This window comes from Streptomyces sp. ADI95-17 (genome assembly GCF_003846175.1).
GTDB classification, from domain to species: domain Bacteria; phylum Actinomycetota; class Actinomycetes; order Streptomycetales; family Streptomycetaceae; genus Streptomyces; species Streptomyces sanglieri.
Genome location: NZ_ML123045.1, coordinates 415,130 through 471,967, shown reverse-complemented (window position 1 = coordinate 471,967; position 56,838 = coordinate 415,130). Strand labels below are relative to the sequence as shown.

53 protein-coding genes and 2 pseudogenes are annotated in these 56,838 nt (G+C 71.2%); 17 read left to right on the top strand and 38 right to left on the bottom strand.

The genetic code is table 11. From position 1 onward, the window contains the following. The first annotated feature begins 144 nt into the window (after positions 1-144). Positions 145-855 (top strand): SanA/YdcF family protein, encoded by a 711-nt coding sequence (locus tag EES42_RS10205; protein WP_124717818.1) that lies wholly within the window; start codon positions 145-147, stop codon positions 853-855. 26 nt (positions 856-881) lie between these two features. Here EES42_RS10205 and cutA read toward each other — a convergent pair whose 3' ends face one another. Together cutA and EES42_RS10195 are read right to left on the bottom strand one after the other, a co-directional pair. Further along, entirely contained in the window at positions 882-1,220 is a 339-nt protein-coding gene (gene cutA / locus EES42_RS10200) for a divalent-cation tolerance protein CutA (RefSeq protein WP_124717817.1), read from the bottom strand. A gap of 86 nt (positions 1,221-1,306) precedes the next feature. After that, the gene (locus EES42_RS10195; RefSeq protein ID WP_124717816.1) at positions 1,307-1,933 is read right to left on the bottom strand and encodes an NADPH-dependent FMN reductase; all 627 of its coding nucleotides are present in this window, start codon (positions 1,931-1,933) and stop codon (positions 1,307-1,309) included. Between the two features lie 78 nt (positions 1,934-2,011). Between EES42_RS10195 and EES42_RS10190 the strand changes: the two genes are divergently transcribed. Beyond that, entirely contained in the window at positions 2,012-2,329 is a 318-nt protein-coding gene (locus EES42_RS10190) for a hypothetical protein (RefSeq protein WP_124717815.1), read from the top strand. Then, positions 2,326-3,126: an aminotransferase class IV family protein gene (locus EES42_RS10185; RefSeq protein WP_124717814.1), complete on the top strand. Its 801-nt coding sequence runs from the start codon at positions 2,326-2,328 to the stop codon at positions 3,124-3,126. The genes EES42_RS10190 and EES42_RS10185 overlap by 4 nt, the downstream gene beginning before the upstream one ends. Before the next feature lie 61 nt (positions 3,127-3,187). Here EES42_RS10185 and EES42_RS10180 read toward each other — a convergent pair whose 3' ends face one another. The 4 genes from EES42_RS10180 to EES42_RS10165 form a co-directional block, all read right to left on the bottom strand. Then, a complete protein-coding gene (locus EES42_RS10180; protein WP_206433428.1) occupies positions 3,188-4,870 on the bottom strand; it encodes an ABC transporter family substrate-binding protein in 1,683 nt (560 codons plus the stop codon). A 68-nt stretch (positions 4,871-4,938) separates the two neighbouring features. Then, entirely contained in the window at positions 4,939-7,020 is a 2,082-nt protein-coding gene (locus EES42_RS10175; RefSeq protein ID WP_124717813.1) for a dipeptide ABC transporter ATP-binding protein, read from the bottom strand. After that, positions 7,017-7,958 carry an ABC transporter permease gene (locus EES42_RS10170; protein ID WP_241196341.1) on the bottom strand — a complete coding sequence of 314 codons (942 nt, stop codon included), beginning with the start codon at positions 7,956-7,958 and terminating at the stop codon, positions 7,017-7,019. Before EES42_RS10170 ends, EES42_RS10175 begins: the two co-directional genes overlap by 4 nt. Position 7,959: 1 nt before the next feature. Further along, complete coding sequence (locus tag EES42_RS10165) at positions 7,960-8,943, bottom strand: ABC transporter permease (protein ID WP_124717812.1); 984 nt, start codon at positions 8,941-8,943, stop codon at positions 7,960-7,962. A 621-nt stretch (positions 8,944-9,564) separates the two neighbouring features. Here EES42_RS10165 and EES42_RS10160 point away from each other — a divergent pair. Together EES42_RS10160 and EES42_RS10155 are read left to right on the top strand one after the other, a co-directional pair. Further along, complete coding sequence (locus tag EES42_RS10160) at positions 9,565-10,290, top strand: hypothetical protein (RefSeq protein WP_124717811.1); 726 nt, start codon at positions 9,565-9,567, stop codon at positions 10,288-10,290. A gap of 98 nt (positions 10,291-10,388) precedes the next feature. Beyond that, on the top strand, positions 10,389-11,012 hold the full coding sequence (locus EES42_RS10155; protein WP_124717810.1) for a class F sortase: 624 nt from the start codon (positions 10,389-10,391) through the stop codon (positions 11,010-11,012). Between the two features lie 25 nt (positions 11,013-11,037). Here EES42_RS10155 and EES42_RS10150 read toward each other — a convergent pair whose 3' ends face one another. Continuing rightward, on the bottom strand, positions 11,038-11,826 hold the full coding sequence (locus tag EES42_RS10150) for a sulfite exporter TauE/SafE family protein (protein ID WP_124717809.1): 789 nt from the start codon (positions 11,824-11,826) through the stop codon (positions 11,038-11,040). A 183-nt stretch (positions 11,827-12,009) separates the two neighbouring features. Between EES42_RS10150 and EES42_RS10145 the strand changes: the two genes are divergently transcribed. Then, positions 12,010-12,939, top strand: coding sequence for an oxidoreductase (locus EES42_RS10145; protein WP_124717808.1), 930 nt, complete (start codon positions 12,010-12,012; stop codon positions 12,937-12,939). A 32-nt stretch (positions 12,940-12,971) separates the two neighbouring features. Here the strand turns inward: EES42_RS10145 and EES42_RS10140 are convergent, their stop codons facing one another. The 4 genes from EES42_RS10140 to dusB all read right to left on the bottom strand — a co-directional run bounded on the left by EES42_RS10140 (position 12,972) and on the right by dusB (position 19,607). Then, the gene (locus tag EES42_RS10140; RefSeq protein WP_124717807.1) at positions 12,972-13,385 is read right to left on the bottom strand and encodes a VOC family protein; all 414 of its coding nucleotides are present in this window, start codon (positions 13,383-13,385) and stop codon (positions 12,972-12,974) included. Between the two features lie 143 nt (positions 13,386-13,528). Continuing rightward, the gene (locus EES42_RS10135) at positions 13,529-14,503 is read right to left on the bottom strand and encodes an ArsR/SmtB family transcription factor (RefSeq protein ID WP_124717806.1); all 975 of its coding nucleotides are present in this window, start codon (positions 14,501-14,503) and stop codon (positions 13,529-13,531) included. Between the two features lie 595 nt (positions 14,504-15,098). After that, entirely contained in the window at positions 15,099-17,846 is a 2,748-nt protein-coding gene (ppdK, locus tag EES42_RS10130; RefSeq protein ID WP_124717805.1) for a pyruvate, phosphate dikinase, read from the bottom strand. A 612-nt stretch (positions 17,847-18,458) separates the two neighbouring features. Beyond that, positions 18,459-19,607 (bottom strand): tRNA dihydrouridine synthase DusB, encoded by a 1,149-nt coding sequence (gene dusB, locus EES42_RS10120; RefSeq protein WP_124717803.1) that lies wholly within the window; start codon positions 19,605-19,607, stop codon positions 18,459-18,461. A gap of 70 nt (positions 19,608-19,677) precedes the next feature. On the opposite strand from dusB, the gene EES42_RS10115 reads away from it, so the two are divergent. Continuing rightward, on the top strand, positions 19,678-21,162 hold the full coding sequence (locus tag EES42_RS10115; RefSeq protein ID WP_124717802.1) for an MFS transporter: 1,485 nt from the start codon (positions 19,678-19,680) through the stop codon (positions 21,160-21,162). Here EES42_RS10115 and EES42_RS10110 read toward each other — a convergent pair. Further along, positions 21,135-21,494 (bottom strand): annotated as a pseudogene (locus EES42_RS10110) (XRE family transcriptional regulator); the annotation flags it as partial. The gene EES42_RS10115 and the pseudogene EES42_RS10110 overlap by 28 nt on opposite strands. Before the next feature lie 2 nt (positions 21,495-21,496). On the opposite strand from EES42_RS10110, the pseudogene EES42_RS10105 reads away from it, so the two are divergent. Continuing rightward, a pseudogene (locus EES42_RS10105) lies at positions 21,497-22,033 on the top strand (MFS transporter); the annotation flags it as partial. Between the two features lie 78 nt (positions 22,034-22,111). Here EES42_RS10105 and EES42_RS10100 read toward each other — a convergent pair. The 3 genes from EES42_RS10100 to EES42_RS10090 all read right to left on the bottom strand — a co-directional run bounded on the left by EES42_RS10100 (position 22,112) and on the right by EES42_RS10090 (position 24,210). Continuing rightward, entirely contained in the window at positions 22,112-22,348 is a 237-nt protein-coding gene (locus EES42_RS10100) for a DUF6243 family protein (protein WP_124717801.1), read from the bottom strand. Between the two features lie 186 nt (positions 22,349-22,534). Next, positions 22,535-22,738, bottom strand: a complete 204-nt coding sequence (locus EES42_RS10095) for a hypothetical protein (RefSeq protein ID WP_124717800.1) — start codon at positions 22,736-22,738, stop codon at positions 22,535-22,537. Positions 22,739-22,827: 89 nt separating this feature from the next. Then, positions 22,828-24,210: a glycine--tRNA ligase gene (locus EES42_RS10090; RefSeq protein WP_124717799.1), complete on the bottom strand. Its 1,383-nt coding sequence runs from the start codon at positions 24,208-24,210 to the stop codon at positions 22,828-22,830. Positions 24,211-24,415: 205 nt separating this feature from the next. Here EES42_RS10090 and EES42_RS10085 point away from each other — a divergent pair, with 205 nt between their 5' ends. From EES42_RS10085 to EES42_RS10070, 4 genes are all read left to right on the top strand, one after another. Continuing rightward, complete coding sequence (locus tag EES42_RS10085; protein WP_124717798.1) at positions 24,416-25,369, top strand: metal ABC transporter substrate-binding protein; 954 nt, start codon at positions 24,416-24,418, stop codon at positions 25,367-25,369. 38 nt (positions 25,370-25,407) lie between these two features. Further along, on the top strand, positions 25,408-26,190 hold the full coding sequence (locus tag EES42_RS10080; RefSeq protein WP_124717797.1) for a metal ABC transporter ATP-binding protein: 783 nt from the start codon (positions 25,408-25,410) through the stop codon (positions 26,188-26,190). A gap of 2 nt (positions 26,191-26,192) precedes the next feature. Beyond that, positions 26,193-27,086, top strand: coding sequence for a metal ABC transporter permease (locus EES42_RS10075; RefSeq protein WP_124717796.1), 894 nt, complete (start codon positions 26,193-26,195; stop codon positions 27,084-27,086). 65 nt (positions 27,087-27,151) lie between these two features. Then, positions 27,152-27,586, top strand: a complete 435-nt coding sequence (locus EES42_RS10070; RefSeq protein ID WP_124717795.1) for a Fur family transcriptional regulator — start codon at positions 27,152-27,154, stop codon at positions 27,584-27,586. 76 nt (positions 27,587-27,662) lie between these two features. Here the strand turns inward: EES42_RS10070 and EES42_RS10065 are convergent, their stop codons facing one another. The 5 genes from EES42_RS10065 to leuA form a co-directional block, all read right to left on the bottom strand. Further along, entirely contained in the window at positions 27,663-28,196 is a 534-nt protein-coding gene (locus EES42_RS10065) for a YcxB family protein (RefSeq protein ID WP_124717794.1), read from the bottom strand. A 23-nt stretch (positions 28,197-28,219) separates the two neighbouring features. Continuing rightward, entirely contained in the window at positions 28,220-29,044 is an 825-nt protein-coding gene (locus EES42_RS10060) for an isoprenyl transferase (protein ID WP_124717793.1), read from the bottom strand. A 35-nt stretch (positions 29,045-29,079) separates the two neighbouring features. Beyond that, positions 29,080-29,826 (bottom strand): DNA repair protein RecO, encoded by a 747-nt coding sequence (recO, locus tag EES42_RS10055; protein ID WP_124717792.1) that lies wholly within the window; start codon positions 29,824-29,826, stop codon positions 29,080-29,082. A gap of 45 nt (positions 29,827-29,871) precedes the next feature. Then, a complete protein-coding gene (locus EES42_RS10050; protein WP_124717791.1) occupies positions 29,872-30,549 on the bottom strand; it encodes a TerB family tellurite resistance protein in 678 nt (225 codons plus the stop codon). A gap of 207 nt (positions 30,550-30,756) precedes the next feature. Then, a complete protein-coding gene (gene leuA, locus EES42_RS10045; protein ID WP_124717790.1) occupies positions 30,757-32,544 on the bottom strand; it encodes a 2-isopropylmalate synthase in 1,788 nt (595 codons plus the stop codon). A 295-nt stretch (positions 32,545-32,839) separates the two neighbouring features. On the opposite strand from leuA, the gene EES42_RS10040 reads away from it, so the two are divergent. Both EES42_RS10040 and EES42_RS10035 read left to right on the top strand, forming a co-directional pair. Beyond that, positions 32,840-33,916, top strand: coding sequence for a M4 family metallopeptidase (locus tag EES42_RS10040; RefSeq protein WP_124717789.1), 1,077 nt, complete (start codon positions 32,840-32,842; stop codon positions 33,914-33,916). 48 nt (positions 33,917-33,964) lie between these two features. Continuing rightward, the gene (locus EES42_RS10035; RefSeq protein ID WP_124717788.1) at positions 33,965-34,231 is read left to right on the top strand and encodes a protealysin inhibitor emfourin; all 267 of its coding nucleotides are present in this window, start codon (positions 33,965-33,967) and stop codon (positions 34,229-34,231) included. 23 nt (positions 34,232-34,254) lie between these two features. Here the strand turns inward: EES42_RS10035 and era are convergent, their stop codons facing one another. The 9 genes from era to EES42_RS09990 form a co-directional block, all read right to left on the bottom strand. Then, entirely contained in the window at positions 34,255-35,229 is a 975-nt protein-coding gene (gene era / locus EES42_RS10030) for a GTPase Era (RefSeq protein WP_124717787.1), read from the bottom strand. A 62-nt stretch (positions 35,230-35,291) separates the two neighbouring features. Further along, the gene (locus EES42_RS10025) at positions 35,292-36,236 is read right to left on the bottom strand and encodes a WxL protein peptidoglycan domain-containing protein (protein WP_124717786.1); all 945 of its coding nucleotides are present in this window, start codon (positions 36,234-36,236) and stop codon (positions 35,292-35,294) included. A gap of 146 nt (positions 36,237-36,382) precedes the next feature. Then, positions 36,383-37,738 carry a WxL domain-containing protein gene (locus EES42_RS10020; protein ID WP_206433461.1) on the bottom strand — a complete coding sequence of 452 codons (1,356 nt, stop codon included), beginning with the start codon at positions 37,736-37,738 and terminating at the stop codon, positions 36,383-36,385. 190 nt (positions 37,739-37,928) lie between these two features. After that, a complete protein-coding gene (locus EES42_RS10015; RefSeq protein WP_124717785.1) occupies positions 37,929-38,282 on the bottom strand; it encodes a cytidine deaminase in 354 nt (117 codons plus the stop codon). 41 nt (positions 38,283-38,323) lie between these two features. Further along, a complete protein-coding gene (locus tag EES42_RS10010) occupies positions 38,324-38,677 on the bottom strand; it encodes an MmcQ/YjbR family DNA-binding protein (RefSeq protein ID WP_124717784.1) in 354 nt (117 codons plus the stop codon). Continuing rightward, a complete protein-coding gene (locus tag EES42_RS10005) occupies positions 38,674-39,966 on the bottom strand; it encodes a hemolysin family protein (RefSeq protein WP_124717783.1) in 1,293 nt (430 codons plus the stop codon). The genes EES42_RS10010 and EES42_RS10005 overlap by 4 nt, the downstream gene beginning before the upstream one ends. Beyond that, on the bottom strand, positions 39,963-40,460 hold the full coding sequence (gene ybeY, locus EES42_RS10000) for an rRNA maturation RNase YbeY (RefSeq protein WP_124717782.1): 498 nt from the start codon (positions 40,458-40,460) through the stop codon (positions 39,963-39,965). The genes EES42_RS10005 and ybeY overlap by 4 nt, the downstream gene beginning before the upstream one ends. A 9-nt stretch (positions 40,461-40,469) precedes the next feature. Continuing rightward, complete coding sequence (locus EES42_RS09995) at positions 40,470-41,501, bottom strand: PhoH family protein (RefSeq protein WP_124717781.1); 1,032 nt, start codon at positions 41,499-41,501, stop codon at positions 40,470-40,472. A 146-nt stretch (positions 41,502-41,647) separates the two neighbouring features. Beyond that, the gene (locus EES42_RS09990; protein ID WP_124718478.1) at positions 41,648-42,754 is read right to left on the bottom strand and encodes a carbohydrate kinase family protein; all 1,107 of its coding nucleotides are present in this window, start codon (positions 42,752-42,754) and stop codon (positions 41,648-41,650) included. A 350-nt stretch (positions 42,755-43,104) separates the two neighbouring features. Here EES42_RS09990 and EES42_RS09985 point away from each other — a divergent pair, with 350 nt between their 5' ends. Further along, positions 43,105-44,460 (top strand): MFS transporter, encoded by a 1,356-nt coding sequence (locus EES42_RS09985; protein ID WP_124717780.1) that lies wholly within the window; start codon positions 43,105-43,107, stop codon positions 44,458-44,460. Here the strand turns inward: EES42_RS09985 and EES42_RS09980 are convergent. From EES42_RS09980 to hrcA, 9 genes are all read right to left on the bottom strand, one after another. Next, on the bottom strand, positions 44,424-45,416 hold the full coding sequence (locus tag EES42_RS09980) for an adenosine deaminase (protein ID WP_124717779.1): 993 nt from the start codon (positions 45,414-45,416) through the stop codon (positions 44,424-44,426). The two genes, EES42_RS09985 and EES42_RS09980, sit on opposite strands and share 37 nt — an antisense overlap. A gap of 48 nt (positions 45,417-45,464) precedes the next feature. Then, on the bottom strand, positions 45,465-46,373 hold the full coding sequence (locus tag EES42_RS09975) for a ribonuclease Z (protein WP_124717778.1): 909 nt from the start codon (positions 46,371-46,373) through the stop codon (positions 45,465-45,467). A 15-nt stretch (positions 46,374-46,388) separates the two neighbouring features. After that, positions 46,389-46,748: a histidine triad nucleotide-binding protein gene (locus EES42_RS09970; RefSeq protein WP_124717777.1), complete on the bottom strand. Its 360-nt coding sequence runs from the start codon at positions 46,746-46,748 to the stop codon at positions 46,389-46,391. A 243-nt stretch (positions 46,749-46,991) separates the two neighbouring features. Further along, a complete protein-coding gene (locus EES42_RS09965; protein ID WP_124717776.1) occupies positions 46,992-50,219 on the bottom strand; it encodes a S41 family peptidase in 3,228 nt (1,075 codons plus the stop codon). 79 nt (positions 50,220-50,298) lie between these two features. After that, on the bottom strand, positions 50,299-50,823 hold the full coding sequence (locus tag EES42_RS09960) for a hypothetical protein (RefSeq protein ID WP_206433427.1): 525 nt from the start codon (positions 50,821-50,823) through the stop codon (positions 50,299-50,301). Positions 50,824-50,907: 84 nt separating this feature from the next. Then, on the bottom strand, positions 50,908-51,654 hold the full coding sequence (locus EES42_RS09955) for a 16S rRNA (uracil(1498)-N(3))-methyltransferase (RefSeq protein WP_124717775.1): 747 nt from the start codon (positions 51,652-51,654) through the stop codon (positions 50,908-50,910). Next, positions 51,651-52,724 (bottom strand): nitronate monooxygenase, encoded by a 1,074-nt coding sequence (locus EES42_RS09950; protein WP_124717774.1) that lies wholly within the window; start codon positions 52,722-52,724, stop codon positions 51,651-51,653. Before EES42_RS09950 ends, EES42_RS09955 begins: the two co-directional genes overlap by 4 nt. A gap of 124 nt (positions 52,725-52,848) precedes the next feature. Then, positions 52,849-53,985 (bottom strand): molecular chaperone DnaJ, encoded by a 1,137-nt coding sequence (gene dnaJ / locus EES42_RS09945; protein WP_124717773.1) that lies wholly within the window; start codon positions 53,983-53,985, stop codon positions 52,849-52,851. Next, positions 53,986-55,002 (bottom strand): heat-inducible transcriptional repressor HrcA, encoded by a 1,017-nt coding sequence (hrcA, locus tag EES42_RS09940; RefSeq protein ID WP_124717772.1) that lies wholly within the window; start codon positions 55,000-55,002, stop codon positions 53,986-53,988. Positions 55,003-55,200: 198 nt separating this feature from the next. Between hrcA and EES42_RS09935 the strand changes: the two genes are divergently transcribed. Beyond that, the gene (locus EES42_RS09935) at positions 55,201-55,923 is read left to right on the top strand and encodes an MBL fold metallo-hydrolase (protein ID WP_124717771.1); all 723 of its coding nucleotides are present in this window, start codon (positions 55,201-55,203) and stop codon (positions 55,921-55,923) included. Positions 55,924-55,955: 32 nt separating this feature from the next. Further along, a complete protein-coding gene (locus EES42_RS09930) occupies positions 55,956-56,777 on the top strand; it encodes a DUF3097 domain-containing protein (protein ID WP_124717770.1) in 822 nt (273 codons plus the stop codon). The last annotated feature ends 61 nt before the right edge of the window (positions 56,778-56,838 follow it).

Sequence of the window (56,838 nt, the reverse complement as noted above, 5' to 3'; positions counted from 1 at the left end):
TAAGGGGCGTCCCGCCCGGCGGTGCGCGCGCCCCGGTCCGGTGGGCCGTGCGGCATTCGTCCCGTCCGTCCGAGAACCCTTTCGGCCTCCGGATCGTCCGATCAGGTGGGACGACCGAGCACGGTACGGAAAGAGGGGGCTCCCATGCGGGTGAAGTGGCCGGGACGGCAGTTGCTCGGACGGTTGCGGCCGCGGTGGCCGCGGACGCGGCGCGGGCAGCGGCGGGCCGTGCAGGCGGTGATGCTCGCGTGCGTGGCCGGGCTGGCGCCCATGACCTGGATGTACTCCGTCGCCGACGCCCGGGTCAGGACGACCGCGGACGCGCCCGCGCAACAGGTGGTCATGGTGTTCGGGGCGGGGCTCTGGCAGGGCAGACCGTCGCCGTATCTCGCCAACCGGCTGAAGGCCGCCGCCGAGCTGTACCGGGACGGGAAGGTGAAGGTCGTGCTCGTGACCGGGGACAACAGCCGGAAGGAGTACGACGAGCCGGATGCCATGCGCACCTATCTCAAGGAGCACGGGGTGCCGGACGAGCGGATCGTGAGCGACTTCGCCGGGTTCGACACCTGGGACTCCTGCGTGCGGGCCAAGAAGATCTTCGGGGTCGACCGCGCGGTGCTGGTGAGCCAGGGGTTCCACATCCGCCGGGCGATCGCGCTGTGCCGGACCGCGGGGATCGACGCGTACGGGGTCGGCGTGGACGCCAAGCACGACGCGACCTGGTACTACGGCGGGACGCGGGAGGTGTTCGCGGCGGGGAAGGCGGCACTGGACGCCGTCTTCAAGCCCGATCCGCACTTCCTGGGGCCCCGGGAGCCGGGGATCGGGGAGGCGCTGGCGGCGCAGGAGCGGTAGGCCCTGCAGCCCCGGGCCCTGCGGGGCTACAGGGACGTGACCGGGGCGGTCTCGGCCGAGACCCAGGCCAGGTAGCGGGCGCTGCCCCGTACCACCGGGATCGCGATGATCTCCGGGGTCTCGTAGTCGTGCGCCGCCTCCAGATGGGCCTCCAGTTCGGCGTACCGCTCCGCTGTCGTCTTGAACAGCAGCTGCCACTCCTCGGTGGTCTCGATGGCGTTCTGCCAGCGGTAGACCGAGGTGACGGGCGCGGAGATCTGTACGCAGGCGGCGAGCCGCGCCTCCACCGCGCCCTGCGCCAGGGCATGGGCCTTCTCCTCGCTGTCCGTCGTGGTCAGTACGGTCAGCCATGCCGGCGTCGTCACTTTCGGCTCCTGCGGGGTCGGGTCGCGGGGTGTCCCGGTACCCGTCGATTGTCGGGGACGCCGCGGCGCGGCGCAGCGTCCCCGGGTCAGGCGCCGTACGGGCGGACCGCCTTGGCGTCGCGCAGGGCGTGCCCCCACCAGACCAGCTGGTCGAGCAGCACCTTGGCCGCCGCGTCGCAGTCCGCCGGGTCCTGGTGCCTGCCCTCGTCGTCGAAGAGCGCGCCCGCGTTGTGGAAGGACACCGTTTCGCGGATGCCCACGGTGTGCAGTTCCGCGAAGACCTGCCGCAGGTGCTCGACGGCGCGCAGCCCGCCGGAGACCCCGCCGTACGAGACGAAGGCGACGGGTTTGGCCTGCCACTCGTCGCGGTGCCAGTCGATGAGGTTCTTCAGCGGGGCCGGGTACGAGTGGTTGTACTCGGGGGTGACGACGACGAAGGCGTCGGCGGCCGCCAGCCTGGACGCGACGGCCGCGAGCCGGGCCCGGGCGTCGGCGTCGGGCCGGAAGGTGAGCGCGACCGGGAGGCCGAGTTCCGCGACGTCGATCACATCGGTCTCGATGTCGGGGTGGTCCGCGGTGTGGGAGAGGAACCAGCCGGAGATGACGGGGGCGAACCGCCCCTCGCGGTTGCTGGCGACGATGACCGCGACCTTCAGGGGTGCGGTGGAGCCGGTCGTGGGTGCGGTGGATGAAGGTGCTGTGGTGAGGTCCATGCGGAAAGACTCGTATGTCAACCGTGGTTGAGGTCAACCCCGTCCGAGCCGGCTCCGCGAGAGAAGTGCCTGGGCAGCGTGGCGTTCACCTCCGACGCGAACTCCGTGGCGGTCGTTCCCGCTTTCGGGGAGGGCGAGGGAACCGTGGACGTGCGGGATCTCCCGTCCGGACGTCTGCTGTATTCCAGGAGCGTGACCACTTCGGGGTATGCGAGGTTCCGGGAGGGCGGAAACCTCGTCGCCCCCGACAAGGACAAACCCGCCCTCGGGCCGCAGGTCGAAGCTCTGTTTCACGCCCTTCGAATCGACGGTCAGACGGTGCCCGTCGAGGTGGAGCGCCGGGACCCGGGGCCAGCCGTCGCGTCGCGCTTCGGCGGGCCTACGGTGGAGGCATGACGACCACCCCGCGCCTGCCGTTCCCGTACGCCGAGTTCGACGGCCGTCCGGCCACCGAGGCGGACCTGCGGATTCCGGCCTTCCTCGGCTACGGCCATTTCACAGCCATGCAGGTCAGGGACGGAAAGGTACGCGGCCTCGATCTGCATCTGGCTCGGCTGGACGGCGCGAACCAGGAGCTGTTCGAGCGCCCGCTCGACGGGGAACGGGTCCGCGCACTGATCCGGCACGCGCTGGAGGGCGCAGGGGTGCGGGACGCCTCGGTCCGGGTGCACGGCTATCTGCCGCCGGGTGACACGGAGACGACCGTCATGGTCACGGTGCGCGGACCGGACCGGAAGTCCGCCGAACCGCACGCCCTGATGTCCGTCCCGTACGCCCGCACCGTGCCGCACATCAAGCGGCCCGGCGAGTTCGGCCAGACGTACTACGCGCAACTGGCCGCCCGCGCCGGCTTCGACGAGGCCCTGCTGACCCTGCCGGACGGCACGGTGACGGAGGGCGCGATCACCAACGTCGGCTTCTGGGACGGCACTTCGGTGGTCTGGCCCGACGCACCGTGCCTGATCGGCATCACCATGGCGCTGTTGGAGCGGGAACTGCCGGGCTCGGGGCCGGAGTCCGTACGGCGTCCGGTGACCCTGGACGGGCTGGGCGCGTTCCGGTCGGCGTTCCTCACCAACTCGCAGGGCATCGCGCCGGTCGGGCGGATCGACGACATGGAGTTCGTGGTGGACGAGGAGCTGATGCGGCGACTCGGCCGGGCGTACGACGGCACGCGGTGGGACACCGTCTGACGCACCCCGGCCCCGGTGCGGTCGGGGACCGTACCGGGGCCGGGGCCCGTGCGTGTGCGGGTTACTTCTCCCAGCCGATGGTCTCCGGGAGCGGGCTGTGGAAGATGGTGGCGCCGACGTTGGCGAGGCCCTTCTTCACGCTGTACGTCGAGGGGCCGCTGAACAACGGGAGGAAGGCGTACTGCCGCAGGGCCTTCTGCTCGACCTCGTTGACCGCCTTCACCTGTTCGTCGAGGTCGGCTGTCGCGGTGGTCGCGCGGATCTCCTTGTCCAGGGCCGGTGTTCCGGCGCCGGTGATGTTGGAGTCACGGTCCGAGCAGTAGAAGTCGCACAGGTAGCGGGCGCCGAACGGGTCCATGGAGCGGTTGCCGGACAGGAAGAGGTCGAACCTGCGCTCGCTGAGGATCTTCGAGAAGTCCGCCTCGTCGGCCTTCCTGGTGACGACCTTGACGCCGACCGGCTTCAGCATCGCGGTGAAGGCACCGGCGACGGCCTTGTCCAGCGGCTGGTCGCCGAGGATCGTGTAGCCGACCTCCAGCTTCTTGCCGTCCTTGACCCGGATGCCGTCGCTGCCGGGCTTCCAGCCCGCCGCGTCGAGCGTCTTCTTCGCCTCGTCGGGCGAGTACTTCAGGACGGCGGAGACATTGTCCCGGTAGCCCTTCTGGAAGCTGTACAGCACCGCCGAACCGGGCAGCGGCTCCTTGTAGTCGAGCCCCTGGAACTGGATCTTCGCGATCTGGGAGCGGTCGATGCCCTCCTGGATGGCCTTGCGGACGGCCGTGTCCGAGAGGTTCGCCGACTTGGTGTTGAAGTAGAGGGAGTACTCGAAGGGGCTGCCGCCGCTGCGGATCTCCGTCCCCTTGAGCCCCTTGACCTGCTTCAGGCTCTCCGCGTCGACGGCCGAGGTGTAGTCGAGCTGGCCGTTCTTGAAGGCGTTGACCGCCGCGGTCGACTCCAGGTTGACGTACACACGCTTGTCGAGCTTGCCCTTCTTGCCCCACCACTTCGGGTTGCGGACGAAGGTGATCCCGCCGGAGTGGGTGTCCCACTCGCCGACGGTGTACGGGCCGGCGCCCCACTCCGGGTGGGCCTTCTTGACGTAGGCCTTGTTGAAGTTGGCGACGGTGGCCGCCTCGGGGTGCAGGAAGGTGGTGAACAGGGTCGTCCAGGAGGCGTTGACGCCCTTGAACTCGATGACGGCCTGTTTGGCGTTCGCGCCCTTGTGGACCGAGGTGATCTGGTCGTAGCCGTCGGTGGAGGAGGTGTCGAAGGCCTTGTCGGAACCGTTGTTGGCCTTCCAGGTGGCCTCGATCGCGGTCCAGTCGATCGGGGTGCCGTCGTTGAAGGCGGCCTTGTCGTTGATGGTCAGCGTGACCGTCTGCCTGCCGCCCTCGACGGAGACCTTCACGTCGCTGTAGTAGTCCGGGTTGTACTGCACCTCGCCGGTGGGCGAGTACGTGATCGCGTCGGCGTTGTACCAGGCCCAGACCCGGGACGCGGTCAGGGTGGCGTTGACGTTGAACGGGTTGCCCTGGTCGTCGAAGGTCCCGGCGGTGGTGTACGTGCCGCCGTCCTTGATCCGGTCGTACGGCACCGGGTTGTAGTCGGCCGCGGCCGATGCGGCCTTGGGGGCGTCCTTGCCCGCCGCGTCGGACCCGTCCTTCCCGGACGAGGCGTCACAGGCGGTGGCGGCGACCGAGACGGCGGCGACGAGGGCGATGGGCAGGGCCAGTCTTGCGCGCATGGCGGGAGGGTTCCTTCTGGTTTCGGTGAGGTCGGGAGGAATGGCGGGTACGAGGGGAGCGGCGGGGCTCAGACGGCGTGGCAGGCGTACTGGTGGCCGGCACGTCCGGCCACCGCCGTCGGCTCGGGGCGCTCCGTGCGACAGCGCCGGCGCACCTCCTCGTCGGCGAGGCGGTACAGGGGGCAGCGGTCGACGAAGACGCAGCCCGCGGGCGGCCGGGTGGCGCTCGGCTGCTCGCCCCGGAGCACGACCCGTTCGCGGGCACGTTCGCGCCGCGGATCGGGCACCGGGATCGCCGAGAGCAGCGCCCGGGTGTAGGGGTGCTTCGGGTCGGCGAAGATCGTCTCGGTGTCCCCGGTCTCGACGATGTGCCCGAGGTACATCACCGCGATGCGGTCGGAGATGTACCGGACCACGGCCAGGTCGTGGGCGACCACCAGGTAGGCGAGGCCGAGTTCGCGCTTGAGCCGGTCCAGCAGGTTGATCACCCCGGCCTGCACCGATACGTCGAGGGCCGAGAGCGGCTCGTCGAGTGCGAGCAGTTTCGGCTCGGTCGCCAGGGCCCTGGCGATGCCGACCCGCTGGCGCTGGCCGCCGGAGAGCGCGGCCGGGAAGCGGCCGCTCACCGAGGCGTCCAGGCCCACCAGCGTCAGCAGTTCGTGGATCCGGGAGCGGATGGACTCGCGGTCCCGCCCGATGGCCCGGAGGGGTTCGGCGAGCAGCTGGAAGACCGGCAGCCGGGGGTTCAGGGCCCCCAGCGGGTCCTGCATGACGATCTGTACGTCCCGCCGCAACTCCCGTACCCGCGCGGCGGAACCGACCGTCGCGACGTCGGTCCCGGCGACCTCGATCCGGCCGCCCTCGGGCTGCTTCAGCCTCAGGACCTCCAGCAGTGTCGTGGTCTTGCCGCTGCCCGATTCGCCCACCAGCCCCAGGGTCTCCCCGGCGCGCAGCTCGAAGCTCACCCGGTTGACGGCGTGCAGCGTGCCGACCCGGCGCTTGAGGAGGGCGCCCTTGGTGACCGGGAAGGTCTTGACCAGGTCCTCGACCCGGAGCACCACATCGCCGGTCCCGGTGGACCCGGAGCCGCTCGGCCGGTCGCCCGGCCCGGTCTCCCCGGCGGGGTCCAGGGTTCCGTCGGCGATCTCGTCCGCGCGCAGGCAGGCCACGTGCCCGTGTCCGGTGATCTCGCGCAGCTCGGGCTCGTCGGCCCGGCACTCGTCCCGGGCGACGGCGCAGCGGCTCGCGAAGGGGCAGCCGCCCGGCAGGTCCACCAGGGCGGGCGGCTCCCCGCCGATCGGGACCAGGGGGCGGTGGACCCCGCTGTCCACGGTGGGCACGGCGGCCAGCAGCCTCGCGGTGTACGGCATGGCCGGCCGGCGGAACAGCTCGTCGACGCCCGCCCGTTCCACGAACCGGCCCGCGTACATCACGGCGATGTCGTCGGCGTGGCCGGCCACGACCCCGAGGTCGTGGGTGATGAGGACGAGGCCGGCCCCGGTCTCCTTCTGTGCCAGCCGCAGGACGTCCAGGATCTGGGCCTGCACGGTGACGTCGAGGGCGGTGGTGGGCTCGTCCGCAACGAGGACGGACGGCTTGTTGGCGATGGCCATGGCGATGACGACGCGCTGGCGCATGCCGCCGGAGAACTCGTGCGGGAACGACTTGGCCCGGCCCCGCGGGTCGGGTATGCCGACGAGGTCGAGCAGTTCGACGGCCTGTTCCCAGGCCGCCCGCTTGGTGAGGTCCTGGTGGACGCGCAGGGCGTCGGAGAGCAGCCGGCCCACGGAGAAGATCGGCGTGAGCGCGGACAGCGGGTCCTGGAAGACCATGCCGATGGAGTCGCCCCGTACCGCGGAGAGTTCCTTGTCCCCGAGGCCGATCAGGTCCCGGCCGCCGAGCAGCACCTGGCCCCGGAGTTCGGCGGAGGGTGGCAGCAGGCCCATCACGGCCATCGCGGTGGCCGACTTGCCCGAGCCGGACTCGCCGACGATGCCGAGGGTCCGGCCCGGCAGGAGGTCGAAGCCGACGCCGCGCACCGCCTCGACGGGGCCGGCCTCCGAGGGGAAGGTGACCCGCAGGTCCCGCACCGAGAGCACGGGGGTGGCGCCGGTGGCCGCCGGGGATCCGGCCAGGGTCGTGAGGGTCATCGTCGGCCTCCTGCCGCACCGGTCACGGACGTGGGGTCGAGGGCGTCGCGCAGCCCGTCGCCGACGAAGGTCATCGACATGGTGAGCAGGACGACCAGGCCCGCGGGGAAGGCGAAGAGCCACGGGGCGCTCGTGACGGTGCTCGCACCGTCGGCGAGCATCGTGCCGAGGGAGACGTCCGGGGTCTGGACGCCGAACCCGAGGAAGGACAGGGCGGTTTCGCTGAGCACGGTCGCGACGACGCCGAGCGTCAGATTGACGATCAGCAGCGAGCCGAGGTTGGGGATGATGTGGCGCAGGATGATGCGCGGTGCGCTGATGCCCATGAACTCGGCGGCCGTCACGTAGTCCCTCTCCCGCAGCGAGGTCGAGACGGACCAGATGACCCGCGCGGTGGACATCCAGCCGAACACCGTGAGCACGACGATCAGGACCCGCCAGTCCCCGGCGAGGCGGTGCGAGACCAGGGCGAGGATGAGGAACGAGGGGACGACCAGCAAGAAGTGGATGACGGCGAGCGTCACCTTCTCCACCCGGCCCCCGAAGTACGCGGCGCTGGCCCCGATGACCGCGGCGACGACGATGGTCAGCGCGGAGACGCTCACGGCGATCGCCAGGGAGCGCTGGAGTCCGTGCACGGCGGAGGCGTAGACGTCGTTCCCGCCCTGGTTGGTACCGAACCAGTGGGTGGCGCTCGGTGGTTGGGTGAGCGCGGCGAAGTCGGCGTCGGAGTACGCGTGGGAGGTGAACACCCCGCCGAACAGGCTGAACAGCACCAGCAGCACGAAGATCACCACCCCGACGACGGCGAGCCGGTTGCGCAGGAAGCGCCGCAGGTAGAGCCGGCCGAGGCCGAGGTGGGGCGCGTCCGCCTGCCGCGCGGGGGGATCCGCCGGCGTCGCACCGGACGCGGTGTCGTTCGTCATGTGCGCGGCCACGTCAGTTCACCCTCACTCGGGGGTCGAGGAAGACGGTGGCGACATCCGCGAGGATCGCGCCGATCGCGGTCAGGGTGGCGGCGAAGGCCGCGGTGGCGACCGTGCCGTGCACGTCGTTCTTGGCGATGGTCTGGATGAAGTAGCGGCCCATGCCGTTCCAGCCGAAGATCGTCTCGGTGATGACGGCGCCGGTGAACATGGCCGGGATGCTGAACGCCACGGAGGTGGCCGTCGGAATGAGCGCGGCGCGCAGGGCGTGCCTGCGGATCGCCCTGGACCGGGTGAGCCCGGTGGCCTGGGCGGTGCGTACGAAGTCCGCGTTGATCGTGTCCAGCAGCAGCGAACGCTGCGTCAGGTGGTAGCCGACGTAACCCATCAGCGTCAGGCTCAGGGTCGGCAGGATCAGATGCAGCAGGCGGTCGCCGATCGTCGGGAACAGCCCCTCGACGCCCGGCGAGTTCTCACCGGCGACGTAGAGGAAGTGCAGCCCGGCGTTCTGGTTCAGCCAGATGGCGACGAAGACCACGGCGAGCGCGGCGACGGAGGTCGGGATGTTGAACACCGCGATGGACACGGCCTGCGAGATCCGGTCGGCCCAGCCGTACTGCCGCGACGCGGTGAACACGGCCAGCGTGACGCCGATGACCGCGGACAGGACGGTCGCGATGATGACCAGTTCGCCGCTGATGAGCGCCCGGTAGCCGATCTCGCCGTTGACGGAGACGCCGGTGGGGGACCTGCCCCAGTCGAAGTGGAGCACCACCGAGGTGAACCAGTCCCACCAGCGGTGGACCAGCGGCTCCTGCGGGCTCAGGTTGTACGGGGCGAGGGCCCGGTCGATCTGGGCCTCGCTGCGGACCGGGCGCAGCTCCTTGAAGTTCGACCGCGGGTCCAGGAACCAACTGGCCAGGAAGTACGTGGCGTTGGTCGCGACCGCGATCATCAGGAGCCAGCCGGCCGCCTTGCGGATCACATGGCGCACCATGCCCGGCACCTCCTCCCCGCATGTGGGAGAAGCGCCTCGAAGGTGCCGGGTCTGGGGGGCGTGTGCATCTGCGGCGAGGGCTTTCTGGGTACGGAGCGTGAGCACGAATGTGCGAGTGCCAGCCTGGTCCGCACCTGTGGGCCGGCGCCAGCCCTTGATCGTTCTCGCCACGAGGCCGAAATACTGCCGCAGCATTCGGCCACAAAAGGTGACGGAGCGTGTGCGGACGGGCGCCGTCCGCTCCCGGCCCGCTCCCCCTCCGCGCGAATCCGCCCTCACCGGGTCCAGGGGGGATGGGCCCGGTGAGGGCGGCGGCCGGGGGCGGCCTCGTACACCGTCCCGTGGGGGGTGACAGACGTGTGCCCGGCGCTCGCGAGGTCATGCATGTGACGTACGCCACTTTCTCCCCCGACTCCGTCACTCGATCGGCACCGGGCGCCACGAGACCACCCCGACCGGCATCGATCACCGCTGTGACCTGCGCGATCACCCCTTGGCAAGGAGGCCGCGCCGGTCCGTTCGAGTGAAAGCTGACTCGGTGTCAGCAGGCATGGGTGGCGGCCCGCCCGTTAGCTCAGGGACAGGACACACCTACTCGCGCCATCGCCGGAGGAAACCCCCATGCGTCCTGTCCGCCTAGTGACCGGTACCGCCGCATCCGCGCTGACCATAGCCACGCTCGGCTTCCTCACCGCTTGCCCCGCCGCGTACGCGGACGAGGCCGGCGCACAGCGGATCAGCTCGGCCGACCCCGCGTCGCGGGCCACCGACGGTCTCGCGTCGCGGGCCACCGGGGACGAAGCCTCGGGCGACGGGGCCTCGGGCGACGAGTCCGGGTCCGGGTCCGGTGCGGACACCCCGTTCAGCCTGGACAACCTCTCCAACCTCATCGCACCCTCGCTGCTCGACTCCGCCGGCGGGATCACCGCCCCGGGCGGGGACGAGGGCACGAACCGGAGCGAGGACCCGGGCCGCGGCGAGAAAACGGACCCGGGCGAAGGCACCGACCGCGGCGAGAAAACGGACCAGGGCGAAGGCACCGACCTCGGCGACAGCTCGTCGTCCGGGCGCGAGAACTCGTCCTCGTCCGGGCACGACAGCTCCGGCGGACGCGAGAGCCGGAGCCCGTCCGAGGAAGGGGGCTCGGGCAAGCAGGACGGCTCGTCCTCCGGGAACCGCCCCGAGGGCCCCGATGGCCCCACCGGCCACGTCAAAACCGGAGTCGGCGGCAGCGTCCGGCCCGACACCACCCAGATCGCGGCGGGCGCCGGCGTTCTCGCCGCGACCGCCGTCGGCGGAGCCTGGCTCCTGCGTCGCCGGGCGAGCGGCACGCAGGGAGCCGGCTGACGGAGGCGGATTCACGTCTCCGTACCGCCTGGTTTCCGTCCCGGTGGCCGCGCGCCACCGGGACGGGACCGTCCCGTTCCGTCACCCGGAGGAGGACCGTGTCCGAGAAGGCCAAGGGCTGGCTGCTGGTCGTCGCGGCGCTGGCCGGTGTCTGGCTGATCCGCAACGGCGCCGGAACCCAGCTGGTCCCGCCCCGGCCGACCGCCGCGCAGGCCTTCGCCGACGGCCCGGTACCGCAGCCGGGGTCCCCGGTCGCCGACCCGCTGAAGCCTTCGGCCCCCGTACGCATCCGCATCCCGAGCATCCGGGTGGACGCCCCGATGATGCGGCTCGGCCTGGGGCCGGACGGCAGTCTCGACGTGCCCCCGGCCGGCAACCGCAATGTCGTCGGCTGGTACCGGGACGGCACTCCCCCGGGCTCCAGGGGCAGCGCGATCGTGGCCGGCCATGTGGACGACGCGCAGGGGCCATCGGTCTTCTACGACCTGGGCGCCCTGCGCAAGGGAAGCACGGTCGAGGTGGTCCGCCAGGACGGCCGTACCGCCGTCTTCTCCCTGGACGCGATCGAGGTCTACGAGAACGACGACTTCCCCGACGAGCGGGTGTACGGCGCCGCGTCCTTCGCCTCGCTGCGGCTGATCACCTGCGGCGGCGGCTTCTCGAAGGAGACGGGGTACGAGGGCAATGTGGTGGCGTACGCGCACCTGACCGCCGTGCGGTGAGACCCGGCGGGCGCACGTGGGCCGCTCAGGCCGTCCACTGGTCGAAGGCCAGCTTCGCGACCAGCGAGAACACCACGACCAGCAGCACCCCGCGGACGAACTCGCTGCCCTTGCGGAGCGCCATCCGCGCGCCGATGAGCCCGCCCGCCAGGTTGAACACCGCCATCAGCGCGGCCAGCTGCCACAGCACGCTGCCCTGGTAGGCGAACATCGCCAGCGCGCCGCCGTTGGTGCAGACATTGACGATCTTCGCGGTGGCGGACGCCGTCACCAGGTCGAGGTGGAGCACCGCGGTCAGCGCCAGCACCAGGAACGTGCCCGTGCCGGGGCCGAACAGCCCGTCGTAGAAACCGATGCCGCCGCCGACCAGCACGATCGCGGTGACGGTGCGGGCCCGGGTGATCCGCTGCCGCGTACCGTCGCCGGTGTCCTTGCCGAACGAGGGCCGCAGCATCACGAACGCCGCGACGGCCAGCAGCACCACCATGATCACCGGCCGCAGCACCTCGCTGCTGATCCCGGCGGCGAAGAACGCGCCGGCCATCGATCCGGCCAGCGCCGCGAGCCCGATCCGCAGCGCGGTCCCGACCTTCACCGGCGCCTTGCGTACGTAGGTCACGGCCGCGCCCGACGTACCGACGATCGCGACCGCCTTGTTGGTGCCCAGCACCTGCGCGGCCGGGACGTGCGGCAGGCCCAGGAGCAGCGCGGGCAGCAGAAGCAGTCCGCCGCCGCCGACCACCGCGTCGATCCAGCCCGCGGCGGCCGCGGCGAGACAGAGGACGATCAAGGTGGTGAGTGCTATGTCCGGCATGATCATGACCTTATGGACGCGATACGCACACCGTCCAACCCCTCCGGCCGGATCACGGAAAAGTTGAGCGACTCCTGAGGTTCACGCCCCCCGGTGCGCCCCTGCGCCGCCGGGCGCGCCCGGGCGCGGATCCGGACCGGCCCGGCAGGTCCGGGCCGCACATCGCGGCCGTACGCTGGGCCCATGAGCCACGGCTGGAACGCGAACGACATCCCGGACCAGAGCGGCCGCACGGCCGTGGTCACCGGAGCCAACAGCGGCCTCGGCCTGCACACCGCGCGGGAGCTGGCCCGGCACGGTGCGCGGGTCCTGCTCGCCTGCCGGGACGAGACGCGCGGCAGGGCGGCCGAGTCCCGGATCCGGAAGGCCGTGACCGGCGCGGACGTGGCGTTCGTACCGCTGGATCTGGCCGATCTGGGCTCGGTGCGCGAGTTCGCCGCGAACCGTGCGCCCGACCGGATCGACCTGCTGATCAACAACGCGGGCGTGATGGCCCTCCCGTACGGGACGACGGCCGACGGCTTCGAGCGGCAGTTCGGCGTCAACCACCTGGGGCACTTCGCCCTGACCGGGCTGCTGCTCCCCCGCCTCCTGGACACCCCCGGGGCGCGGGTGGTGACCGTCTCCAGCGGGATGCACGCGCTGTCCGACATCGACATGGGGGATCTCAACGGCGAGCGGAACTACCGTCGCTGGATCGCCTACGGCCGCTCGAAGACCGCCAATCTGCTCTTCGTCCACGAGCTGGCCGGGCGGCTCACGAAGGCGGGCTCCCGGCTGGTGGCCGCCGCCGCGCACCCGGGATACGCGGCGACCAACCTTCAGTCCGCCGCCGCCCGGCTGGAGAACCGCAGGGCGGCGGAGCGGCTCTTCGGCCTGGGCAACCGGATCATCGCCCAGCCCGCTTCGGCCGGTGCGCTGCCCACTCTGTACGCGGCCACCGCGCCCGGCGTACGCCCCGATTCGTTCACCGGTCCGGGGCTGCTGGGCTGGCGCGGTGCGCCCGCGCCGTCCTGGCGGGCGGGCTGGACGCGGGACGATGTCACGAGCGAGCGGCTCTGGATGGCGTCCGAACAGCTCACGGGGGTGACGTATCCGAGCCTCACGCCCTGAGGCCCGGTCGCCCGGCCGGGTGACCGGCCGGCTCAGCCCTGCTGACCCTCGACGGCGGCCGGGTCCATCCACATGACCTCCCAGATGTGGTGGTTCGGGTCCTGGAAGGAACGGCCGTACATGTGGCCGTAGTCGATCGGCTCGTTGGCGGGCGATCCACCGGAAGCGAGGGCGGCGTCGACCAGCTCGTCCACCTTCTCCCTGCTCTCGGCGCTCAGGGCGAGGATCACCTCGGTGGACTTCGTGGAGTCGGCGATCTCCTTCTTGGTGAAGTCCTTGAAGCGCGGCTCGGTGAGGAGCATCGCGAAGATGGTGTCGCTGATGACGAGGCATGCCGCGTTCTCGTCGGAGAACTGCGGGTTGCACGAGAAGCCCAGCTTGCCGAAGAAGGCCTTGGTTGCTTCGAGGTCCTTGACCGGCAGGTTGACGAAGATCATCTGAGGCATGGTCGCTTCGCTCTCTCTGTTGTTCGAACGTGTACGACAGGTAGACGGCGGGGCCTGCGGGAACTCATCGCCGCCGGCGAGAAAACTTTCGCCGCCCCCAGCCTCCCCTCACCGCCCGGTCCCGGCCACCCGGTCCCCCGCTCTCAGGACAGGGCGAGCGGGGCGCCGCCCCGGAGCAGCGAGCCGCCCAGCGGCGTCAGTGTGTGCAGGACCGAGCCGCCGTGCCGCAGGGTGTGTACCAGGCCCGCCTCGCGCAGCACACAGGCGTGCTGGCTCGCCGACGCGAGGGACACCCCGGCCCGCAGCGCGAGCTCGCTGGTCGTGCAGCCGTTGCCGATGGCGCTCAGGACCGTCGAGCGGGTGTTGCCGAGGAGCCGGCCGAGCCAGGGGCCCGGTCCGGCGAAGACGGGGGCGCGGGAGTGGGTGACCGGGTAGACGAGGACCGGCGGAAGTCTCGGGTCGCGGTAGACGACCGGGGTGACGCGGCAGAAGAAGGACGGTTGGAGCAGCAGTCCCCGCCCGTCCAGGCGGACCTCCCGGTCGACGGGGTAGTCCGCCTCCAGCACGGGGGGCCGCCAGCGGATCATCGGCGGGAGGGAGGCGAGCAGCTCGTGCGCGCCGCCGTCCAGGAGGGCGCGGCCGCGGACGGCGCGGTCGGCCTCGACGCTGGCCCGGATGTGCGGCCAGTACGGCTCGATGGCGGCGCGGTGGTAGGCGCGCAGCGCGTCGACGAGCCGGCCCGGCGCTTCGGTACGGCCGTCCTGGGAGCCGTACGCGTTGCGGCGTTCGGCGCCGAGCAGGGCGAGTTCGGCCCGGACCCGGCCGGGTGGGGTCTCGCGCAATGCCTGCATTCCCGCGTCGATGCCGAACGGCTCGCCGCTTTCCTGAGAAGGCGTCAGGAAATCCGGGAAATAGCCGCGCGGTGGAATCACGGCGGACAACAGGCGTACTTCACCATTCAACCGAGGCCGGGTTTCCGTACGCCATTTCCCGAACACCGCGGAACCGCGCCGGTCCCGCAGCCGGTGGAAACTCAGAGCGGTTTCCCACAGCGCGTCGGGCCGGGTGGCCATCCGCACCTTGGAAAGGTCCACTCCGGACATATGGATACGCAGCACCGGTCCCCCACCTGTTGCACCTGCAATTACCCCCACCCCAGGGTAGGTGATCCGTAACAGCACGTCACCACGGGGTTTCGGCCAGAGGTGAAACGCCTCGCACCCGCACGGCGTCACCCGAAAAGCTGTACGGCGTCGGGTACGAATCCGGCACCACCGGAAGGGCGAGTGAAGGCCGTGGGGGGTTTCGCTCGCCCGGCGGCGGTGGATGCCCGGTGCGGCTCCGTGCCCGACGGGGGTAACCCGGGTGCGGCCCATGGATGGGGATCCATGGGCCGCATCCCGGCCCGTTCCCGGCCCGGCTCTTTGCGTATTGAACGAACTTTGCGTAATGCGCGAAGATGCGTAATGCGCAAGCAAAAGGCACAACGCCGCACAACAATTTTCCCCAGAACAACCAGAACAAGACGGGACGGCGGCACCCCCGCACAGGGTGCCGCCGTCCTCGGGTGTTCCGGAGTTGCCGTCGGGCCGGTGAGGGTGGTGCCCGGCCGACGGCGGCTCCGGGTCAAAGGGTCACGGAGTCAGTGGACCCGGTGCCGGTTCAGCGACTGCCGGTTCAGCGGCTGTCGCTGCCGGTTCAGCGACTGCCGGTTCAGCGACTGTCGCTGCCGGTCGAGTCCGCCGCCGCACGGCCCGCTTCGAGCCGGGCGACGGGGATACGGAACGGGGAGCAGGAGACGTAGTCCAGACCCACCTCGTGGAAGAAGTGCACCGACTCCGGGTCCCCGCCGTGCTCGCCGCAGACGCCGAGCTTCAGGTCCGGGCGGGTGGCCCGGCCGGCCGCGACGGCGCTGCGGACCAGCGAGCCGACGCCGTCCTTGTCGATCGTCTCGAACGGCGACACCCCGAAGATGCCCTTCTCCAGGTACGCGGTGAAGAACGAGGCCTCCACGTCGTCGCGGGAGAAGCCCCACACCGTCTGGGTCAGGTCGTTCGTGCCGAAGGAGAAGAACTGCGCGGCCTCGGCGATCTGGCCCGCGGTCAGCGCGGCGCGCGGCAGCTCGATCATCGTGCCGATGCTGAGCTTCAGCCGGGTGCCGGTGGCGGCCTCGACCTCGGCGATGACCTGGTCGGCCTCCTCGCGGACGATCTCCAGCTCCTGGACCGTGCCGACGAGCGGAATCATGATCTCCGCGCGCGGGTCGCCCTTGGCGTTCTTGCGCTCGGCCGCGGCCTCGGCGATCGCCCGTACCTGCATGGCGAACAGGCCGGGGATGACGAGACCGAGGCGCACCCCGCGCAGGCCCAGCATCGGGTTCTGCTCGTGCAGCTTGTGCACGGCCTGGAGCAGGCGCAGATCGTTCTCGTTGGCGTCCTTGCGGGACTCGGCGAGCGCGACCCGTACCGAGAGTTCGGTGATGTCGGGCAGGAACTCGTGCAGCGGCGGGTCGAGCAGCCGTACGGTGACGGGCAGTCCGTCCATCGCCTCGAACAGCTCGATGAAGTCGGCCTTCTGGAGCGGGAGCAGCTCCTCCAGCGCGGTCTCGCGCTCGGCGTCGGTGTCCGCGAGGATCAGCTTCTCGACCATCTCGCGGCGCTCGCCGAGGAACATGTGCTCGGTGCGGCACAGACCGATGCCCTGGGCGCCGAAGCGGCGGGCCCGCAGCGCGTCCTCGGCGTTGTCGGCGTTGGCCCGCACCCGCAGCCGGCGCACCCGGTCCGCGTACGCCATGATCCGGTGCACGGCGGCGACCAGCTCGTCGGCGTCGTCGGCGCCGGCGTGCATCCGGCCCTCGAAGTACTCGACGACCGGGGACGGCACGACGGGGACCTCACCGAGGTACACCTTGCCGGTGGAACCGTCGATGGAGACGACGTCGCCCTCCTCGATGACCCGGCCGCCCACCGTCATCCGGCGGCGCTTGGTGTCGACCTCCAGGTCCTCGGCGCCGCAGACACAGGTCTTGCCCATGCCGCGGGCGACGACGGCCGCGTGCGAGGTCTTGCCGCCGCGCGAGGTCAGGATGCCCTCGGCCGCGATCATGCCGTCGAGGTCGTCGGGGTTGGTCTCGCGGCGGATCAGGATGACCTTCTCGCCGGAGCGGGACCACTTGACCGCGGTGTACGAGTCGAAGACGGCCTTGCCGACCGCCGCACCCGGGGACGCCGCGATACCGCGGCCCAGCAGCTCCGTCTTCGCGTCGTCGTCGAAGCGCGGGAACATCAGCTGCGCCAGCTGCGCGCCGTTGACCCGCTGGAGCGCCTCGGCCTCGTCGATCAGGCCCTGGTCGACGAGCTGGGTCGCGATCCGGAAGGCGGCACCGGCGGTGCGCTTGCCGACCCGGGTCTGGAGCATCCACAGCTGGCCGCGCTCGATGGTGAACTCGATGTCGCACAGGTCCTTGTAGTGCGTTTCGAGGGTCTCCATGATCTGCATCAGCTGGTCGTACGACTTCTTGTCGATCGACTCCAGCTCGGCGAGCGGCACGGTGTTGCGGATACCGGCGACGACGTCCTCGCCCTGCGCGTTCTGCAGGTAGTCGCCGTACACGCCCTGGTGGCCGCTGGCCGGGTCGCGGGTGAACGCGACGCCCGTACCGGAGTCGGGGCCGAGGTTGCCGAAGACCATCGAGCAGACGTTGACGGCCGTGCCCAGGTCGCCGGGGATGCGCTCCTGACGGCGGTAGAGCTTGGCCCGGTCGGTGTTCCACGAGTCGAAGACGGCCTTTATGGCCAGGTCCATCTGCTCGCGCGGGTCCTGCGGGAAGTCGCGTCCGGCGTCCCGCGCGACGATCTTCTTGAACTGCTTGACCAGCTTCTTCAGGTCGGCCGCGTCGAGGTCCACGTCGACAGTGACGCCCTTGGCCTCCTTCGCCGCCTCCAGCGCCTCCTCGAAGAGGTCGCCGTCGACACCGAGGACGGTCTTGCCGAACATCTGGATGAGGCGGCGGTAGGAGTCCCACGCGAACCGCTCGTCGCCGGCCTGGGCGGTGAGACCGACCACGGACTCGTCGGAGAGACCGATGTTGAGGACCGTGTCCATCATGCCGGGCATCGAGAACTTCGCGCCGGAGCGGACCGAGACCAGCAGCGGATCGTCGGCCTGGCCGAGCTTCTTGCCCATCCGCGCTTCGAGGGCGTCGAGGTGCGAGCTGACCTCGGCGCGGAGCGCGGCCGGCTCCTCACCGCTTTCGAGGTAGACCTTGCACGCCTCGGTGGTGATGGTGAATCCCGGAGGGACGGGAAGCCCGAGGTTGGTCATCTCGGCGAGGTTCGCGCCCTTGCCGCCGAGGAGGTCCTTCAGATCCTTGTTGCCCTCGGTGAAGTCATAAACGAACTTCTCGCCCTTGAGCTCCGGGGATTCCGGGGTGGCTACGTGGGGATCTTTGTTTTCCGACACGGGTCTCGACTCCTCGAGGACGCGGTGGCTGCCCTGACGGCGAGGAACATACCCAGATCGAAGGTGTCTGGGTACGTCCACTTGCGCGTCATGAGGCCTCAACCACCCGTCCGCCAGCAGATCGAAAGTGACGCGACCTGTAGCCCGATCGGCAGCATGTGTTCAACTCTTGAACACATAAACACCGAGGGCCACCGGTGTTCGCCATTTCGATGACGCTACGCAGTGGAAGCGTCGATCGATCAAAGTGGAGGCCCTTGGCACCCAGTGCCATCATTTGAGAAATGCAGCTCTCAAAATTGCGCTCATCTGAGCGCATCGACTCTCAGGGTGGCGAGAATCACTCTACGGTCAGCGCTCAGATGTCACCATCCGGACGCCCGATCAGCAACTGCCCGTCATGAAGTCATCACCGAAATGGAACCAGGGAGAGCCAGGGGGAGGCAGGTTCACCGTGCGACGCCCGTTTCCGACTCGTTCGAGTCGCGCATCGACCGAACCACCACCGATTCCGGCCGAATGTTGCGCTCACATGAGCGAGGCAAAAGAAGAGGCACGCGGTGCCTGTGGCGCCGCGTGCCCGAGAGCTGCCCGGAAGACCGGGGGGACCCCTCAGCCGCCCGAGGTGTCCAGCTCCGCGTCCGGGCTCACGCCCGCGCAGTCGTACGGGTCCTTCAGCCAGCCGTCCGGCAGCACCACGCGGTTGTTGCCCGAGGTGCGCCCGCGCGGCCCGTCCGCGCCGTCCGGCCACGGCTGGTCCAGGTCCAGCTCCCGCAGCTGTCCGCCGAGCTCCTCCAGCGAGGAGGTGACCGCGAGCCTCTTGCGCATCTCCGAGCCGACCGAGAAGCCCTTGAGGTACCAGGCCACGTGCTTGCGGAAATCGATCACGCCGCGCGTCTCGTCGCCGATCCACTCCCCCAGCAGCGTCGCGTGCCGCAGCATCACATCGGCGACCTCGCGGAGCCCCGGCGCCTGCCGCGCCCCCGTGCCCTCGAACTCGCTCACCAGGTCGCCGAAGAGCCAGGGGCGGCCCAGGCAGCCCCGGCCCACGACCACGCCGTCGCAGCCGGTCTCGCGCATCATCCGGCGGGCGTCGTCCGCACACCAGATGTCGCCGTTGCCGAGGACGGGGATCTCCGGGACGTGCTCCTTCAGGCGCGCGATGGCGTCCCAGTCGGCGGTGCCGCCGTAGTGCTGGGCGGCCGTCCTGCCGTGCAGGGCGACGGCCGTGACACCCTCCTCGACCGCGATCCGGCCCGCGTCCAGGTAGGTCATGTGGTCGTCGTCGATGCCCTTGCGCATCTTGATGGTGACCGGCAGATCACCCGCGTTGGAGACCGCCTGGTTGAGGATCGCGCGCAGCAGCGGCCGCTTGTACGGGAGCGCCGAGCCACCGCCCTTGCGGGTCACCTTGGGGACCGGGCAGCCGAAGTTCAGGTCGATGTGGTCGGCGAGGTTCTCGTCGACGATCATCCGGACGGCCTTGCCGACGGTGACCGGGTCCACCCCGTACAGCTGGATCGAGCGCGGGGTCTCGCTCGCGTCGAAGTGGATCAGCTGCATGGTCTTCTCGTTGCGCTCGACCAGCGCCCGCGTGGTGATCATCTCGCTGACGAACAGCCCCTTGCCGCCGGAGAACTCCCGGCACAGGGTGCGGAACGGGGCGTTGGTGATGCCGGCCATGGGGGCGAGCACCACCGGCGGCTGCACGGTGTGCGGGCCGATCCGGAGCAGGGGGAGCGAGGGGGCGAGCGTGGTCATTGCTCCATTGTCGCGTACGGAGCGGGGCTCCCCGGCAGCGGAGTTCGTTAGTTAACCGTACTATCCATGTATGCCCGAGCTCAGCCACCGCCGCCGGCAGTTGGTACTGGCGATCTGCTGCATGAGTCTGCTGATCGTCAGTCTCGACAACACCGTGCTCAACGTCGCCCTCCCGTCCATGCAGGAGGAACTGCACGCCACCGTCGCGGGCATGCAGTGGACGATCGACGCCTACACCCTCGTACTGGCCTCGCTGCTGATGCTCGCGGGCTCCACCGCCGACCGGATCGGGCGCCGGAAGATCTTCAAGATCGGGCTCGTCCTGTTCACCCTCGGTTCGCTGCTCTGCTCCGTGGCGCCGAACCTGGAGTCGCTGGTGGCGTTCCGGATGGTGCAGGCGGTGGGCGGTTCGATGCTCAATCCGGTCGCGATGTCGATCATCACCAACACCTTCACCGACCCGCGCGAGCGGGCCCGGGCCATCGGGGTGTGGGGCGGTGTCGTCGGCATCTCCATGGCGGCGGGACCGGTGATCGGCGGTCTGCTGGTGGACTCGGTGGGCTGGCGGTCGATCTTCTGGGTCAATCTGCCGGTCGGCCTCGCCGCGCTCCTGCTCACCTGGCGGTACGTTCCCGAGTCCCGCGCCCCGAAGCCGCGCCGCCCCGACCCGGTGGGGCAGCTGCTGGTGATCGGACTGCTCGGCTCGCTCACGTACGCGATCATCGAGGCACCCTCGGCCGGGTGGACCTCGGCCCGCATCCTGGCCTTCGCGACGCTCGCCGCCTGCTCGCTCGTCGGCCTGCTGCTGTACGAGCCCCGGCGGGCCGAGCCCCTGATCGATCTGCGGTTCTTCCGCAGCGCCCCGTTCAGCGGTGCCACCGTCATAGCGGTCAGCGCCTTCGCCGCGCTGAGCGGGTTCCTCTTCCTCAACACCCTGTACCTGCAGAACGTGCGCGGGCTGAGCGCGCTGCACGCCGGTCTGTACATGCTGCCGATGGCGGCCCTGACCTTCGTCTGCGCACCGCTGTCCGGACGGCTCGTCGGCAACCGCGGCCCCCGGCTCTCGCTGCTCGTGGCGGGCGTGGCCATGACGGCGTGCGGGCTGCTGTTCGCCGCGTTCGACGCGGAGACGGACAACGTCCTGCTGTTCACCGGCTATGTGCTGTTCGGCCTGGGCTTCGGCATGGTGAACGCGCCGATCACCAACACGGCCGTCTCCGGGATGCCCCGCTCGCAGGCCGGGGTGGCGGCCGCGGTGGCCTCGACCAGCCGGCAGATCGGCGGGACGCTGGGGGTCGCCGTGATCGGTGCGGTGCTGGCGGCCGGGGTGGCCGGCACCGGGTCGCCGCGCGGCGCCGCCTACGCCGAGGCCTTCGTGGACGCGAGCAAGCCCGCCTGGTGGATCCTCGCCGGGTGCGGGCTGTGCGTCCTGCTGGTGGGGGCGCTGACCAGCGGGCGCTGGGCGCGGGAGACGGCGCTGCGGACCGCGCGGCGGCTGGAGCGGCCGGCGGACGTCCCGGCCGGGGATCAGACGTCGGCGGGCTCCAAGGCCTGAAGCCGGTCGAGGCGCTGCCTGGTCTCCTCGTCGGCGGGGGCGTACGTCACCATCCGCGGCCCGCTCGACGGGCCGAGCCACAGGTCGGTGTGTTCGACGCGGAGCAGTCCGACGTGGGCGTTGCGGAAGACCTTCGTCCGGCTGCCCGCGCCGACCACCTCGTGCCGGGCCCAGATCTCCCGGAACTCCGCGGACGACTCCTCCAGCCGCCCCAGGAGCGCCTTCCAGGCGGGCTCGGCCAGGTGCTCGGCCATCGCCCTGCGGAACTTGGCGGCCACCAGCCGGTTCACCTCGGGGAGGTCGACGACGGAGGAGCGCCACTCGGCGTTGGTGCGGCGGGTTCATGTTCGTCATCGCGGTGGCCCTCCAGCAGGGGCTGGAGGTGGGTCCGGCCGCGGCCGGGCTGTCGATGGCGCCGATGGCGGCGGCGTTCTTCGTGGCGTCGCTGGCCGGTCCGCGGCTGATCCTGCGGTACGGCAGCCGGGTCGTGACGACCGGCGGGCTGATCCAGGCGACGGGGGTGCTGGTGCTGGCGATCACCGTGTGGCGCGAGTGGTCCGGTCTCGGGGCGCTGGGGCTGCTGCCGGGGGTCGCGATCGCGGGGTTCGGGCAGGGGCTCCAGCTGCCCGTCCTGTTCCGGATCGTGCTCTCCGACGTACCGGCCGCGCGGGCCGGGGTGGGCGGCGGAGTGATGACGACGACCCAGCAGGCCGCGCTGGCCCTGGGGGTCGCCACGCTCGGCACGCTCTTCCTCGCCCTGGTCCCGGGCGCCGGGATGCGGGACGCGCTGGCCGTGACACTGCTGGTGCAGCTGGCCGCGGTGGTGCTGACGACGCTGCTGAGCCTGCGGCTGCCGCGCAAGGTGGCGTGAGCGCGGGCCGCGGACACGGGCGTGGGCCCGGATCACGAGATGATCCGGGCCCACGGTCGTACGGGTGGTGAGGAGGCGTCAGCTCTGGGCCGGGGCGTCCTGCCCGGACGCGTCCGCGGCACCGTCCGCCGGGGCCGCCTCGGGGGCGGTGCCGGACTGGGCACGCTCGCGCATCTTGCGCAGCAGCTCCTGCTTCTGGTCGGCCGCCGCCTTGCGGTCGGTGTTGCGGGCGGCGCCCGCGCCCTGCTGATCGGCGCGGGACAGCTTCTTGCGCTGTCCGCCCACACCGAGAAGGTTGTTACGGCTCTTGGCCACGGCGTTCTCCGGTTCGTAGTGCGAAGTGAGGTCTCAGGCGACCTGGAAGGGGTCCGGTGGGCGGCGGGTGGTCGAACCCGCCGCGCTCTCACTCGTAGATCTGGAAGAACGAAGACATGCCGGAACCGTACCCCGGTCCGGTGCGCACCCGCACCGGCTTTTGGGCCCGGGTCCCGCGCCGGGTGCTCAGGCGGACGGGTCGACCGTCGCCCGATGGGCCTCGGCCAGGTGCTCCCCGGCCTTGAGCCAGGGCAGGAACTGCACCCGTTCGTCCCAGCCGCAGGTGTCGCAGCTCAGCTGCCGCCGCACGCCCGACTTCCGCACGTGGACGGTGTGTTCACGGCCGTGCCGGTCCCATCGGGTGACCCTGCTGGTGGTCATCGACGGCATCGTGGCCTCCTGGGTGGGGGTGCCCAGTGTGCAACGAAGCCCCCGGTTCCGTACGGGGAACCGGGGGCTTCGTCGGTGCGGGCGATACGTCAGCAGCCGAGCAGGCGGGCGCCGAGGTAGGCCTGGATCTGGTCCAGGGAGACGCGCTCCTGCTTCATGGTGTCGCGCTCGCGCACGGTCACCGCGTTGTCGTCGAGGGTGTCGAAGTCGACGGTGACGCAGAACGGCGTACCGATCTCGTCCTGACGGCGGTAGCGGCGGCCGATGGCGCCCGCGTCGTCGAACTCGATGTTCCAGTTCTTCCGCAGGTCGGCCGCGAGGCCCTTGGCCTTCGGCGACAGCTGCGGGTTGCGGGACAGCGGCAGGACGGCGACCTTGACCGGCGCCAGGCGCGGGTCGAGACGCATCACGGTGCGCTTCTCCATGACGCCCTTGGCGTTGGGCGCCTCGTCCTCGATGTAGGCGTCGAGGAGGAAGGCGAGCATCGCGCGGCCGACACCGGCCGCCGGCTCGATGACGTACGGGGTCCAGCGCTCGCCGGCCTCCTGGTCGAAGAACACCAGGTCGGTGCCCGAGGCCTTGGAGTGCGCCTTGAGGTCGTAGTCCGTGCGGTTGGCGACGCCCTCCAGCTCACCCCACTCGCTGCCGCCGAAGCGGAAGCGGTACTCGATGTCGGCGGTGCGCTTGGAGTAGTGGGAGAGCTTCTCCGCCGGGTGCTCGTACCAGCGCATGTTCTCCTCGCGCATGCCGAGGTCCGTGTACCAGTTCCAGCGCTGGTCCATCCAGTACTGCTGCCACTCCTCGTCGTCGCCCGGCTTGACGAAGAACTCCATCTCCATCTGCTCGAACTCGCGGGTGCGGAAGATGAAGTTGCCCGGAGTGATCTCGTTCCGGAAGGACTTGCCCATCTGGGCGATGCCGAACGGCGGCTTCTTGCGCGAGGTCTGCAGCACCTGGCCGAAGTTGGTGAAGATGCCCTGGGCGGTCTCGGGGCGCAGATAGGCGACCGAGCCGGAGTCCTGGGTCGGGCCGAGATGGGTGGAGAGCAGGCCCGAGAACTGCTTGGGCTCGGTGAAGGTGCCCTTGTTGCCGCAGTTGGGGCAGTTGAGCTCGGTCAGGCCGTTCGTGGGCGCGTGACCGTGCTTCTCCTCGTACGCCTCCTCCAGGTGGTCGGCGCGGAAGCGCTTGTGGCAGGAGGTGCACTCGGTCAGCGGGTCGGTGAACGTGGCGACGTGGCCGGAGGCGGACCAGACCTCGGGGGCGAGGATGACCGACGAGTCGAGACCGACCACGTCCTCGCGCGAGGTGACCATGTAGCGCCACCACTGGCGCTTGAGGTTCTCCTTCATCTCGACGCCCAGCGGCCCGTAGTCCCAGGCGGCGCGCTGACCGCCGTAGATCTCACTGCACGGGTAGACGAAGCCACGGCGCTTGCTCAGGCTGACGATGGAGTCGATCTTGTCGGCGGCCACGGTGCTCTCTTCATTGCGACGAAATTGGACAGGGGCGGCGCGAAGCGCCTCAGTGGGGGGTGGTGATCAGGAGACGGGCGGGCGAATGCCTCAGATTACCGGCGGGCACGGCCCTTGGATCAAATCGGTATCGGCGCCGTCGGCAGGGAAGTCATCTCATAAGCCTTGTTGACAATCGTTTCCAGTTTTGTTGAAAATGACTGTCATGAACGTCAGCCGCCTCATACCCACCGCCGCGGTCGCCGGAGCAGTCGCCCTCGGCCTCACCGCGCTCACCGCCTGCTCCTCCTCGGACGCCGCGGACCACAAGAACGGCGACAAACTGGACGTGGTGGCCTCGTTCTATCCGATGCAGTTCCTGGCCGAGCAGATTGGCGGGGAACACGTCTCCGTCACCACGCTGACCAAGCCGGGCGTCGAGCCGCACGATCTGGAGCTCAGCCCGCGGCAGATCGGCGGGCTCGCCGACGCCGACTACATCCTGTACCTCAAGGGCATCCAGCCCGCCGTGGACGACGCCATCGGGCAGTCCGGTGCGAAGGACGCCGTCGACGCCGCGAAGCTCACCACGCTGGAGGACCACGGCACCGAGGCCGGCGGCGAGGAGCACGGCCACGAGCACCACGGCGACGAGGCCGGCGCCGACCCCCACATCTGGCTGGACCCGGTGAAGTACGCCGAGGTCGCCAAGGGTGTCGGGAAGTCCATGGCGAAGGCGGACCCGCACCACGCCGCGGACTACCGGAAGAACACGGACGCGCTGGTCGGCAAGCTCGACGCGCTGGACAAGGCGTACGCGGACGGCCTGAAGAACACCGCCACCAGGACGTTCATCACCACCCACTCCGCCTTCGGGTACCTCGCCGAGCGCTACGGCCTCACCCAGGAGGGCATCGCCGGCGTCGACCCCGAGGCCGAGCCCAGCCCCGCCCGGATCAGCGAGATCCACACCATCGCGAAGAAGGACCGGGCCACCACCGTGTTCTTCGAGACGCTCGCCAGCGACCGGACGGCGAAGACCCTCGCCAAGGACACCGGCCTGAAGACCGACGTCCTGGACCCGCTCGAAGGCATCACGCCCAAGTCCAAGGGCGCCGACTACATCGAGGTCATGCGGTCCAATCTCGCCGCCCTGCAGAAGGCGCTCGGCGCGAAGTGACCCTCGTACCCCCCGCCACAGCAGCATCGGAGGCGCACATGCCCGAGACCGGGAGCACCACGACCGACCCCGTGATAGCCGTGCGGGGCGCCACCGCCACCCTCGGCGCCCGTCCGGTGCTGCGCGGCATCGACCTGACCGTCCACCGCGGCGAGGTCGCCGCCCTGCTCGGTGCCAACGGCTCGGGCAAGTCGACCGCCGTACGCTCCGTCATCGGCCAGGTCCCGCTCACCGGTGGCTCCGTCGAGCTGTTCGGCACCCCGCTGCGCCGCTTCCGCTCCTGGGCGCGGATCGGCTACGTGCCCCAGCGCACCACGGCGGCCGGCGGCGTCCCCGCCACGATCCGCGAGGTCGTCACCTCCGGGCGGCTGTCCCGTACGAAGCTGGGCCTGCTCCGCAGGGCCGACCGGGCCGCCGTCGACCGGGCCATCGAGCTCGTCGGCCTCGCCGACCGCGCCAAGGACTCGGTGGACGCCCTCTCCGGCGGGCAGCACCAGCGGGTGCTGATCGCCCGCGCGCTGGCCGCCGAACCCGAGCTGCTGATCATGGACGAGCCGATGGCCGGCGTCGACCTGGCCAGCCAGGAGATCCTCGCCGCGACCCTGCGCGAGCAGGTCGCGGCCGGCACCACGGTGCTGCTCGTGCTGCACGAGCTCGGCCCGCTGGAGCCGCTGATCGACCGTGCGATCGTGCTGCGCGACGGCTGTGTGATGCACGACGGGCCGCCGCCGAAGGCCCTGGGCCAGCACGCGCTGCCCGGACACGACCACGTACACCCCCACGCGGCCTCCGAGCCCGTCCGGACGGGACTGCTGAGCTGACCATGGAATTCCTCGACCCTCCCTTCATGCAGCGGGCCCTGCTCGCCGCCGTGCTCGTCGGCGTCATCGCGCCCTCCGTCGGCATCTACCTCGTCCAGCGCCGCCAGGCCCTGATGGGCGACGGCATCGGCCACATCGCGATGACCGGTGTCGGCCTCGGCTTCCTGCTCTCCACCAGCCCGGTCTGGATGGCCACCGCGGTCGCCGTCGCCGGTGCCGTCGTGATGGAACTGATCCGCTGGTACGGACGCACCCGCGGCGACATCGCGCTGGCCATGCTGTTCTACGGCGGCATGGCGGGCGGTGTGCTGCTGATCAACCTCTCCGACACCGGCTCCAACGCCAACCTCACCTCGTACCTCTTCGGCTCCCTGTCCACGGTCTCCTCCGAGGACATCACCTCGATCTGCGTGCTGGCCGCCTTCGTGCTGCTGGTGACGCTGGGGCTGCGCCGCCAGCTGTTCGCGGTCAGCCAGGACGAGGAGTTCGCCCGGGTCACCGGGCTGCCGGTGCGCGCGCTGAACCTGCTGGTCGCCGTGACGGCGGCGGTGACCGTCACCGTCGCGATGCGGGTCGTCGGGCTGCTGCTGGTCAGCGCCCTGATGGTGGTGCCGGTCGCGGCCGCGCAGCAGATCTCCCGGTCCTTCAAGGTGACGTTCGTGCTGTCGGTCGTCATCGGTACGGCGGTGACCCTGGCCGGCACCGTCACCTCGTACTACCAGGACGTCCCGCCCGGCGCGACGATCGTGCTGCTGGCCATCGCGGTCTTCGTCGCCCTGACCCTGCTGGCGGCCCCGCTGGCCAGAAGCCGCGCCCGCCGGAGCGAAGCGGCCTCCGAGGAGTGCACCCTGGAAGTACCGGCCACCCGTCCGGCCCCGGACGAGCTCCGGGTCTGACCGTGACGCCCGGACGGGCTGGCACAATGGCCCGACACAAGTACGGGCGACACGAGGAGGCTGCTGTGGCGACGGCGCCGATCAGTGGAACGAACGCGGCTCCGGTACGCGGCCGGTCGACCCGGCAGCGGGCGGCGGTGGCGGCGGCGCTCGACGAGGTGGACGAGTTCCGCAGCGCCCAGGAGCTGCACGACGTGCTCAAGCACCGCGGCGACTCGGTCGGGCTCACCACCGTCTACCGCACCCTCCAGTCCCTGGCCGACGCCGGCGAGGTCGACGTGCTGCGCACCACGGACGGCGAGTCCGTGTACCGGCGCTGCTCGACCGGCGACCACCATCACCACCTGGTGTGCCGGATGTGCGGCAAGGCCGTGGAGGTCGAGGGGCCCGCGGTGGAGCAGTGGGCGGAGACGATCGCCGCCCAGCACGGGTATGTGAACGTCGCCCATACGGTGGAGATCTTCGGCACCTGCGCGGAGTGCGCGGACCCGAAGAAGTGACGAAGTGAGGGCCTGGGGGCGGCGCCCCCGGGCGAAGTGAGGGCCCGGGGGCGCCGCCCCCGGGCCCTCGCCCGTCTCAGAGCCTTCGTACGTTGCGGTCGAGCACGCTCCGCAACCGGTCGAGCTCTTCCTGCCCACGCACGGCACGCTTGGGCAGCATGGTGATCCCGGTGGCCTGCTTGTCGCCGCTGAACAGCACGAAGAGCTGCGGCGTCTCCCGGTAGCGGGGCACCATCGGCCAGCGGACGGTCATGGTGCTGTGGTCCGTGGCCACCTCTATGCCGGTCTCGCGCACCACCGTGCGGCAGGTGCCCTGGCGCACGGCGAACCGGTACAGCTGCCGGGCCTGGAGCCAGGGCGTCAGGATCACGGCCAGCATCACGAAGACGAGCCCCACCCAGACGGGCGCCCCCGGGCCGTGCCGGCCGCTCGCGATCGTGATGCCCATCAGCACGGCCAGCGCCGGCATCAGGATCAGCAGCTTGCGCTGCATTCGGCCACTCCTGCTGATCTTCGCGCGGGCGTTCAGCGCCTCCGCGAAATCGGCCGTGGTCGGCTGGTACTCCAGCTCGACCACGGCCCCTTCCAGTTCCCGCCCCTGAGTTGTCATGGGGCGGAATCGTAACGGCAGGGTCAGATGGCCGGCTCCGCGGTACCCGCCTCCACCGCGCCGCCGAAGCGCCGGTCCCGCTGGGCGAATTCCAGACAGGCCCGCCACAGGTCACGGCGGTCGAAGTCCGGCCAGAGCACGTCCTGGAAGACCATCTCGGCGTAGGCGCTCTGCCAGATCAGGTAGTTGGACGTGCGCTGCTCGCCGCTGGGGCGGACGAAGAGGTCCACGTCCGGCATGTCCGGGTAGTAGATGTACTTCGCGAAGGTCTTCTCGTTGACCTTCGACGGGTCGAGCTTCCCGGCCGCGACGTCCTGGGCGATCCGCTGCGCGGCGTCCGCGATCTCGGCCCGGCCGCCGTAGTTGACGCAGAAGTACAGCGTCATCCTGTCGTTGTCCTTGGTCTGCTCCTGGGCGACCTGGAGCTCCTGGACGACGGACTTCCACAGCTTGGGCATGCGGCCCACCCAGCGGATGCGGATGCCCAGTTCGTCCATCTCGTCGCGGCGGCGGCGGATCACGTCCCGGTTGAAGTTCATCAGGAACTTCACCTCCTCCGGGGACCGCTTCCAGTTCTCGGTGGAGAACGCGTACAGCGAGAGGTTCTTCACGCCCATCTCGATGCAGCCCTTGAGGACGTCCATGACGACGCCCTCGCCGACCTTGTGGCCCTCGGTGCGCGGAAGGCCGCGCTCCTTGGCCCAGCGGCCGTTGCCGTCCATCACGACGGCCACGTGCTTGGGCACCAGCTCGCCGGGGATCTTCGGGGGCGTGGCACCGGAGGGGTGCGGCTCCGGGGTCTTGTAGTCGCGCCGGTTACGGCCGCCGAGCATCCCGCGTACTGCCATGAACTGTCTCGCTCCCTGTGCCTGATCTGCCTGTGTCACTTCTCTACGTACCGCAGTGAGCGCAGCCCGCGCTCCAGATGCCAGTGCAGATAGGCGGACACCAGTCCGCTCCCCTCCCTGACATGACGCGCCTCGCACGCGTCCGCCGTCTCCCAGTCGCCGCTGAGCAGTGCGCTCAGCAGTGTGACGGCCTCAGCCGAGGGTACGACGCTGCCGGGCACCCGGCAGTCGCCGCATATGACGCCGCCCGCCGCGACCGAGAAGAACCGGTTCGGTCCGGACATTCCGCACTTGGCGCAGTCCTCGAAGCTGGGTGCGTAGCCGTTGACGGCCAGCGAGCGCAGCAGGAACGCGTCGAGGATGAGATGCGGCTCGTGTTCGCCGCGGGCGAGGGTGCGCAGCCCGCCGACGAGCAGCAGGTACTGCTGGACCGCGGGCTCGCCCTCGTGGTCGGTGAACCGCTCGGCGGTCTCCAGCATCGCGGTGCCGGCGGTGTAGCGGGCGTAGTCGGTGACGATGCCGCCACCGTACGGAGCGATCGTCTCGCTCTGGGTGCAGAGCGGCAGCCCGCGGCCGATCAGCTCGCTGCCCCGGGCGAAGAACTGCACGTCGACGTGGGAGAAGGGTTCCAGCCGGGCCCCGAACTTGGACTTCGTGCGGCGCACCCCGCGCGCGACGGCGCGCACCCGGCCGTGGCCGCGGGTCAGGATCGTGATGATCCGGTCGGCCTCGCCCAGCTTCTGCGTGCGCAGCACCACGCCGTCGTCCCGGAACAAGCTCATGCGTCCATTGTCCGGTACGGGGAGGGCGGGCGGGGCCGGGGCGGGTCAGGAAGGCGTGCGCGCCGCCTCGGCGAGCAGCCGGGCCGTGTCCTGGGCGCAGAGCTGGAGCGCGCCGCCGACCGTGGTCAGCACCTCGCGCTCGGCCTGCCCGTACGGGCCGTCGGCGAGCGCGATCCTGGCGCCCTGGAGCAGAATCGATTCGCGTCCGGCGGGGGCGAGGTGCGGGCCGAGGGGTTCCAGCGCCTCGTGCAGCTCGATGGCGAGGGCCGCTCCGCAGGCCTCGGCCGCGGGGTCGAACGCGGAGCCGTGGCCGGTGTCGGCGGCGAGGACCTCGACGACGGTGCAGAGCTGGTCCTCGGTGCAGTCGTCGAACCCGGCGCCGCGCACGATGGTGGCCGCGGTCTCCAGCACCGTGCGGGAAGTGGTGCCGCCGGCCGCGAGGACGCCGAGCGCGACGGTGTGGACGGCGTCCCGGAGCATGGCGGAGAGCCGGGTGGTGGTGGGGTGGTCGAGCGCGTCGGTGCCGAAGTGCTCGCGGCAGGCGGCGCATTCGACGACCGGGCCGACGGTGCCGCGCCGCAGCATCGGCACGCCGAGCACCGCGAAGCGCCGACGGCCGGTGAGCCTGCGGTAGTTGCGGTCGCCGCCGCAGCCGGGGCAGAAGAACTCCCCGTCGCCGACGGGGTCCCAGACGGTGCGGATGCCGCAGATACGCAGCTTCATGGCGCGTTGTCCCAGGGCTGACCGCACGTCGCACACCTCCGTAACGCTCCGGCAACATTGCCGTGTGGACGTGATGTTAACCACAGTCGTGATGTGGCGTCAGTACCTCGCCCGTCACAACCGCCCGGAGATGGCCGAACCCCGCCCCCCGGAAGCGGGTGGACGGGGTTTTCGGCCGTGCGGCCGTGCGCCCTCGCGGGCGCCGGATCAGCGGGTGGCGCGGTTGACCGCGGAGACGACCGCCTTCAGCGAGGCCCGGGTGGTGTTGGCGTCGATGCCGATGCCCCACAGGACCTTTCCGTCGATCGCGCACTCGATGTACGAGGCGGCCTGGGAGCTGGCGCCCTCGCTCATGGTGTGCTCGGTGTAGTCCAGCAGCCGGGCGTCGATGCCGATGGCCTGCAGCGCTTCGAAGAACGCGGAGATCGGTCCGTTGCCGGTGCCGGTCAGCACGGTGTCCGCGCCGTCCACGGTCGCCTCGACGGTGATCGTGTCCTTGCCGTCGGAGCCGGTCGTGGTCTGGCCGGTGCGGATCTGTACGCGGCCCCAGGCGTTCTCCGGGCTGGGCAGGTACTCGTCGCGGAACGTGGACCAGATCTGCGTCGGCGTGACCTCGCCGCCCTCGGCATCCGTCTTGGCCTGAATGATCCGGGAGAATTCGATCTGCATCCGGCGCGGCAGGTCCAGCTTGTGGTCGTTCTTCAGGACATAGGCGATTCCGCCCTTGCCGGACTGCGAGTTGACCCGGATGACGGCCTCGTAGCTGCGGCCGACGTCCTTCGGGTCGATCGGCAGGTACGGCACCGCCCACTCGATGTCGTCGACCGTCCTGCCCTGGGCGGCCGCGTCGGCCTCCATGGCGTCGAAGCCCTTCTTGATGGCGTCCTGGTGGGAGCCGGAGAAGGCGGTGTAGACCAGGTCGCCCGCGTAGGGGTGGCGCGGGTGGACCTCCATCTGGTTGCAGTACTCGCTGGTGCGGCGGATCTCGTCGATCTGCGAGAAGTCGATCTGCGGGTCGACGCCCTGCGAGAACAGGTTCATGCCCAGGGTGACCAGGTCGACGTTGCCGGTGCGCTCGCCCTGGCCGAACAGGCAGCCCTCGATCCGGTCCGCACCGGCCATGACGGCCAGCTCGGCGGCGGCGACGGCGGTGCCGCGGTCGTTGTGCGGGTGGACCGACAGGCAGATGAACTCGCGGCGCGACAGGTTGCGCGACATCCACTCGAACCGGTCCGCGTGCGTGGACGGCGTCGAACGCTCCACGGTGGCGGGCAGGTTGAGGATGATCTCGCGTCCCTCCTCCGGCTGCCAGACGTCGCAGACCGCCTCGCAGACCTCCAGGGCGAAGTCCAGCTCGGTGTCGGTGAAGATCTCGGGGCTGTACTGGTAGCCGAAGGTCGTCTCCGGGCCCAGCAGCTTCTCCGCGTACTCCATGACCAGCCGGGTGCCGTCCACGGCGATCTGCTTGATGTCGTCCTTGGAGCCGCGGAAGACGACCCGGCGGAACGTGGGCGCCGTCGCGTTGTACAGGTGCACGGTGGCGCGGTGGGCGCCGACGATGGACTCGACGGTCCGCTCGATCAGGTCCTCGCGGGCCTGCGTCAGGACGGAGATCGTCACGTCCTCGGGGATCGCGCCCTCTTCGATGATGGAGCGGACGAACGCGAAGTCGGTCTCGCCGGAGGACGGGAAGCCGACCTCGATCTCCTTGTAGCCCATGCGTACGAGCAGATCGAACATCTCGCGCTTGCGGGCCGGGGACATCGGGTCGATCAGGGCCTGGTTGCCGTCGCGCAGGTCGGTGGAGAGCCAGCGGGGCGCGACCGTGATCCGGTTGTCCGGCCAGGTGCGGTCGGGAATCTCGACGGCCTCGTAGCTGCCGTACTTGTGGATCGGCATCCCGGACGGCTTCTGCAGCTGAGTCGCGTTGGTGATCGGCGTCGGACGGCCGACAGCGGTTCCAGCGGGGGACTGAGCGGGATTTGCGGCGGTCATGGCGTACGGCTCCTCGGGGTCCAACCAGGTGGGACGGCCGACTGTGTCGCTGCAACACCAGACTCCGCGGGGAGGGGGTCGGCCTACGACTACAGGCCCTCGCCGCGGCAGCTAAGAAGAAGCAGCCCGAAACGCATGATGCGACGAGACTAACCGAGAGGCGCCTGATGCGTCGGTCCCGTATCAGTATGCGGGACCGGGCGCACGAAACACCCAACCGTGATCGATCACTCCATTTCGTCAATCCTGATCGCAACCAGTGACAACGCGGTTACCTGCTGCCACAGTCGGGTGTATGCAGCCTCAGTCACCGCACGGGTTCCGCCCCGTCTTCTGCACGATCGTGCCGCCCCAGGTCCTCGACAAGCTGTCGCAGTCCGACAACCCCGATCTCGCCGGCCCCGCCCGTCGCACCCTGGAGGGCGACGCGGCCCGCCGCACCCGCCGCCAGATGGCCACGGTCGTCACCGTGCCCGTCGCCCCCGCGTCCGACGGGGAGGTGTCCGACAAGCCCGAGCGCGTGCTGTACGACTGCCGCAACGGCACGCAGCTGCCCGGCACCAAGGTCCGTGCCGAGGGCCAGGAGCCGACGAAGGACGCGAGCGTCAATCGCGCGTACGCGGGCCTCGGCGCCACCTTCGAGCTGCTGCTCAAGGCGTACGGCCGCCGTTCGATCGACGGCAACGGACTGCCGCTGATCGGTTCCGTGCACTACGACGAGAAGTACAACAACGCCTTCTTCGACGGCGAGCAGATGGTCTTCGGCGACGGGGACGGCGAGATCTTCCTGGACTTCACCGTCGCCATCGACGTGATCGGCCACGAGCTGACCCACGGCCTGACCCAGTACACCGCCAATCTGAGCTACTACGGCCAGTCCGGCGCGCTCAACGAATCCATGTCCGACGTCTTCGGCTCCCTGGTCAAGCAGTACTCGCTGGGCCAGAGCGCCGACCAGGCGGACTGGCTGATCGGCGCCGGGCTGCTCGCGCCCCGCGTCCAGGGCGTCGCGCTGCGCTCGATGAAGGCGCCGGGCACGGCGTACGACGACGACGTGCTGGGCAGGGACCCGCAGCCCGCGAAGATGGAGGACTACGTCCACACCAGCGAGGACAACGGCGGGGTGCACCTCAACTCGGGCATTCCGAACCGCGCGTTCTATCTGCTGGCGACGGCGCTCGGCGGCAATGCGTGGGAGCGGGCCGGCCAACTCTGGTTCGATGTGCTCACAGGTGGTCAACTGGCCGTGGACGCGGACTTCGCGGACTTCGCCAGGCTGACGGTCGCCGCCGCCCGCAGCCGCTTCGGCGAGGGCGACGAGGCCGAGGCCGTCCTGAAGGCGTGGTCGGAAGTGGGCGTACCGACCGCATAACGCGGTTCCGGCCCCTTGCCCGGCCCGCCCGGCGTTGGAGGACATCACATGCGGATCCAGGTCAGCAGGACCGGCGGCTTCGCCGGCATCGCACGCCGCCGCGAGGTCGACACCGCCGGGCTGGCCGACGCGCCGGAGTGGGAGGCGCTGGCCGAGACGGCGCTCGCCGCGGGCCACGACACCCCGCCCGGCGGTGTGCCGGACGGCTTCCGGTATGCGATCACGGTCGGCGACCGGACGGTCCACTGCGCGGACCCGAAGCTGACCGACGCCCAGCGGGCACTGGTCTCACGCGTCCTGAAGGAGGGCGCGTGAGACCGGTTTTCCGGTAGCTCGGCTCAGAACCCCAGCTTGCGCAGCTGCTTGGGGTCGCGCTGCCAGTCCTTCGCGACCTTCACATGGAGGTCCAGGAAGACCGGCGTGCCGAGCAGTGCCTCGATGTGCTTGCGGGACTTGGTGCCGACGTCCTTCAGCCGCTTGCCCTTCGGGCCGATGATGATGCCCTTCTGGCTCGGGCGCTCGATGTAGACGTTGGCGTGGATGTCGAGCAGCGGCTTGTCCGCCGGGCGGCCCTCGCGCGGCAGCATCTCCTCGACGACGACCGCGATGGAGTGCGGCAGCTCGTCCCGTACGCCTTCGAGCGCGGCCTCGCGGATCAGCTCCGCGACCATGACCATCTCGGGCTCGTCGGTGAGGTCGCCCTCCGGGTAGAGCGGCGGGCTCTCCGGGAGCAGCGGGGCGATCAGGTCGCCCAGCAGACCGACCTGGGTGTCCTTGACCGCGGAGACCGGGATGATCTCCGCCCACTCGAAGCCGAGCTCCTCGCCGAGGCGGGAGACGGCCAGCAGCTGTTCGGCGAGCTGCTTGGAGTCGACCAGGTCGGTCTTGGTGATGATGGCGATCTTCGGGGTCTTCTTGATGCCCGCGAGTTCCTTGACGATGTACTTGTCGCCGGGGCCGAGCTTCTGGTCGGCCGGCAGGCAGAAGCCGATGACGTCGACCTCGGCCCAGGTGGTCCGTACGACGTCGTTGAGCCGCTCGCCCAGCAGCGTGCGCGGCTTGTGGAGGCCGGGGGTGTCGACCAGGATCAGCTGCGCGTCGTCGCGGTGCACGATGCCGCGCACGGTGTGCCGGGTGGTCTGCGGCCGGTTGGAGGTGATCGCCACCTTCTGGCCGACCAGAGCGTTCGTGAGGGTGGACTTGCCCGCGTTGGGGCGGCCCACGAAGCAGGCGAAACCGGCCCGGTGGGGGGCTTTGCCCGCGGCCTGCTGCGCGGCGGCATCTGTGTCAGGTCGAACGCTCATGGCGCCCATTGTCCCCGATCCCGGCGGCCCCGCCGCACCAAGGGCCGCGGCGGGGCCTGTCGGATGTCGTCTCAGGCGGTGCGGGTACGGCCCCGGCGGGCCCGTATCCACATCCCCGTGCCCCCGCCGACGATCACCAGCAGGATCCCGGCGACCAGCCAGGGCAGCGCGAAGTACGAGGCGGTGGCGGACTCGCGGGTCTCGCGGGCGCTCGCGGTCAGCCGGATCTCGCCCCATTCCAGCTGGGGCGCGCTGGCCCACCGCTCGGTCAGCCGGACCTGCTGGCGGGGCAGCAGCTCGGAGGGGATCTTCTTCAGGTCGCGGGCGAGCAGGGTGCGGCCGAAGAGGCCCTCGGCCTTGAGGGCGACCTTGGGGCTGAGGGTGACGTTGCCCCGGTTGTGGAGTGTGTACGAGATCACGGCCCGGCTCTTCCCGGTCCCGGGGACCAGGGGCTGGGTGTGCTCGACCCGGATGTCGTCCACGGAGAGCGCGGGCACGGTCGGGCCGTTGACCCGGAGATAGATCCGGGCGCCGACCGCCTTCTGGATGCCGACGGCGACGGCACCGGCGTCGGCGGGGTCGACGTGCTCGTCCAGTGCGACGAGCGCGCCGGGGTGGTCGCCGGGTTCGGCGTTCTCGGGCACGGCGATGGTGACCGGGACGGTGACCGAGCCGTGCGGCTCCACGGTGACCCGGTCGCGGCCGGTCGTCGTCCAGGCGCCGACCGATGTCTGCTTCTCGTCGCGGGTGCGGACGGCGAAGCCGCCGTCGCGGGCGGTGTTGTAGGCGTCGGCGGCGTACAGCCGAAAGCTCTGCGGCCGGTCCGTCTTGTTGGTGACGGTGACCTTGTCGTGGAGCGTGGCGCCGGGGTCGGCCGAGAGGTAGAAGTACGGGCGCTGGCCGGCCCGTGCGGTGGCCGGGAAGACCGACCAGCTGCCGTTGTCCGCGGCGTCGGCCGCGGGCGCGCCGATCAGCAGGAGGATGCCGGCCAGGAGCAGTACGTGGATGTGGCGCACGGTTCGGAACCCCCGGGTGGTGGTCGGGACGGACGGTCCGGGCGGGTGCGCGCCCGGATCGCCGGTTGCTCGGGAGCACTCGGGCCTCTCGTCCGGATCATGCCGGGCTCGCGGGGGCCGGCCTGATCCGAACGAAAGACCCCAGGTCACGTGAGGGTGAGGGTGAGCACGCCGGAGTACGCGCCGGGGGCGGTGTACGCCGGTACGTTCAGCGCGAGCCGGGCGTCGACGGTGAACTCGCCGCCGGTGAAGGTCCCGTTCGGCGTGGACGCCAGCGTGGCGCCCGCGCTGCCGACCGGTCCCGCGGAACCCGCCGCGCAGGTGCTCGGGCTGCCGGGCTTCGTCGCGCAGACCGGGGTCCAGGAAAGTGCGGAGGCACCGATCGTCGCGCCGCCGGGGCCCGTGAAGTCGGTGACCTTGCCGGTCAGGGACCAGCCCGCGGGGCCGCCGCGGAAGTCCTCGACCGTCACCGTCTGCAAGGAGCCGCGGGAGGCGCCGCCGCGGCCGAAGTCGACCGCCGACATCTCGACGGTGTCCCCGGCCTGGAGCATGGAGAGCGTGCCCGCCTGGATGGAGGTGTTGAGCTTCTGGCTGCCGTCGGGGGTCTCGCCGCCGCCACCGGTGACGGTGTAGGCCCGCGGGCCCGCCCCCTTGGCCGGGTCCCAGCTGCCGCCCTCGTAGGCGACGATGCCGGTGGTCGCCGGGTCGTCGACGGTGAGCCGGCCGCTGAAGCCGCCGGATCCGTCCGCCTTCACCGTGGCCGTGTCGGCGGTCTGGGTGTCACCGGCCCGGCCGGCGAGGGTGATGTCCGCGCCCGGGGTGAACTTCGAGCCGGTGACGGTGACCTCGTCGCCGGCCTTGCCGGAAGCGGCCCCGAGCTGGATGGCACGCTCGTTGACCTGGCCGCCGTCGTCCGTCGCGATGATCGTCTCGGAGACGGGGGCGGGCGGGTCCGTCACCGTGCAGGGGGTGTCCAGCTCCATGATGTAGCTGGTGTGGATGTTGTAGTCGCCGGGCGACAGGGTGATCGAGCCCGGTGCGGTGACCGTGAAGGTGCCGGTCATCGAGAACGACGGGAAGGTGCCCTTGCCGGGTACCGGGTCGTTCTTCTTCGGGCCCGCGACGGTGACGCTCGCGCTCTGCGCACCGCCGACGGTGACCTTGCCGGTCGGCGTCATGATGTCGGCGGGCAGTGCCAGATCGACCGGGTTGCTCGCGGCGGCCTCGACGACGGTGTACGTGACGGTGACCGTCTCGCCCACCTTCGGGGCGGCGTTGTCGACGGTGATCGAGGCCTTCGTCGTCCCGTCGATCGGCGGGATGCCCGCGATGGCCGGCGGGATGCAGTGGGTGGGGAAGTCCACCGGCACCGAGGCGGTGACCGTGGCCTGCGCGGGTCCCGCGAGCACCCCTCCCCCGGCCACGACGAGCGCGCCCACGCCCAGCGCGGCGGCCCAGCGGCGGCGGTGTCCGGGCCGCCCCCGGGCGCCGGATCTTCGCATGCTGATTCTTCGGTCGGTCGGACGCATGGAGCCCCCTCCTGCGGATGCGGCGCAGCGGCTCTCCGCGCCGACGGGGGCCCATTGACGGCTCCGGCCGAAAAGAAGTCAATGGCAGCGAAACGCACCGACTGATGGCCCATCAGATGCTGTCAAGATCCCTGTGCCGGAGGGGTCCCGACCGCATCCGTCGTCAGCCGGCCGTCACGCTGATCCGCAGGGTGCCGTCGGGCCCGGCGAGCAGGACGGGGGTGTCCGGGCCGCCCAGGTCCCGTACCGCGGCGCGGTCCTCGTCCGAGGGGGTCTCGGCCTCGGAGACGACCGCGGCCGCCTCCAGCGAGGTGGCTCCGCTGGCCACGGCCATCGCCACGGCCGTCTGCAGCGCGCTGAGCTTCAGCGACTCCAGCCGGACGGTGCCCGCGACATACGTGCGTCCGGTCTCGTCCCGTACGGCCGCGCCCTCCGGCACACCGTTGCGGGCGCGGGCGCTGCGCGCCAGCGTGACGATCTTGCGGTCCTCGGGGCCGAGGTCGGTGCTCTCAGTCATGTGCCGAGCATACGAACCGGGCGCACGGGCACGCGCACCGCCTACGGCCGGTCGAGCCGCAGCCGGTCGGCCTTCGGCAGCCCCGCCACCACGAGGTCGTAGGAGTCCTCGATCAGCTCGCGGAGCACCCGGTCCGGCACCCCGGACACCGTCACCGTGTTCCAGTGCCGTTTGTTCATGTGCCAGCCCGGCACCACCGCGTCGTACTTCTCCCGCAGCCGCACCGCCTCGTCCGGATCGCACTTCAGGTTCACCGTCAGCGGCCGTGCGTCCAGCGCGCTGAGCGCGAACATCTTGCCGAGCACCTTGAAGACGGAGGTCCCGGGGCCGAACGGGAACTCCTCGGCGCTCGCGCTGAACTCCAGGCAGAACGCCCGCAGCCGCTCCGGCGTCATCCCTCGTCCCCCTCCGGTGACGCCACGGGCTCCACCAGCACCGTGACGATCTTGTTGCGGCGGCCCGCCGGGGACTCCGCGGTCAGCCGCAGCCGGCGGCCGTCCGGCAGGTCGACGACGGCCGAGGCCCCGGCGATCGGAACCCTTCCCAGCGCCTTGGCCAGCAGTCCGCCGACGGTCTCCACGTCCTCGTCGTCGTACTCGTCGAGGCCGAACAGCTCCCCGAGGTCGCCGATGTCGAGGCGCGCGGTCACCCGGAAGCAGTCGTTCCCCAGCTCCTGGACGGGCGGGAGTTCGCGGTCGTACTCGTCGGTGATCTCGCCGACGATCTCTTCGAGGATGTCCTCGATGGTGACGATGCCCGCCGTGCCGCCGTACTCGTCGATCACGACGGCGACGTGGCTGCGTTCCTGCTGCATCTCGCGCAGCAGGTCGCCGGCGTTCTTGGTGTCGGGCACGAAGGACGCCGGCCGCATCGCGGTGGAGACCAGATCGGCCTCCGACTCGCGGTTGATGTGGGTCTTGCGGACCAGGTCCTTGAGATACACGATGCCGACGATGTCGTCCTCGTTCTCCCCGGTGACCGGGATCCGCGAGAAGCCGGAGCGCAGCGCCAGGGTCAGCGCCTGCCGGATCGTCTTGTAGCGCTCGATGCAGACCAGGTCCGTACGCGGCACCATGACTTCGCGCACGAGCGTGTCACCGAGCTCGAAGACGGAGTGCACCATGCGGCGCTCCTCGTCCTCGATCAGCGACTCCGCCTCGGCGAGGTCGACCATCGCGCGCAGTTCGGCCTCACTGGCGAACGGGCCCTTGCGGAACCCCTTGCCCGGGGTCAGCGCGTTGCCGATGAGGATCAGCAGCTGCGGGATCGGGCCCATGACCCTGGCCAGCGGCAGCAGGACGTACGCCGCGGCGGTGGCGGTGTTCAGCGGGTGCTGGCGGCCGATGGTGCGCGGCGAGACGCCGATGGCGACGTAGGAGACGAGGACCATCACGCCCATGGCGACGGCCAGCGCCTCCCAGGTCTCCGGGAGTTCCTTCAGGCAGGCGTACGTGACGAGCACGGCCGCCGACATCTCGCAGGCGACCCGCACCAGCAGGGCGACGTTGAGGTAGCGGGTCGGGTCCGCCGCGACCTGTTCCAGCTTCCCGCTGCCGCGCCGCCCGGAGCGGACCGCCTCGGCGGCCCGGAAGCTGGAGACCCGGGCGATGCCCGCCTCCGCGCAGGCCGCCAGCCAGCCGACGACGACCAGCAGGACGGCCCCCAGGACGAGAGGAACGCTCACGAGACGGTGGGGGCGGGCGACGGGCCGGTCAGGCCGTGCTCGGCGCGCCAGCCGTCGACGATCGCGGCCTGGAGGCCGAACATCTCGGCCTTCTCGTCCGGCTCCTCGTGGTCGTACCCGAGGAGGTGCAGCACTCCGTGAACCGTGAGGAGCTGGAGCTCCTCGTCCATGGAGTGCCCGGTCTCCGCGTCCTCGCCCTGCTTCTTGGCGACCTCCGGGCAGAGCACGATGTCACCGAGGAGCCCCTGCGGGGGCTCCTCGTCGTCCTTGGCCGGCGGACGCAGCTCGTCCATCGGGAAGGACATGACATCGGTCGGGCCCGGAAGGTCCATCCACTGGATGTGGAGCTGTTCCATGGCGTCGGTGTCCACCACGATCACCGAGAGCTCGGAGAGCGGGTGGATCCGCATCCGCGCGAGCGCGTAGCGGGCGATGTCGAGGATCGCCTGCTCGTCGACCTCGGTTCCGGACTCGTTGTTGACGTCGATCGACATGGTGCGCTGCTACTGCTTCCGTCGGTGGCTGTCTCGGTTGTCGTACTTCTCGTACGCGTCGACGATACGGCCGACGAGCTTGTGCCGGACGACATCCTGGGAGGTGAGCCGGGAGAAGTGCACGTCCTCGACGCCGTCCAGGATCTCCTGGACCTGGCGCAGACCGCTCTTGGTGCCGTTCGGCAGGTCGACCTGGGTGACGTCACCGGTGATGACGATCTTCGAGTCGAAGCCGAGCCGGGTCAGGAACATCTTCATCTGCTCGGCGCTGGTGTTCTGCGCCTCGTCGAGAATGATGAACGCGTCATTCAGCGTGCGACCCCGCATGTATGCCAGCGGCGCCACCTCGATCGTGCCTGCCGCCATCAGCCGCGGGATCGAGTCGGGGTCGAGCATGTCGTGCAGCGCGTCGTAGAGCGGGCGCAGGTACGGGTCGATCTTCTCGTAGAGCGTGCCGGGCAGGAAGCCGAGGCGCTCGCCCGCCTCGACGGCGGGCCGGGTCAGGATGATCCGGTTGACCTGCTTGGACTGCAGGGCCTGGACCGCCTTCGCCATGGCGAGATAGGTCTTGCCGGTACCGGCGGGGCCGATGCCGAACACGATCGTGTGCTTGTCGATCGCGTCGACGTACCGCTTCTGGTTGAGCGTCTTGGGGCGGATCGTGCGACCGCGGCTGGAGAGGATGTTCTGGGTGAGCACCTCGGCCGGGGTCTCCTGGCCGTCCCCCTCGCCGCTCTCGCTCGCCCTGAGCATGGCGATCGAGCGTTCCACTGCGTCCTCCGTCATCGGCTGACCGGTGCGGAGCACCAGCATCATCTGGTCGAACAGGCGCTGGATCAGCGCGACTTCCGCCGCGTCACCGGCGGCGCTGACCTCGTTTCCCCGGACGTGGATGTCGGCCGCCGGGAAGGCCGTCTCGATCACGCGCAACAAGGCGTCACCGGAGCCCAGAACGGTCACCATCGGATGGTTGGCGGGGACGGTGAAGTGGGCTCGCGCCTGCCTCGGCGCAGGGGTCTGGGCTGTGGGTGTCTGAGTCATGGGCCGGCTCTGTGGCCTGCACATTCCTCCCGTTGCAAGGTTCTCGCCGATCGACAACCTCTCGGATTACCAAGCCTACGACTCCGCACCGACAACACCGAGGGCTTTTTCGCACTGGCTCGCGAAGCGGCGGGCGCGCCCGCCGGTCAGGCGGGGTGGCGGAAACCGATCGTGGGGACCGCCCGGCGCAGCGGCCAGGGCCGGGCGGCGGCGGGCAGCAGCTCGTCCAGGAAGGCGTACCGCTGGAGCGCGGCGGGGTCCTGGTCGGCGAAGGTGCGGATCTGCTGCCACCAGGCGGCGATCTCCGCCCAGCCGGGCGCCGAGAGCGATCCGCCGAACTCCTGGACGGAGAGTGCCGCGGTCAGCCCGGCGAAGGCCAGCCGGTCGGCCAGCGGCCAGTCCGCCAGGGTCCCGGTGACGAAACCGGCGACGAAGACGTCGCCCGCGCCGGTCGGGTCGAGCGCCTCGACCTCGATCGCGGGCACCTCGGCGCTCGCCCCGGTCGCCGAGTCCACCGCGTAGGCGCCCTCCGCGCCGAGTGTGACCACGGCGAGCGGCACGCGCTCGGCCAGGGCGTGGGCGGCGGCGCGCGGGCAGTCGGTGCGGGTGTAGCGCATCGCCTCCTCGGCGTTGGGCAGGAAGGCCTGGCAGTGCTCCAGGTCGGTGAGGGCGTCCAGGTCCCAGCGGCCGGTGTCGTCCCAGCCGACGTCGGCGAAGATCCGGGCGCCGTTGCGGGCCGCGGTGGCGACCCAGGGCTCGCTGCGGCCGGGGGCGAGCGAGGCGACGGCGGCACGGGCGCGGGGCGGGCAGCACGGGAACGCGGCTTCCCCGGCGGGGACCGCGGGGCCGGGGGCCTCGTGGCCGTGCGAGACCATCGTCCGCTCGCCCTCGTACGCCATCGAGACGGTCACCGGCGAGTGCCAGCCGGGGACGGTGTGCGACATGGACAGGTCGATGCCCTCGCCCTGTTCGAGGGCGTCCCAGCAGTACTCCCCGTAGTGGTCGTCGCCGAACGCGGCGGCCAGCGAGGTGTGCAGCCCCAGTCTCGCCAGGGCGGTCGCCATGTTGGCGACCCCGCCGGGGCTGGAGCCCATGCCGCGTGCCCAGGACTCGGTGCCGCGCACCGGGGCGCTGTCCAGGCCGGTGAAGACGATGTCGAGGAAGACCGTGCCGGTGAGGAAGACGTCGCAGTCCGGGTCCTGCGGGGCGCGCAGCCCGTCCAGTGGGTCGATACCCGGAATGTCCGCTGGAATGTCCGTGCTCACCTTGCACTCCCCGGTCGTGGCAGATCTGGCCAGTGTGCCCGATGCGCCGCCGTAACCGGAGGGTGCGCGCCGCCGGCCGCGAAGGGCTCGTCCGGGCGCCTCACATGTGGGCTTCGACCTGCATAAACATGCGCTGCTACCCGGGCTTCCGGAGGGTAAACACACATGTGACCCAGATCACACTGGGGCAGCTTTCGGTCGACTGGCCGCAGTTGATACAAATTGGCCCGCGAGCCCAGTCGGTGACAGTTACCGAAGAGTGGCCCGAATTCCCCGTATTTCCCGCATTGCCCTCCCCTGCCTTCCCTGCCGCCTCAGGCATGTCCTCAGGAACGCCCATGTCCTCGCGCCCTCGCGCCGCGTGGCCCCTGGTCGCCGTGTTCACCGCCGGTTACCTCGCCGCCTATCTGCTCCCCACCATCGTCGGGCGGCTCTCCGTCTATCTGGGCCTCAGTACGGCGCAGGCCGGCCTGGTCGGCAGTGCCCTGCTGGTGAGTTCGGCGACCGCCGGGTTCGCGCTGGCGGGCCGGGTCGAGACCTACGGCCCGCGGCGACCGGCCCGGATCGGGCTGGTGCTGGCCATGGTGGGCTACGGCTGCGCCGCCCTGGCCGGGTCGGTGCCGCTGGTGGTCATGGGCGCGATGATCGGCGGCTTCGGCTCCGGCACGGCGACCGCGGTGGCCGCCGCGGGCATCGCCGCCCAGCGCGATCCGCACCGCACCTCGTCGCTCGGGCTGCTCAGCGTCTCCGCGACGGCGGGCGCCCTGTATCTGTCGATCCCGCACCTCGGCGGCGGCCACCGGCTGCCGTTCGCCTCGATCGCCGTGGTCGCCCTGCTCGTCTGGCCCGCCACGGCGCGGCTCGGCGGTGTCACGCCGTCCGGTCCGGCCGCCCCGGTCGCCGGCCGGCTTCCGCACCGCCGCTCCGGGCTGGTGCTCGCAGGCGGCATGCTCGTCTGGTCGATGGCGCAGAACGCGCTGTGGGGCGTCAGCAGCCGGATCGGGGTGGACCGGGTCGGGCTCTCCGAGGTCACCATCGGCGCGGTGTTCGCCGCCGCGCTCGGCGCGGGGCTGCTCGGGGTGATGGGCGCCGGGATGCTGGGCGCCAGGCTCGGCCGGGCGGTACCGATCGGCCTGGGCACCATGATCATCGCGGCGAGCATCGTGCTCAGCTCGTCGGCCGGGAACCTCGGCCAGTTCGCGACCGGCGAGATCCTCTGGAACACGGTCTACCCCGTGGTCCTGTCGTACCTGATCGGCCTGGCCGCCTCCCTGGACGTACGCGGCCGCTGGGCGGTCCTCGCGGGCTCCGCCTCGTCCGTCGGGGTGGCCTGCGGACCGGTCCTCGGCAGCGTGCTCTCCGAGCAGGCCGGCTACCCGGTCATGGGCCTGATCCTGGGCGCCGTGACGCTCCTGGTCGCGGCCCCGGTCACGGCCGTCGCCCTGCACACCGGTGGCCGTCCGCTGGTGCCGGGATCGGTGCGCCGCAGGGGCGGCGCCCCGGCCGCGCTGCTCGCCGTCACCACCGGCGCTGTGCCCGGCGCCGTGCCCAAGCTGGGCGCTCCCGAGCAGGCCGTCACGGAGATCAGTCTGCCGGTGCGCCGCAGGCGCCCGGTCAGGACCGCGTTCCGGACGGCCGGCCCGGCGGGTGGGGCCGGTCAGTCGAACGCGTACGCCTCGACCTCGGACAGATAGCGCGCCCTGCGCTCCTCGTCGTGGTCGAGGAAGGCCGCCTCGAAGGAGTTGCGGGCCAGGGTGCGCAGCCGCTCCCGGTCCAGGCCGAGCGCCTCGTGGACGGCGTGGAAGGTGTCCCCGACGTATCCGCCGAAGTAGGCGGGGTCGTCGGAGTTCACCGTGCAGAGCAGTCCGGCGTCCATCATGGCCCGCAGCGGGTGCTCCTCCAGGGTGTCGATGGCGCGCAGCCGTACGTTGGACAGCGGGCAGAGGGTGAGCGGCACCCGGTCCGCGACCAGCCGCTCCACCAGCTCCGGGTCCTCCATGCAGCGCAGTCCGTGGTCGATGCGCTCGACCCCGAGGACGTCCAGCGCCTCCCGGATGTACTCGGGCGGTCCCTCCTCGCCGGCGTGGGCGACCTTGCGCAGCCCGAGCGCCCCGGCCGCCTCGTACACCTCGCGGAACTTGACGGGCGGGTGGCCGACCTCCGCCGAGTCCAGGCCGACCGCGCTGATCCGGTGCAGATACGGCTTCGCCGCCTGAAGCGTCTCCAGCGCCGACTCGGCGGACTCGTCGCGCAGGAAGCACATGATCAGCTGGGTGGAGATGCCGTGCTTCTCCTCGCTGCGGTCCAGCGCCCGGCCGAGCCCCTCGACGACGGTGCCGATCGGGACACCGCGGGCGGTGTGCGCCTGCGGGTCGAAGAAGATCTCCGCGTGCCGGACGCCCTGTGCCGCGGCGCGGGCGAGGTAGGCGTCGGCGAGCTCCTCGAAGTCCTGCTCGGTCCGCAACACCGCCATCAGCGCGTAGTACAGGTCGAGGAAGCTCTGCAGGTCGTCGAAGAGGTAGGCGGTGCGCAGCTCCTCGGTGTCCGCGTACGGCAGCTGAACGCCGTTGCGCGCGGCGAGCGCGAAGGCCAGCTCGGGTTCGAGGGTGCCTTCGATGTGCAGGTGGAGTTCGGCTTTGGGAAGGGGCACGGGTGTTTCACGCTCACAGACGGTGGTGCTGATGTGGTGCTGGTGTACTCAGAGGTGCCGGGTGGGCACGGGGATACGGCTGAGGTCCTGGGCGACGGTCAGCTCGCCCTCGAAGCCCGCCGCACGGGCCTGGGCCTCGAAGACGGCCGGGTCGTCGTACCGCTGCGAGAAGTGCGTCAGCACGAGGTGCCGCACTCCCGCGTCCCGGGCCACCCGGGCCGCCTGTCCGGCGGTCAGATGGCCGTGGTCGGTGGCGAGCCGTTCGTCCTCGTCGAGGAAGGTCGACTCGATGACCAGCAGGTCGCAGCCCTCGGCGAGCACATGCACGCCGTCGCAGAGCCTCGTGTCCATGATGAACGCGAACCGCTGGCCGCGCCTGCGCTCGGAGACGTCGTCCAGCGTGACGCCGCCGATGGCTCCCTCGCGCCGGATCCGGCCGACGTCGGGCCCCTCGATGCCGTGCTCGGCCAGTTTCGCGGGCAGCATGCGACGCCCGTCGGGTTCGACGAGCCGGTAGCCGTACGACTCGACGGGGTGCGAGAGCCGGTGGGTGCTGAGCGTGTACGCGTCGGTGGTGGCGAGCACCCCGTCGGCGGCGACCGGGGCCTCGGTCAGCTCGACGGACTCGCGGTAGGCGGTGGCGTACCGCAGCCGCTCGAAGAAGTGCTGCCCGCTCGCCGGGTAGTGCGCGGTGACCGGGTGCGGAACCTGGTCGAGGTTGATCCGCTGGATCACCCCGGCCAGGCCGAGCGAGTGGTCGCCGTGGAAGTGCGTGACGCAGATCCGGTCGATGTCGTGCGCGGCGACACCGGCCCGCAGCATCTGGCGCTGGGTGCCCTCACCGGGGTCGAAGAGGATGCCCTCGCCGTCCCAGCGCAGCAGGTAGCCGTTGTGGTTGCGGTGTCTGGTCGGGACCTGGCTGGCGGTGCCGAGGACCACGAGTTCGCGTACGGACACGGTGTGCGGGCCGCTCTAGCCGGGGGGCCACTGAAGTCCGCGGCCGCCCAGGACGTGGGCGTGCGCGTGGAAAACGGTCTGGCCGGCACCGGCGCCGGTGTTGAAGACGACCCGGTAGCCGGTGTCCACGATCTTCTCGTCGGCGGCGACCTGCCCGGCCTCGCGCAGTATGTCGGCGGCGATGCCCGGCTCGGCGGCGGCGAGCGCGGCGGCGTCCGGGTGGTGGACGCGGGGGATGACGAGTACGTGCGTGGGGGCCTGCGGGTTGATGTCCCGGAAGGCCACGGTGGTCTCGGTCTCGCGGACGATGGTTGCCGGGATCTCACCCGAGACGATCTTGCAGAACAGGCAGTCGGGCTGCGGTTCTCCTGCCATGGGGTGGCTCCTCGGTAGGTGGTGACGGTGGTGGTGATCGTTGTACGGCATGCTATCGGGCCGTCTGCGGCGGGCGTTGTCCCCTGCCACCCTTCCCGAGCGCCCGAGAACCAGCCCCTCCGGCGTTTGAGGAGCGGGGGTCCGGGGGCGGGAGCTCCCGGTTACGGGAAGGAGCGGGCGGGGGCAAGCAGCCCGCCGCAGGCGCACCCCACCCGCCCCCTCACCCTCGCTCCGCCCGCTCCCCTACGCCTCCGGCAGCTCCGGCGCCCGCTTCGCCGGCGTCTCGGCCAGCGACTCCAGTGCGATCCGGATCGCCTCGTCCAACTGCGGATCCCGGCCCGCCACATGGTCCTGCGGTGTCACCACGACCTCGACATCGGGGTCGACGCCGTGGTTCTCCACGCCCCAGCCGTAGCCCTCGAACCAGAACGCGAACTTGGGCTGGGTGACCGCCGTCCCGTCCACCAGGCGGTACTTGCTGTCGATGCCGACCACACCGCCCCAGGTCCGGGTGCCGACGACCGGCCCGATGCCCAGCGCCTTGATCGCGGCGTTCACGATGTCGCCGTCCGAGCCGGAAAACTCGTTGGCCACCGCGACCACGGGACCGCGCGGTGCGTCCTGCGGGTAGCTGAACGGCCGCCTGCCGCGCGGCAGGTCCCAGCCGACGACACGGCGGGCGAGCTTCTCCACGATCAGCTGCGAGGTGTGGCCGCCCCGGTTCTCCCGGACGTCCACGACCAGCCCCTCGCGGGCCACTTCGATCCGCAGGTCGCGGTGGAGCTGCGCCCAGCCCGAGCCGACCATGTCGGGAACGTGGAGGTAGCCGAGGCGTCCGCCGGAGTGCCCGTGCACGTAGGCCCGCCGGTCGGCGACCCACGCGTGGTAGCGCAGCGCCTCCTCGTCGGCGACCGGTACGACGACGACATGGCGGGAGTTACCGCCGTCGACCGGCGAGACGGTCAGCTCGACCGGCTTGTCCGCCGAGCCGGTGAGCAGCGGTCCGGGCCCGGTCACCGGGTCGACCGGATGGCCGTCGACGGCGATGATCGCGTCCCCGGCGCGCACCGCCACGCCGGGCGCGGCGAGCGGGGAGCGGGCGTCCGGGTCGGAGGTCTCGGACGGCAGGATCCGGTCGATCCGCCAACTGCCCTCGTCCGTACGGGAGATGTCCGCACCGAGCAGCCCCTGCCGGGACGAGTCGTCGCCCCATCCGCCGGACGGCCGCACATAGGCGTGCGAGGTGCCGAGCTCCCCCTGCACCTCCCAGAGCAGGTCCATCAGGTCGTCGTGGGTGGCGACCCGCTCCAGCACCGGACGGTAGCGGTCCAGGACCCCGTCCCAGTCGAGGCCGCCCATGTCGGGACGCCAGTAGTTGTCCCGCATGATGCGCCCGGCCTCGTTGTACATCTGACGCCATTCGGCGGCCGGTTCGAGGATCCGCCGGATCCGGGAGAGATCGACGGTGACGCCCCCGTCGCTGCCGCCGCCGTCGTCATCGGCCGGGACATGACTGTCGGACGGTACGGCACGCAGCTTGCCCCGGGTCTGCATGACGATCCGCTTGCCGTCGCCGCTGACCGCGAAGTCCTCGACACCGGAGGCGAGTTGCTCGCAGCGCAGCTTCTCCAGGTCGTACCGCTCAAGGACGGTCTCGGGCCGCCGGGCGTCGGGGGTGGGTCCGCTGGTGCCGAGTACCCCGGTCACCGGGTGGCTCAGCCACAGCAGCCCGTCCTTCGCGGCGCGCAGCGTGGAGTAGCTGGCGGCCTCGACGGGCAGCGGCACGATCCGGTCGGCGAGCCCTTCGAGGTCGATCCGGGTGACGGGCAGCGCCGTCGGGTTGTCCTGGTCGCCCTCGCCGCCGCTCTTCTCGATCGGGCGGCCGTGGCGCTGCGGCCCGAACGGGGAGGGCGTGGTCGCGGCGAGCGTCAGCAGGTGCGGACGGCAGGCGCCGATGAACGCCAGGTCGAAGACATGGGCGTCGTAGACCGGGTCGAAGGACCGCTCGGAGAGGAACGCGAGGTGCTTGCCGTCGCCGGTGAACGCGGGGGCGAAGTCCCGGAAGCGCAGCGGGGTGGCCTCGGTGACCGACAGATCGGCGAGGTGCGCGAGCTTGAGCTGGCTGAGCGGCTCGGGCCCGGGGTGGGACCAGGCCAGCCAGGAGGAGTCGGGCGAGAAGACGAGGCCGGAGGCTTCGCCGTGCTCGCTGCGGTCCACCTCGTGGACCTCGCCGCTCTCCCGCTCGACGATCAGGATCCGCCCGTCGTGCGCGGCGACGGCGAACCGGCTGCCGTCGGGGGCCGGGGTCAGGTCGAGGACCCGGCCGATGCGGCCTGCGGCGAGGCGGCGCGGTACGGCACCGGGGGCGGTTCCGGTGGCGGGTGCGCACTCCAGGGCGTCGTCGCCCTCGGCGTCGGTGACCCAGACGACGTGCTGGTCGCCGTCGGCCTGGAAGGTGCGCGGCAGCCGGGCCCGTACGCCCGGTTCGACGGCGAGCGCGCGGGCCGGGCCCCCGCTGTGGGTGACCCAGTGGACGGCGCCGCGCGTCCCGACGGCGCTGCCCCGGCCGGTGCGGTCCGGGGACGCGGCGTCGAGGTGGCTGCCGGCGTGCACGGGGTGCGGCTGGAGGTCGGCGCGCTGGCCGCCGAGCCGGATGTCGACGCGGCGGGGCCCGTCGCCCCCGAGGCCGTCCAGCAGCCAGAGCTCACCGGCCGAGGCATAGGCGACGCGGGTGCCGTCGGTGGACGCGTGGCGGGCGTAGAAGCCCTCGATGCCCGTGTGGCGGCGCAGGTCGGTGCCGTCGGGGAGCGAGGAGTAGACCGCGCCGACGCCTTCGTGGTCGGAGAGGAAGGCGACCCGCTCGCCCACCCACATCGGGCATTCGATGTTCCCGTCGAGGTCGGCGTGGAGCCGTACGAACTCCGCCGGGCCGTCCGCCGGGGACTCCCGCTCGATCCACAGCTTGCCCGCCGTGCCGCCCCGGTAGCGCTTCCAGGCGGCGGCCTCGCGCCCCATGGTGACCGAGAGCAGCAGGATCCGGCCGCCGGGCCCGTACGCGACCGAGCCGACCGGCCCGTACGGCAGGGTCCGGGCGGGTCCGCCGTCGACCGGGACGGCCCTGGCCCAGGTGCGCCGGAGCGATGCCTGTCCCTGGGAGCTGATGACCAGCACCTCGCCCTCGGGCGTCCAGCCGTGCACGGCGGTCCGTGCGTCGCCCCAGTGGGTGAGCCGCACGGAGGGGCCGCCGTCGGCCGGTGCGATGTGCACCTCGGGGGCGCCGTCCCGGGTGGTCGTCCAGGCGACCCGGGTTCCGTCTGGCGATATCCGGGGACCGGCGACCGGCCGGTTGTCGGCGCAGACGCGCCAGGCTCGGCCGCCGTCCAGCGGCGCCAGCCAGACATCGTCCTCGGCGGTGAAGGCGATCGAATCGCCCTGGACATGGGGGTATCGGAGGTAAGCAGACTGCGTCACACCGGTCACCCTAGGTCGCGGTCCCGTTCCGCGTAAGCGGGTTGGCCGGAGTTCGACGGGCCGCCGGGGGCGGACCGGTTCACTTGCCCATGGGCGTCTCGGTCACCGTCACCGTGACGGTGACCACCGGCCCGGGGCCGCCGGCCGGCGGCGGGTTCACCACCGCGGTCGACGGGGCGGCGTCGCAGTCGCCGAGCACATCCGCCCGGAAGACGGACCTCCCGCCCGTCTTCGCGGTCAGGTCCCCCCGCACGCACCGGCCGCCCAGCTCCTGGGTCACCTTGCCGGTGAGGGTGATGGCCTCGCCCTGTCCGGTCTTGCCGCTGCAGTCGACGTCCGCGATCCGGCGCACGGACGCCGAGGGCTGTGCGCCCCCGGCCCGGTCCCCGTCGACGCCCGCCGTGCAGTTCAGCCACTGCACGTCGACCCCGTTGCGTTCCAGCGCGCCGGTGCCGACCCGGTCGGTGGTCACGGCGATGGACGCGGAGTTCAGCCCGCCCTGGGGGTCACAGGCGGCAGCTCCCGCTACCGCCGCGACCACGAGTGCGGACGCGGCCAGAAAGCGCCGTTCTCTTCCCTGACCCCATGCCCTTGATGTCCCCATACGGGCAGCTTCCCACCGTTGCACCACCTTGCGGTAGACGGCGTGCGGGGACAGTGGGGGTGGCGCCGGAGCACAAGCGGGGGCTCACGACCAGCGGCCGGTGCGCCCCAGCAGCAGTGCGGTGGCCGCCGTGCCGGCCGTGGAGGTGCGCAGCACGCTCGCGCCGAGCCGGCAGGTCCGGGCGCCCGCCGCGGTGAAGGCCGCCAGTTCGTCCGGCGAGACCCCGCCCTCGGGGCCGACGACGAGCACGATCTCGCCCTCGGCGGGAAGCGGGACGGTGGCCAGCGGCTCGCTGTCGTGTCCCCGGTCCTCGTGCAGGACGGCGGCGAAGTCCGCCGCGGCGACCAGGACGGCCGCCTGTCTGGTGGTCATCGCGTCGGCCACCTCGGGGAAGCGCACCCGGCGGGACTGCTTGCCCGCCTCCCGGGCGGTGTTGCGCCATTTCGCCAGGGACTTGAGGCCGCGGTCGCCCTTCCACTGCGTGATGCAGCGCGACGCCTGCCAGGGCACGATCGCGTCCACGCCGGTCTCCGTCATCGTCTCCACGGCGACCTCGCCCCGGTCACCCTTGGGCAGGGCCTGGACGACGGTGATGCGGGGGGCGGGGCGGGGCTCCTCCAGGATCCCGGTCAGGCCGGTGACGACGAGCCGGTCCTTGCCCTCGGCGGCCGAGACGACGCCGTCCGCCCAGTGGCCGCGCCCGTCGGTGAGCACGACGGCCTCACCGGCGCGCAGCCGCTTCACCGACACGGCGTGCCGACCCTCGGGCCCCTCCAGGACGAACTCGGGCCCGCCGGGGACCTGTTCGACGACGAAGACCGGTGCGGTCACTGCGTACTCCCTGTACTCACTGCCGTCCGTGCGGCGTCCAGTTCTTCGGCGAGCAGCCTGACCAGCCGGCCGGCCGGCAGCTCGCGTGCCATCCGGTGTCCCTGGCCCGCCCACAGCGCCATGCCCTGCGCGTCCCCGGCCTTCGCCGCCGCCTTGCGCAGCCCGGCGGTCAGATAGTGCACCTGCGGGTAGGCGGCGGGGGCGTACGGGCCGTGCTCGCGCATGAAGCGGTTGACCAGGCCGCGGGCCGGGCGGCCGGAGAACGCCCGGGTCAGGGCGGTCCGTACGAACAGCGGGTTGGTCAGCGCCTGCTTGTGCAGCAGGCTCGCCCCGGACTCGGGGCAGACGAGGAACGCCGTGCCGAGCTGTGCCGCCTCCGCGCCCGCGGCGAGCACCGCGGCGATCTGGGATCCGCGCATCAGCCCGCCGGTGGCGACGATCGGTATCTGCACGGTCTCGCGGACCTGGGACACCAGCGAGAGCAGCCCGATCCCGGCGCCGTCGGTCTGCGGGTCGTCGCGGTGGGTGGACTGGTGACCGCCCGCCTCGACGCCCTGGACGCAGACCGCGTCGGCGCCCGCCCACTGGGCGACCTGGGCCTCCTCGGGCGTGGTGACCGTCACGACGGTGTACGTGCCGACGCCGGCGAACGCGTCGAGGGTGTCGCGGGTGGGGCAGCCGAAGGTGAACGAGACGGCCGGGACCGGGTCCTCCAGGAGGATGGCGAGTTTGGCGTCGTAGTTGTCGTCGCCGCCGGAGTCCGGATCACCGAGCGGGGTCTCGTACCAGGCGGCCTCGCCCGCGAGCTGGTGCTGGTACACCTCGACGGCGCTCGGGTCGGCGAGCGCCGGCTGCGGCATGAAGAGATTGACGCCGAACGGCCGGCCGGTCAACCCGCGCAGCTGTTTGATCTCGTTGTACATGCCGTCCGCCGTCTTGTACCCGGCGGCGAGGAAACCGAGCCCGCCCGCCTCCGAGACGGCCGCGACGAGCTGTGGACAGGACGTGCCCCCCGCCATCGGGGCCTGCACGATCGGATACCGGCAGAGATCGGTCAACGCGGATGACATGACCGCATCGTGTCACGTCCCGGGCCGCCCGGGACGCTCGGCCCGGGGTCCGCTTTGTACTCAAACGCCGGACGGCCCCGTCGAGCGGGTCCGTCCGGCGTCCGGGAACGGCTTGCGGGGTCGGTCAGCGGCCGTTGAAGGCGTCCTTCAGCCGGGAGAACAGCCCCTGCTGGCCGGGCTGGAACTGGCCGGTGGGCCGCTCCTCGCCGCGCATCTTCGCCAGGTCGCGCAGCAGTCGCTCCTGCTCCGGGTCCAGCTTCGTCGGGGTCATCACCTCGACGTGCACGATCAGGTCGCCGCGCCCGCCGCCCCGCAGATGCGTGATGCCGCGGCCGTGCAGCGGCACCGACTGGCCGGACTGGGTGCCCGGCCGGATGTCGACCTCCTCCAGGCCGTCGAGCGTCTCCAGCGGCACCTTGGTGCCGAGCGCGCCCGCCGTCATGGGGATGGTGACCGTGCAGTGCAGGTCGTCGCCGCGGCGCTGGAACACCGCGTGCGCGAGCTCGTGGATCTCCACGTACAGATCGCCGGCCGGGCCGCCGCCGGGGCCGACCTCGCCCTCGCCCGCGAGCTGGATGCGGGTGCCGTTGTCGACACCGGCCGGGATCTTCACGGTGAGCGTGCGCCGCGAGCGGATGCGGCCGTCGCCGGCGCACTCCGGGCACGGGGTCGGCACGACCGTGCCGAAGCCCTGGCACTGCGGGCAGGGCCGCGAGGTCATGACCTGGCCGAGGAAGGACCGGGTGACCTGCGAGACCTCGCCGCGGCCGCGGCACATGTCACAGGTCTGCGCGGAGGTGCCGGGTGCGGCCCCCTCGCCGCTGCACGTCGTACAGACGACGGCCGTGTCGACCTGGATGTCCTTGGTGGTGCCGAACGCCGCCTCGGCGAGATCGATCTCCAGCCGGATCATCGCGTCCTGGCCGCGCCGGGTGCGCGAACGGGGTCCGCGCTGCGACGACGTGCCGAAGAACGCGTCCATGATGTCGGAGAAGTTGCCGAAGCCGCCCTGTCCGAATCCGCCCGCGCCCGCGCCGCCGGAGGCGGACAGCGGGTCGCCGCCGAGGTCGTAGACCTGCTTCTTCTGCGGGTCCGACAGCACCTCGTAGGCGGCGTTGATCTCCTTGAACCGCTCCTGGGTCTTCGGATCGGGGTTGACATCCGGGTGCAGCTCGCGGGCGAGCCGCCGGAATGCCTTCTTGATCTCGTCCTGAGATGCGTCGCGGCGCACGCCGAGTACGGCGTAGTAGTCCGTGGCCACTTACGACTCCGCCAGGATCTGTCCGACGTAACGTGCCACTGCGCGTACCGCTCCCATCGTTCCGGGGTAGTCCATGCGGGTCGGTCCGACCACGCCGAGTTTGGCGACTGCCTCGTCGCCCGAACCGTAGCCGACCGCGACGACGGACGTGGAGTTGAGCCCCTCGTGGGCGTTCTCGTGCCCGATACGTACGGTCATGCCCGAGTCCTTGGCCTCGCCGAGCAGCTTCAGCAGCACGACCTGCTCCTCCAGTGCCTCCAGCACCGGCCGGATCATCACCGGGAAGTCGTGTCCGAAGCGGGTGAGGTTGGAGGTGCCGCCGATCATCAGCCGCTCCTCCGTCTCCTCGACGAGGGTTTCGAGCAGGGTGGAGAGCACGGTGGACACGGTTCCCCGGTCCTCGCTCTCGAAGGATTCCGGCAGGTCCTGCACCAGCTGCGGGACGTCCGCGAAGCGGCGTCCGACGACCCGGCTGTTGAGCCGGGCCCGCAGATCGGCGAGAGAGGTCTCGCCGAACGGGGCGGGGCAGTCGATCATGCGCTGTTCGACCCGGCCGGTGTCCGTGATGAGCACGAGCATCAGCCGGGCGGGTGCCAGCGAGAGCAGTTCCACGTGCCGGACCGTCGACCGGGTCAGCGAGGGGTACTGCACGATGGCGACCTGCCGGGTCAGCTGCGCGAGCAGCCGTACGGTGCGGCCCACGACGTCGTCGAGGTCCACCGCGCCGTCGAGGAAATTGTGGATGGCGCGGCGCTCCGGCGTCGAGAGGGGCTTGACCCCCGCGAGCCTGTCGACGAAGAGCCGGTAGCCCTTGTCCGTCGGGATGCGTCCCGCGCTGGTGTGGGGCTGGGCGATGAAGCCCTCGTCCTCCAGCACCGCCATGTCGTTGCGGACGGTCGCCGGGGAGACCCCCAGCTTGTGCCGCTCGGTGAGCGCCTTGGAGCCGACGGGCTCCTCCGTGCCGACATAGTCCTGGACGATGGCGCGAAGCACTTCGAGTCTGCGTTCGCTGAGCATCGCGCACACCTCCAGCTGTGTTTCCTCGTTGGTTCTCGGGTCGTTCCTGTTTCTCTGCCCAGGAATCCTCCTGGCACTCTGTCATCGTGAGTGCCAGCAACCCCCCGGCCAGTGTACGGCGGCCGAGTGGGGGCCTAGCAAGGGCGACCGGCCACGCTACCGCGAGACCGCGCAGGTCGTTGCCGATAGCGTCGCGGTATGGATGCCTCTTGGGAAGAGTTCGGCTGGGAGCGACTCGGTCACGGAGTGGGCCGGCGGCGCCTTCCCGGATGGGACGCGACGGTCGCGCTGGTGGTCGGAGCGGACGCGGTGCTGCTCTACGACACCGGATCGACACTCCGTGAAGGTGCCGAGGTGCGGGCCCAGGCGCAGGCCCTGCTCGGCCGGAGGGTGACGCATATCGCACTCAGCCACCCCCATTTCGACCATGTGCTGGGCACCGCCGCGTTCTCCGGTGCCCAGGCGTACGGAGCGGTCGGCATGCGGGAGCTGCTGAGGCGCGGGGCGGACGAGCTGCACACCTCGGCCGTGCGCCACGGGGTCGGCGAGCACGACGCGGCGGAGGCCGTGGACGCGCTGGTCGCGCCGCAGCACGAGGTGTGCGGCGAGTGGACGGTCGACCTGGGCGGCGGGCGCGAGGTGCTGCTGGCCGACGTGGGCCCCGCGCACAGCGGCCACGACCTGGTGGCGGTCGTCCCCGGCTCCCCCGCGGTCGTGCTCTGCGGCGACCTGGTCGAGGAGTCCGGCGAACCACAGGCGGGCTCGGACGCCTTCCCGTCCCGCTGGCCGGCCTCGCTGGACCGGCTGCTGGCGCTGGGCGGCGAGGACGCGGTGTACGTGCCGGGGCACGGGGCGGTGGTGGACGCGGCGTTCGTACGCGATCAGCGCGAACAACTGGCCGTACGCTTCGGCGTGTCGTGACCCCCGGGGCCTGATCGTCCTATCGTCGTCCGATGCGCAGCTACCAGCCGGACCTGACCCCGCCGTGGAAGAGGTCCGCCCCCGTTCCCGAGGTCCCCGCCGAAGCCGATCTGGTCGTGGAGGAGGTCTCCACCGGATTCTGCGGTGCGGTGATCCGCTGCGAGAAGACGGCCCAGGGGCCGACGGTGACCCTGGAGGACCGCTTCGGCAAGCACCGGGTGTTCCCGATGGAACCGCGCGGCTTCCTGCTGGAGGGCCGGGTGGTCACCCTGGTCCGCCCCTCGGCCGCCGCTCCGGTGCGCCCCGCGCGCACGGCCTCGGGTTCGGTCGCGGTCCCCGGCGCGCGCGCCCGGGTCGCGCGGGCGGGCCGGATCTATGTGGAGGGCCGGCACGACGCGGAGCTGGTCGAGCGGGTCTGGGGCGACGACCTGCGGATCGAGGGCGTGGTCGTCGAGTACCTGGAGGGCATCGACGACCTCCCCGCCATCGTGCGCGAGTTCTCCCCCGGCCCGGACGCCAGGCTGGGCGTCCTGGTCGACCACCTGGTCCCCGGCTCCAAGGAGTCCCGGATCGCCGATCAGGTCACGGACGGGAACGTACTGGTGGTCGGTCATCCCTACATCGATGTGTGGGAGGCCGTGAAGCCGTCCTCCGTGGGCATCACGGCCTGGCCGGTGGTGCCGCGCGGCCAGGACTGGAAGACGGGCGTGTGCCGCGCCCTGGGCTGGCCGGAGAACACCGGCGCGGCCTGGCAGCACATCCTGTCCAAGGTCCACTCGTACCGCGACCTGGAACCGGCCCTGCTGGGCTCGGTGGAACACCTGATCGACTTCGTGACGGCGCCGCCGGAGTAGCCCGGCGACGGCCCCTCCGGCGAGCGAGATCCAGCCCCTCCGGCGCTTGAGGAGCGGGGTC

Coding starts and splice junctions, on each gene's coding strand:
- EES42_RS10065 (WP_124717794.1), bottom strand. CDS start 28,196: ATGACAACTCAGGGGCGGGAACTGGAAGGGGCCGTGGTCGAGCTGGAG.
- EES42_RS10085 (WP_124717798.1), top strand. CDS start 24,416: ATGAACGTCAGCCGCCTCATACCCACCGCCGCGGTCGCCGGAGCAGTC.
- dusB (WP_124717803.1), bottom strand. CDS start 19,607: ATGACCACGCTCGCCCCCTCGCTCCCCCTGCTCCGGATCGGCCCGCAC.
- EES42_RS10010 (WP_124717784.1), bottom strand. CDS start 38,677: ATGACGCCGGAGCGGCTGCGGGCGTTCTGCCTGGAGTTCAGCGCGAGC.
- ybeY (WP_124717782.1), bottom strand. CDS start 40,460: ATGTCGATCGACGTCAACAACGAGTCCGGAACCGAGGTCGACGAGCAG.
- EES42_RS09985 (WP_124717780.1), top strand. CDS start 43,105: ATGTCCTCGCGCCCTCGCGCCGCGTGGCCCCTGGTCGCCGTGTTCACC.
- EES42_RS10035 (WP_124717788.1), top strand. CDS start 33,965: ATGCGGATCCAGGTCAGCAGGACCGGCGGCTTCGCCGGCATCGCACGC.
- EES42_RS10150 (WP_124717809.1), bottom strand. CDS start 11,826: ATGCCGGACATAGCACTCACCACCTTGATCGTCCTCTGTCTCGCCGCG.
- EES42_RS10175 (WP_124717813.1), bottom strand. CDS start 7,020: ATGACCCTCACGACCCTGGCCGGATCCCCGGCGGCCACCGGCGCCACC.
- EES42_RS10160 (WP_124717811.1), top strand. CDS start 9,565: ATGCGTCCTGTCCGCCTAGTGACCGGTACCGCCGCATCCGCGCTGACC.
- EES42_RS10040 (WP_124717789.1), top strand. CDS start 32,840: ATGCAGCCTCAGTCACCGCACGGGTTCCGCCCCGTCTTCTGCACGATC.
- EES42_RS09970 (WP_124717777.1), bottom strand. CDS start 46,748: ATGGCAGGAGAACCGCAGCCCGACTGCCTGTTCTGCAAGATCGTCTCG.
- EES42_RS10185 (WP_124717814.1), top strand. CDS start 2,326: ATGACGACCACCCCGCGCCTGCCGTTCCCGTACGCCGAGTTCGACGGC.
- EES42_RS10180 (WP_206433428.1), bottom strand. CDS start 4,870: ATGCGCGCAAGACTGGCCCTGCCCATCGCCCTCGTCGCCGCCGTCTCG.
- EES42_RS10195 (WP_124717816.1), bottom strand. CDS start 1,933: ATGGACCTCACCACAGCACCTTCATCCACCGCACCCACGACCGGCTCC.
- EES42_RS10075 (WP_124717796.1), top strand. CDS start 26,193: ATGGAATTCCTCGACCCTCCCTTCATGCAGCGGGCCCTGCTCGCCGCC.
- EES42_RS10080 (WP_124717797.1), top strand. CDS start 25,408: ATGCCCGAGACCGGGAGCACCACGACCGACCCCGTGATAGCCGTGCGG.
- EES42_RS10095 (WP_124717800.1), bottom strand. CDS start 22,738: ATGCCGTCGATGACCACCAGCAGGGTCACCCGATGGGACCGGCACGGC.
- EES42_RS10205 (WP_124717818.1), top strand. CDS start 145: ATGCGGGTGAAGTGGCCGGGACGGCAGTTGCTCGGACGGTTGCGGCCG.
- leuA (WP_124717790.1), bottom strand. CDS start 32,544: ATGACCGCCGCAAATCCCGCTCAGTCCCCCGCTGGAACCGCTGTCGGC.
- era (WP_124717787.1), bottom strand. CDS start 35,229: ATGGGCGCCATGAGCGTTCGACCTGACACAGATGCCGCCGCGCAGCAG.
- EES42_RS10145 (WP_124717808.1), top strand. CDS start 12,010: ATGAGCCACGGCTGGAACGCGAACGACATCCCGGACCAGAGCGGCCGC.
- EES42_RS09960 (WP_206433427.1), bottom strand. CDS start 50,823: ATGGGGACATCAAGGGCATGGGGTCAGGGAAGAGAACGGCGCTTTCTG.
- EES42_RS09935 (WP_124717771.1), top strand. CDS start 55,201: ATGGATGCCTCTTGGGAAGAGTTCGGCTGGGAGCGACTCGGTCACGGA.
- EES42_RS10060 (WP_124717793.1), bottom strand. CDS start 29,044: ATGGCAGTACGCGGGATGCTCGGCGGCCGTAACCGGCGCGACTACAAG.
- EES42_RS10140 (WP_124717807.1), bottom strand. CDS start 13,385: ATGCCTCAGATGATCTTCGTCAACCTGCCGGTCAAGGACCTCGAAGCA.
- EES42_RS09930 (WP_124717770.1), top strand. CDS start 55,956: ATGCGCAGCTACCAGCCGGACCTGACCCCGCCGTGGAAGAGGTCCGCC.
- EES42_RS10020 (WP_206433461.1), bottom strand. CDS start 37,738: ATGCGAAGATCCGGCGCCCGGGGGCGGCCCGGACACCGCCGCCGCTGG.
- EES42_RS10115 (WP_124717802.1), top strand. CDS start 19,678: ATGCCCGAGCTCAGCCACCGCCGCCGGCAGTTGGTACTGGCGATCTGC.
- EES42_RS09995 (WP_124717781.1), bottom strand. CDS start 41,501: ATGACTCAGACACCCACAGCCCAGACCCCTGCGCCGAGGCAGGCGCGA.
- EES42_RS10015 (WP_124717785.1), bottom strand. CDS start 38,282: ATGACTGAGAGCACCGACCTCGGCCCCGAGGACCGCAAGATCGTCACG.
- recO (WP_124717792.1), bottom strand. CDS start 29,826: ATGAGCTTGTTCCGGGACGACGGCGTGGTGCTGCGCACGCAGAAGCTG.
- hrcA (WP_124717772.1), bottom strand. CDS start 55,002: ATGCTCAGCGAACGCAGACTCGAAGTGCTTCGCGCCATCGTCCAGGAC.
- EES42_RS10050 (WP_124717791.1), bottom strand. CDS start 30,549: ATGAAGCTGCGTATCTGCGGCATCCGCACCGTCTGGGACCCCGTCGGC.
- EES42_RS09950 (WP_124717774.1), bottom strand. CDS start 52,724: ATGTCATCCGCGTTGACCGATCTCTGCCGGTATCCGATCGTGCAGGCC.
- EES42_RS10165 (WP_124717812.1), bottom strand. CDS start 8,943: ATGGTGCGCCATGTGATCCGCAAGGCGGCCGGCTGGCTCCTGATGATC.